This is a genomic window from Mycobacterium sp. (assembly GCF_046091765.1).
In the GTDB taxonomy this organism is placed as follows: Bacteria; Actinomycetota; Actinomycetes; order Mycobacteriales; family Mycobacteriaceae; genus Mycobacterium.
The window spans coordinates 1-55,486 of record NZ_JBJTCF010000016.1 but is presented as its reverse complement, the minus strand read 5'-3'; the positions used below and the strand labels follow the sequence as shown (position 1 = coordinate 55,486).

General features: G+C 69.2%; 56 protein-coding genes and 1 pseudogene (1 of these 57 cut by a window edge). 25 read left to right on the top strand and 32 right to left on the bottom strand.

From position 1 onward, the window contains the following. The 4 genes in view from ACKOB8_RS01960 to ACKOB8_RS01945 are tightly spaced (at most 11 nt apart) and all read right to left on the bottom strand, a layout consistent with a single transcriptional unit that may run on beyond the window. On the bottom strand, window positions 1-655 hold the 5' portion of the coding sequence (locus ACKOB8_RS01960; protein ID WP_526375095.1) for an HD domain-containing protein. The gene continues 53 nt to the left of window position 1, outside the view; 655 of the gene's 708 nt are visible here — the first part of the coding sequence; its start codon is at window positions 653-655; the stop codon falls past the left edge of the window. After that, window positions 648-1,016, bottom strand: a complete 369-nt coding sequence (locus tag ACKOB8_RS01955; protein WP_526375093.1) for a DUF4345 family protein — start codon at window positions 1,014-1,016, stop codon at window positions 648-650. Before ACKOB8_RS01955 ends, ACKOB8_RS01960 begins: the two co-directional genes overlap by 8 nt. Beyond that, window positions 1,013-2,344, bottom strand: a complete 1,332-nt coding sequence (locus ACKOB8_RS01950; protein WP_526375090.1) for a cytochrome P450 — start codon at window positions 2,342-2,344, stop codon at window positions 1,013-1,015. The genes ACKOB8_RS01955 and ACKOB8_RS01950 overlap by 4 nt, the downstream gene beginning before the upstream one ends. An 11-nt stretch (window positions 2,345-2,355) precedes the next feature. Beyond that, the gene (locus ACKOB8_RS01945) at window positions 2,356-2,784 is read right to left on the bottom strand and encodes a hypothetical protein (protein ID WP_526375080.1); all 429 of its coding nucleotides are present in this window, start codon (window positions 2,782-2,784) and stop codon (window positions 2,356-2,358) included. Between the two features lie 75 nt (window positions 2,785-2,859). On the opposite strand from ACKOB8_RS01945, the gene ACKOB8_RS01940 reads away from it, so the two are divergent. Both ACKOB8_RS01940 and ACKOB8_RS01935 read left to right on the top strand, forming a co-directional pair. Further along, window positions 2,860-3,510: a TetR/AcrR family transcriptional regulator gene (locus ACKOB8_RS01940; RefSeq protein WP_526375076.1), complete on the top strand. Its 651-nt coding sequence runs from the start codon at window positions 2,860-2,862 to the stop codon at window positions 3,508-3,510. Between the two features lie 9 nt (window positions 3,511-3,519). Then, the gene (locus tag ACKOB8_RS01935) at window positions 3,520-3,975 is read left to right on the top strand and encodes a nitroreductase family deazaflavin-dependent oxidoreductase (RefSeq protein ID WP_526375074.1); all 456 of its coding nucleotides are present in this window, start codon (window positions 3,520-3,522) and stop codon (window positions 3,973-3,975) included. Between the two features lie 19 nt (window positions 3,976-3,994). Here the strand turns inward: ACKOB8_RS01935 and ACKOB8_RS01930 are convergent, their stop codons facing one another. Continuing rightward, the gene (locus tag ACKOB8_RS01930; RefSeq protein WP_526375072.1) at window positions 3,995-4,900 is read right to left on the bottom strand and encodes an SDR family oxidoreductase; all 906 of its coding nucleotides are present in this window, start codon (window positions 4,898-4,900) and stop codon (window positions 3,995-3,997) included. A gap of 18 nt (window positions 4,901-4,918) precedes the next feature. Further along, the gene (locus ACKOB8_RS01925) at window positions 4,919-5,674 is read right to left on the bottom strand and encodes an SDR family oxidoreductase (protein ID WP_526375070.1); all 756 of its coding nucleotides are present in this window, start codon (window positions 5,672-5,674) and stop codon (window positions 4,919-4,921) included. 67 nt (window positions 5,675-5,741) lie between these two features. Between ACKOB8_RS01925 and echA20 the strand changes: the two genes are divergently transcribed. The 5 genes from echA20 (at window position 5,742) to ACKOB8_RS01900 (ending at window position 9,628) form a co-directional block, all read left to right on the top strand. After that, a complete protein-coding gene (gene echA20 / locus ACKOB8_RS01920; protein WP_526375068.1) occupies window positions 5,742-6,503 on the top strand; it encodes a (7aS)-7a-methyl-1,5-dioxo-2,3,5,6,7,7a-hexahydro-1H-indene-carboxyl-CoA hydrolase in 762 nt (253 codons plus the stop codon). Then, entirely contained in the window at window positions 6,500-7,381 is an 882-nt protein-coding gene (gene ipdA / locus ACKOB8_RS01915) for a cholesterol ring-cleaving hydrolase subunit IpdA (RefSeq protein ID WP_526375066.1), read from the top strand. The genes echA20 and ipdA overlap by 4 nt, the downstream gene beginning before the upstream one ends. Then, on the top strand, window positions 7,381-8,127 hold the full coding sequence (ipdB, locus tag ACKOB8_RS01910) for a cholesterol ring-cleaving hydrolase subunit IpdB (protein WP_526375123.1): 747 nt from the start codon (window positions 7,381-7,383) through the stop codon (window positions 8,125-8,127). Before ipdA ends, ipdB begins: the two co-directional genes overlap by 1 nt. Next, entirely contained in the window at window positions 8,124-9,191 is a 1,068-nt protein-coding gene (ipdC, locus tag ACKOB8_RS01905; protein WP_526375064.1) for a (3aS,4S,5R,7aS)-5-hydroxy-7a-methyl-1-oxo-octahydro-1H-indene-4-carboxyl-CoA dehydrogenase, read from the top strand. The genes ipdB and ipdC overlap by 4 nt, the downstream gene beginning before the upstream one ends. A gap of 107 nt (window positions 9,192-9,298) precedes the next feature. Beyond that, window positions 9,299-9,628, top strand: a complete 330-nt coding sequence (locus tag ACKOB8_RS01900) for a PNPOx family protein (RefSeq protein WP_526375121.1) — start codon at window positions 9,299-9,301, stop codon at window positions 9,626-9,628. On the opposite strand, the gene ACKOB8_RS01895 is transcribed toward ACKOB8_RS01900, so the two are convergent. Genes ACKOB8_RS01895 through ipdE1 form a run of 5 tightly spaced genes read right to left on the bottom strand, consistent with a single transcriptional unit; the run spans window position 9,528 to window position 14,539 of the window. Then, the gene (locus tag ACKOB8_RS01895; RefSeq protein ID WP_526375062.1) at window positions 9,528-10,820 is read right to left on the bottom strand and encodes a PE-PPE domain-containing protein; all 1,293 of its coding nucleotides are present in this window, start codon (window positions 10,818-10,820) and stop codon (window positions 9,528-9,530) included. The genes ACKOB8_RS01900 and ACKOB8_RS01895 overlap by 101 nt on opposite strands. Window positions 10,821-10,843: 23 nt before the next feature. Then, window positions 10,844-11,992 (bottom strand): steroid 3-ketoacyl-CoA thiolase FadA6, encoded by a 1,149-nt coding sequence (fadA6, locus tag ACKOB8_RS01890; RefSeq protein WP_526375060.1) that lies wholly within the window; start codon window positions 11,990-11,992, stop codon window positions 10,844-10,846. Beyond that, complete coding sequence (gene kstR2 / locus ACKOB8_RS01885; RefSeq protein ID WP_526375058.1) at window positions 11,989-12,603, bottom strand: TetR family transcriptional regulator KstR2; 615 nt, start codon at window positions 12,601-12,603, stop codon at window positions 11,989-11,991. Before kstR2 ends, fadA6 begins: the two co-directional genes overlap by 4 nt. Continuing rightward, the gene (ipdF, locus tag ACKOB8_RS01880) at window positions 12,600-13,388 is read right to left on the bottom strand and encodes a (5R,7aS)-5-hydroxy-7a-methyl-1-oxo-2,3,5,6,7,7a-hexahydro-1H-indene-carboxyl-CoA reductase (RefSeq protein ID WP_526375056.1); all 789 of its coding nucleotides are present in this window, start codon (window positions 13,386-13,388) and stop codon (window positions 12,600-12,602) included. Before ipdF ends, kstR2 begins: the two co-directional genes overlap by 4 nt. A gap of 2 nt (window positions 13,389-13,390) precedes the next feature. Beyond that, complete coding sequence (gene ipdE1, locus ACKOB8_RS01875) at window positions 13,391-14,539, bottom strand: acyl-CoA dehydrogenase IpdE1 (RefSeq protein WP_526375054.1); 1,149 nt, start codon at window positions 14,537-14,539, stop codon at window positions 13,391-13,393. 64 nt (window positions 14,540-14,603) lie between these two features. On the opposite strand from ipdE1, the gene fadD3 reads away from it, so the two are divergent. Genes fadD3 through ACKOB8_RS01850 form a run of 5 tightly spaced genes read left to right on the top strand, consistent with a single transcriptional unit; the run spans window position 14,604 to window position 20,337 of the window. Next, a complete protein-coding gene (gene fadD3, locus ACKOB8_RS01870; protein ID WP_526375052.1) occupies window positions 14,604-16,145 on the top strand; it encodes a 3-((3aS,4S,7aS)-7a-methyl-1,5-dioxo-octahydro-1H-inden-4-yl)propanoate--CoA ligase FadD3 in 1,542 nt (513 codons plus the stop codon). A 4-nt stretch (window positions 16,146-16,149) separates the two neighbouring features. Then, window positions 16,150-17,283 carry an acyl-CoA dehydrogenase family protein gene (locus ACKOB8_RS01865; protein WP_526375050.1) on the top strand — a complete coding sequence of 378 codons (1,134 nt, stop codon included), beginning with the start codon at window positions 16,150-16,152 and terminating at the stop codon, window positions 17,281-17,283. Continuing rightward, window positions 17,280-18,233, top strand: a complete 954-nt coding sequence (locus ACKOB8_RS01860) for an acyl-CoA dehydrogenase family protein (RefSeq protein ID WP_526375048.1) — start codon at window positions 17,280-17,282, stop codon at window positions 18,231-18,233. The genes ACKOB8_RS01865 and ACKOB8_RS01860 overlap by 4 nt, the downstream gene beginning before the upstream one ends. Further along, complete coding sequence (gene ipdE2 / locus ACKOB8_RS01855) at window positions 18,230-19,168, top strand: acyl-CoA dehydrogenase IpdE2 (protein ID WP_526375046.1); 939 nt, start codon at window positions 18,230-18,232, stop codon at window positions 19,166-19,168. The genes ACKOB8_RS01860 and ipdE2 overlap by 4 nt, the downstream gene beginning before the upstream one ends. Before the next feature lie 53 nt (window positions 19,169-19,221). Continuing rightward, window positions 19,222-20,337 (top strand): pyridoxal phosphate-dependent aminotransferase, encoded by a 1,116-nt coding sequence (locus ACKOB8_RS01850; protein ID WP_526375119.1) that lies wholly within the window; start codon window positions 19,222-19,224, stop codon window positions 20,335-20,337. 2 nt (window positions 20,338-20,339) lie between these two features. On the opposite strand, the gene hsaB is transcribed toward ACKOB8_RS01850, so the two are convergent. Genes hsaB through hsaA form a run of 4 tightly spaced genes read right to left on the bottom strand, consistent with a single transcriptional unit; the run spans window position 20,340 to window position 23,919 of the window. After that, window positions 20,340-20,906 carry a 3-hydroxy-9,10-secoandrosta-1,3,5(10)-triene-9,17-dione monooxygenase reductase subunit gene (hsaB, locus tag ACKOB8_RS01845; protein WP_526375044.1) on the bottom strand — a complete coding sequence of 189 codons (567 nt, stop codon included), beginning with the start codon at window positions 20,904-20,906 and terminating at the stop codon, window positions 20,340-20,342. An 8-nt stretch (window positions 20,907-20,914) separates the two neighbouring features. Continuing rightward, window positions 20,915-21,829, bottom strand: coding sequence for an iron-dependent extradiol dioxygenase HsaC (gene hsaC / locus ACKOB8_RS01840; RefSeq protein ID WP_526375042.1), 915 nt, complete (start codon window positions 21,827-21,829; stop codon window positions 20,915-20,917). Then, window positions 21,826-22,719, bottom strand: coding sequence for a 4,5:9,10-diseco-3-hydroxy-5,9,17-trioxoandrosta-1(10),2-diene-4-oate hydrolase (hsaD, locus tag ACKOB8_RS01835; protein WP_526375040.1), 894 nt, complete (start codon window positions 22,717-22,719; stop codon window positions 21,826-21,828). The genes hsaC and hsaD overlap by 4 nt, the downstream gene beginning before the upstream one ends. A 15-nt stretch (window positions 22,720-22,734) precedes the next feature. After that, window positions 22,735-23,919 (bottom strand): 3-hydroxy-9,10-secoandrosta-1,3,5(10)-triene-9,17-dione monooxygenase oxygenase subunit, encoded by a 1,185-nt coding sequence (gene hsaA / locus ACKOB8_RS01830; protein WP_526375038.1) that lies wholly within the window; start codon window positions 23,917-23,919, stop codon window positions 22,735-22,737. 163 nt (window positions 23,920-24,082) lie between these two features. On the opposite strand from hsaA, the pseudogene ACKOB8_RS01825 reads away from it, so the two are divergent. Then, window positions 24,083-24,355 (top strand): annotated as a pseudogene (locus ACKOB8_RS01825) (2Fe-2S iron-sulfur cluster-binding protein); the annotation flags it as partial. 5 nt (window positions 24,356-24,360) lie between these two features. On the opposite strand, the gene ACKOB8_RS01820 reads toward ACKOB8_RS01825, so the two are convergent. After that, the gene (locus ACKOB8_RS01820) at window positions 24,361-25,245 is read right to left on the bottom strand and encodes a cyclopropane mycolic acid synthase family methyltransferase (RefSeq protein WP_526375036.1); all 885 of its coding nucleotides are present in this window, start codon (window positions 25,243-25,245) and stop codon (window positions 24,361-24,363) included. 117 nt (window positions 25,246-25,362) lie between these two features. Continuing rightward, on the bottom strand, window positions 25,363-27,498 hold the full coding sequence (locus tag ACKOB8_RS01815; RefSeq protein WP_526375034.1) for an acyl-CoA dehydrogenase family protein: 2,136 nt from the start codon (window positions 27,496-27,498) through the stop codon (window positions 25,363-25,365). Window positions 27,499-27,709: 211 nt separating this feature from the next. On the opposite strand from ACKOB8_RS01815, the gene kstR reads away from it, so the two are divergent. The 5 genes from kstR to ACKOB8_RS01790 are packed head-to-tail and all read left to right on the top strand — an operon-like array spanning window position 27,710 to window position 31,918. Then, on the top strand, window positions 27,710-28,333 hold the full coding sequence (gene kstR / locus ACKOB8_RS01810; protein WP_526375117.1) for a cholesterol catabolism transcriptional regulator KstR: 624 nt from the start codon (window positions 27,710-27,712) through the stop codon (window positions 28,331-28,333). A 17-nt stretch (window positions 28,334-28,350) separates the two neighbouring features. Then, a complete protein-coding gene (locus ACKOB8_RS01805) occupies window positions 28,351-29,109 on the top strand; it encodes a LamB/YcsF family protein (RefSeq protein ID WP_526375032.1) in 759 nt (252 codons plus the stop codon). Further along, window positions 29,109-30,050, top strand: coding sequence for an MBL fold metallo-hydrolase (locus tag ACKOB8_RS01800; protein ID WP_526375030.1), 942 nt, complete (start codon window positions 29,109-29,111; stop codon window positions 30,048-30,050). The genes ACKOB8_RS01805 and ACKOB8_RS01800 overlap by 1 nt, the downstream gene beginning before the upstream one ends. Then, window positions 30,047-31,078, top strand: coding sequence for an MDR/zinc-dependent alcohol dehydrogenase-like family protein (locus ACKOB8_RS01795; protein ID WP_526375028.1), 1,032 nt, complete (start codon window positions 30,047-30,049; stop codon window positions 31,076-31,078). The genes ACKOB8_RS01800 and ACKOB8_RS01795 overlap by 4 nt, the downstream gene beginning before the upstream one ends. A gap of 9 nt (window positions 31,079-31,087) precedes the next feature. Then, window positions 31,088-31,918: a beta-keto acid cleavage family enzyme gene (locus ACKOB8_RS01790; RefSeq protein WP_526375026.1), complete on the top strand. Its 831-nt coding sequence runs from the start codon at window positions 31,088-31,090 to the stop codon at window positions 31,916-31,918. Here ACKOB8_RS01790 and ACKOB8_RS01785 read toward each other — a convergent pair. After that, window positions 31,901-32,989, bottom strand: coding sequence for a histone deacetylase family protein (locus tag ACKOB8_RS01785; protein ID WP_526375024.1), 1,089 nt, complete (start codon window positions 32,987-32,989; stop codon window positions 31,901-31,903). The two genes, ACKOB8_RS01790 and ACKOB8_RS01785, sit on opposite strands and share 18 nt — an antisense overlap. A 25-nt stretch (window positions 32,990-33,014) precedes the next feature. Between ACKOB8_RS01785 and ACKOB8_RS01780 the strand changes: the two genes are divergently transcribed. Together ACKOB8_RS01780 and ACKOB8_RS01775 are read left to right on the top strand one after the other, a co-directional pair. Continuing rightward, window positions 33,015-34,094, top strand: a complete 1,080-nt coding sequence (locus ACKOB8_RS01780; protein ID WP_526375022.1) for a P1 family peptidase — start codon at window positions 33,015-33,017, stop codon at window positions 34,092-34,094. A gap of 29 nt (window positions 34,095-34,123) precedes the next feature. Next, window positions 34,124-36,040, top strand: coding sequence for a CocE/NonD family hydrolase (locus tag ACKOB8_RS01775; RefSeq protein WP_526375020.1), 1,917 nt, complete (start codon window positions 34,124-34,126; stop codon window positions 36,038-36,040). 5 nt (window positions 36,041-36,045) lie between these two features. On the opposite strand, the gene solA is transcribed toward ACKOB8_RS01775, so the two are convergent. The 7 genes from solA to ACKOB8_RS01740 are packed head-to-tail and all read right to left on the bottom strand — an operon-like array spanning window position 36,046 to window position 44,089. Further along, window positions 36,046-37,212: an N-methyl-L-tryptophan oxidase gene (gene solA / locus ACKOB8_RS01770; RefSeq protein ID WP_526375018.1), complete on the bottom strand. Its 1,167-nt coding sequence runs from the start codon at window positions 37,210-37,212 to the stop codon at window positions 36,046-36,048. After that, entirely contained in the window at window positions 37,205-38,335 is a 1,131-nt protein-coding gene (locus tag ACKOB8_RS01765) for an aromatic ring-hydroxylating oxygenase subunit alpha (RefSeq protein ID WP_526375016.1), read from the bottom strand. The genes solA and ACKOB8_RS01765 overlap by 8 nt, the downstream gene beginning before the upstream one ends. Next, the gene (locus ACKOB8_RS01760) at window positions 38,332-39,357 is read right to left on the bottom strand and encodes an ABC transporter ATP-binding protein (protein ID WP_526375014.1); all 1,026 of its coding nucleotides are present in this window, start codon (window positions 39,355-39,357) and stop codon (window positions 38,332-38,334) included. Before ACKOB8_RS01760 ends, ACKOB8_RS01765 begins: the two co-directional genes overlap by 4 nt. Further along, window positions 39,354-40,319 carry an ABC transporter ATP-binding protein gene (locus ACKOB8_RS01755; protein WP_526375012.1) on the bottom strand — a complete coding sequence of 322 codons (966 nt, stop codon included), beginning with the start codon at window positions 40,317-40,319 and terminating at the stop codon, window positions 39,354-39,356. The genes ACKOB8_RS01760 and ACKOB8_RS01755 overlap by 4 nt, the downstream gene beginning before the upstream one ends. Then, window positions 40,319-41,239, bottom strand: a complete 921-nt coding sequence (locus ACKOB8_RS01750; protein ID WP_526375010.1) for an ABC transporter permease — start codon at window positions 41,237-41,239, stop codon at window positions 40,319-40,321. The genes ACKOB8_RS01755 and ACKOB8_RS01750 overlap by 1 nt, the downstream gene beginning before the upstream one ends. Next, entirely contained in the window at window positions 41,236-42,261 is a 1,026-nt protein-coding gene (locus tag ACKOB8_RS01745; protein ID WP_526375008.1) for an ABC transporter permease, read from the bottom strand. Before ACKOB8_RS01745 ends, ACKOB8_RS01750 begins: the two co-directional genes overlap by 4 nt. A 7-nt stretch (window positions 42,262-42,268) precedes the next feature. Continuing rightward, window positions 42,269-44,089 (bottom strand): ABC transporter substrate-binding protein, encoded by a 1,821-nt coding sequence (locus ACKOB8_RS01740; RefSeq protein WP_526375006.1) that lies wholly within the window; start codon window positions 44,087-44,089, stop codon window positions 42,269-42,271. Window positions 44,090-44,186: 97 nt separating this feature from the next. On the opposite strand from ACKOB8_RS01740, the gene ACKOB8_RS01735 reads away from it, so the two are divergent. Continuing rightward, window positions 44,187-46,277, top strand: a complete 2,091-nt coding sequence (locus ACKOB8_RS01735; protein WP_526375004.1) for a prolyl oligopeptidase family serine peptidase — start codon at window positions 44,187-44,189, stop codon at window positions 46,275-46,277. Here ACKOB8_RS01735 and rlmB read toward each other — a convergent pair. The 5 genes from rlmB to carD are packed head-to-tail and all read right to left on the bottom strand — an operon-like array spanning window position 46,255 to window position 50,278. Further along, window positions 46,255-47,187 carry a 23S rRNA (guanosine(2251)-2'-O)-methyltransferase RlmB gene (gene rlmB / locus ACKOB8_RS01730; protein ID WP_526375002.1) on the bottom strand — a complete coding sequence of 311 codons (933 nt, stop codon included), beginning with the start codon at window positions 47,185-47,187 and terminating at the stop codon, window positions 46,255-46,257. The genes ACKOB8_RS01735 and rlmB overlap by 23 nt on opposite strands. Continuing rightward, window positions 47,187-48,611: a cysteine--tRNA ligase gene (gene cysS, locus ACKOB8_RS01725; protein ID WP_526375000.1), complete on the bottom strand. Its 1,425-nt coding sequence runs from the start codon at window positions 48,609-48,611 to the stop codon at window positions 47,187-47,189. Before cysS ends, rlmB begins: the two co-directional genes overlap by 1 nt. An 11-nt stretch (window positions 48,612-48,622) precedes the next feature. Then, window positions 48,623-49,108 carry a 2-C-methyl-D-erythritol 2,4-cyclodiphosphate synthase gene (gene ispF, locus ACKOB8_RS01720; RefSeq protein ID WP_526374998.1) on the bottom strand — a complete coding sequence of 162 codons (486 nt, stop codon included), beginning with the start codon at window positions 49,106-49,108 and terminating at the stop codon, window positions 48,623-48,625. Next, window positions 49,105-49,761 carry a 2-C-methyl-D-erythritol 4-phosphate cytidylyltransferase gene (ispD, locus tag ACKOB8_RS01715; protein ID WP_526374996.1) on the bottom strand — a complete coding sequence of 219 codons (657 nt, stop codon included), beginning with the start codon at window positions 49,759-49,761 and terminating at the stop codon, window positions 49,105-49,107. Before ispD ends, ispF begins: the two co-directional genes overlap by 4 nt. A gap of 28 nt (window positions 49,762-49,789) precedes the next feature. Next, window positions 49,790-50,278: an RNA polymerase-binding transcription factor CarD gene (gene carD, locus ACKOB8_RS01710; RefSeq protein ID WP_526374994.1), complete on the bottom strand. Its 489-nt coding sequence runs from the start codon at window positions 50,276-50,278 to the stop codon at window positions 49,790-49,792. Window positions 50,279-50,562: 284 nt separating this feature from the next. Here carD and ACKOB8_RS01705 point away from each other — a divergent pair, with 284 nt between their 5' ends. Together ACKOB8_RS01705 and radA are read left to right on the top strand one after the other, a co-directional pair. Beyond that, complete coding sequence (locus ACKOB8_RS01705; RefSeq protein WP_526375115.1) at window positions 50,563-51,081, top strand: copper chaperone PCu(A)C domain-containing protein; 519 nt, start codon at window positions 50,563-50,565, stop codon at window positions 51,079-51,081. Window positions 51,082-51,153: 72 nt separating this feature from the next. Beyond that, a complete protein-coding gene (radA, locus tag ACKOB8_RS01700) occupies window positions 51,154-52,557 on the top strand; it encodes a DNA repair protein RadA (protein WP_526374992.1) in 1,404 nt (467 codons plus the stop codon). Here the strand turns inward: radA and ACKOB8_RS01695 are convergent. Then, a complete protein-coding gene (locus tag ACKOB8_RS01695; protein ID WP_526374990.1) occupies window positions 52,554-53,315 on the bottom strand; it encodes a hypothetical protein in 762 nt (253 codons plus the stop codon). The two genes, radA and ACKOB8_RS01695, sit on opposite strands and share 4 nt — an antisense overlap. An 86-nt stretch (window positions 53,316-53,401) precedes the next feature. Continuing rightward, window positions 53,402-54,025: a carbonic anhydrase gene (locus tag ACKOB8_RS01690; protein ID WP_526374988.1), complete on the bottom strand. Its 624-nt coding sequence runs from the start codon at window positions 54,023-54,025 to the stop codon at window positions 53,402-53,404. A 37-nt stretch (window positions 54,026-54,062) separates the two neighbouring features. Here ACKOB8_RS01690 and ACKOB8_RS01685 point away from each other — a divergent pair, with 37 nt between their 5' ends. Both ACKOB8_RS01685 and ACKOB8_RS01680 read left to right on the top strand, forming a co-directional pair. Then, a complete protein-coding gene (locus ACKOB8_RS01685; RefSeq protein ID WP_526374986.1) occupies window positions 54,063-54,944 on the top strand; it encodes an iron-sulfur binding domain-containing protein in 882 nt (293 codons plus the stop codon). A 51-nt stretch (window positions 54,945-54,995) separates the two neighbouring features. Then, the coding region (locus tag ACKOB8_RS01680; protein WP_526374984.1) for a DUF222 domain-containing protein at window positions 54,996-55,486 on the top strand (491 nt) is incomplete at its 3' end.

Sequence of the window (55,486 nt, the reverse complement as noted above, 5' to 3'; positions counted from 1 at the left end):
ACATCGCCGCGGTGGCCGAACGGGGCTGGGCTCGCGCCTCGGCGCGCATCTTGTCGGCGAAGTAACGCCTGAATCCCTCTCTGGGATAGGCCTCGACGACCTCGGCGACCGTCTGCGGGGCGATGTCTTCCAGGCGCATTCCGATCGCGTCGGCCGCCGCCCCGAAATGCAGCAGAGCCACCTCCGGGCGCTCGCGCGCCGCACGGCCGACGTCGAGGTGCATCCCGATGGCCTTCGCCGCCGCCGCGGCCCGCTGCTCGGGCCAGCCCTGTTGGTGCAACCAGGACTGCGCGGCCGCCGCGCCGCGCTGCTCGAACGGTCCCTCGCCGCCCGCGAGGCCGGTCAAGCCGAGATCGTGCAATATCGCCGCGACGAACAGCAGCTCAGCATCCCAGTGCAGTCCGTCCCGGGTTCCCAGCAGTGAACCGAACAGGTAGGTGCGATAGCAGTGGGCCAGCAGCACCGTCGGTCCCGCGCCGCGCAGCAGATCGACCGCGGCGAGTGCCACGGCGGTGTCGGGGACGGCGATGTCGTCGAGGGGCGTCGGTAGCGGACGATCGATACCCACCCGGCGGGCGATGCGCCGCAGTGTCTGGTCGAGCTGGGCCCGGCTCAGCCGGCCGATCAGCGCGACCGTCGACTCCCGCTCAGCCATAGACGGCCCACACCAGAGCGCCCGCCAGGACCAACTCGACGAGCAGGTAGAACCAATTGGGGTAGAACGCCTTCGGCGTGTCCACGACACCGGACACCAGCCGGCCGAGAGCCATCCCCACCAACGCGGTCGCCACGGTGATGAGAATCCCGTCGCTCATGGCGTGGCCGGTCGCCGCGACCGCCAGGATCGCCGCGATCGCCACGCCGAAGCCGCCGTAGACGGCGCGGACCTCGGCACGCGCTTCAGTGCTGGGCAGACTGATACCGAAGGGCCGGATGAGCGCGGCGGGCCGGGCCAGTCCGTACAGGCCCATGCCGAGGAAGAACACGGCGACGAAGCCGATCACGGTGAGCTTCACGCGGGCTCTCCGCGACGGTGGACGGTGACGCGGCCACCCCGCTTGGGCGTGAAGGCGACGCCGCGGTTGTGGGGCTTCTCATCAGGTTCGTCGGAGACCCGAATCGTCATCGTGCGCAGCACGGAGCGCAACACGACATCCATCTCCAGGTTGGCGAAGGCCGCTCCGATGCAGCGGCGGGTACCGCCTCCGAAGGGGACCCACGCGAAGGTGTTGGGTTTGGCGTCGATGAACCGCTGGGGGTCAAACCTCTCCGGATCGGGGAACTCGACGGGGTTTCGATGCAGTTGCTGCAGGTTCACCATGATCGTGTAGCCCCGGGGGATCCGCCACGGGCCCAATTCGTACACCGGTACGGCCACGTGGCGGCTGGCGAAGTCGATCACCGTGCGAACCCGTTGGGTTTCCAGGATGGTCGCCTGCCGGTAGGAGCTCTGCGCGCCCCCGGCTTCGGCGCTGAGTCGGTGCAAGACCTCGGGGTGTCGGGAGATGCGCTCGAACACCCATGCCAGGGTCGAGGCGGTGGTTTCGTGACCGGCCGCCAACAGTGTGAGGAGCTCATCACCGATCTCTCCGCGGGTCATCACCGTGCCGTCGTCGTAATTGCTGCGCAGGAACAACGCGAGGATGTCCGTGCGTTCGTCGAGGCGGGGGTCTCGACGGGCCCGTTCGATGAGGGCGTCGATCACCGACTCGTATTCGCGCCGGTAGACCTCGAGTCGTCCCCACGGGTCGAAACGGAAAAACGGGCGGTCCGGGCCGGGCAGCACCGCCAGCCGCGAGGCAAGCGTCACCCATTTCGGCACGACATCGCGCAGCCGCTCCAGCTCCACGCCGTCGGCGCCGAACACCGCGCGCAGGATGACGTTCAGGGTGATCCGCATCATGGGTGCGAGGGTGGCGAACTCGGTGCCCTCGGGCCAGGTCGCCATCTCGCGGAACGTCTCCTCCTCGACGATGTTCTCGTAGGCGGCGATGCTCTTGCCGTGGAATGGCGGGGTGAGCAGTTTGCGGCGGCGGCGGTGTTCAGGCCCGTCGAGGGCGAAGACCGAACCGGGGCCAAAGAGCCGGGAGAGATTGGGTTTGACGTTGTGCAGCACTTCGGGACTCGTGGTGAAGACCTGTTTGGCCAGCACGGGATCGGTGACGATCGCGGTGTCCCCGAACAGCGGCAGCCGTGCGCTCACGCACGGCCCCTTGCTCGCGACCAGCCGACCGATGAAACGGCGGCGATCGGCCACGAAAGCCAGGCCTACCAGTAGCCGGGGGAGCTCTGGTGCGGGCGGCAGGTTGCGCGGGCCGACGGGCGCGGTATGGATGTCGGTCATTGATCCTCCGTTCAGAGCCAGCCGCGCAGGAATCCGGCGAACAGGACCGCGAAGCCGCCCACTTCGCCGACGATCAATGCCGCCATCGCCACGTGCAGGCTTGGACCCGAGTCGTGGAACTGGTTGGTGGTGTCGCGTCTGGCACCGTGCGCGATGTAGCTGAGGATGGCGCCGACGAAGAAGACGACCAGCGTCATCGAGGCCGCCAGGTTGACCCAGGCCGGCCACGCGCTGAGTTCGACGAACACGGCCACGAGCAGTGTGGCGAAGGAGTACAGCAGTGCCGACCGGTGGGCGATGTCGACGTAGGGATGGGCGCGGTGGTCCGGGTTGGTGGCCATCTGCCGGTACTTCCAGATCCCCAGCACCAGAGCCAGCAGGAAGATCAGCCCGGCCGCGCACAGGGTGACCGAGGTCGGACCGGCGAGGGAGAAGGCCACCGGGCCGATGCTAAAGCCTCCGCCCATCTATTGCAATGATTTCAAGAATGGCCCTGAGCTTGTACGATTCGTCCCGTGGCTGCTGTGGTGCACCGGCGCGTCGACCCGCGCAAACAACGCACCGTCGACGCGCTGCTGGCCGCCGCGCAACCGATGTTCGCCGAACGGCCGGTCGACGAGGTGACCGTCGAAGAGATCGGCCGGCGCGCCGGCGTCGCCGTCGGCTCGATCTACAACAACTTCGGCAGCAAGGAAGGCCTCTACGCCGCGGTGGTCGCCTGCGCGCTCGACGTCGACCGTGACTACATGGACCGCGCCTACACCCCGGACCGCTCCCCGGTCGAGCAGCTGCTGGCCGCCTCCGAGCAGTACCTGCGCTTCGCGTTGGATCATCCGAACTTCTTCCGCATGCTGGCCTTCCCGGCCAAACCCGGTCCCTACCCCGGCGCGGAGGAGACCGCGACCCTGCTCAGCCGGCGAGTCGATGAACAGAACGCCCGTATGGTCGACGCCATCGAGCGCGGCATCGCCGAGGGCAGCATCCGCGACCTCGACCCGGTCACGACCGCCACCATCCTGTGGGCCAGCTGGAACGGCATCATCAGCCTGGCCTGGCGCCACGACGACCTCAGGCAGGATCCCGCGGGATTGCGCGAGCTGCTCGACCGGGCGACCGACCTGGTCAGCTACGGCCTGCGCACAGGCCGCACAGGCCGCACAGGCTAGGTTGGGGATGTGCCGAAACCACCACCGCGTGGCCTGAATTCGCCGCGTGCGGAAACCATCATCAAGTGGATGTCGCGGGTCCAGACCTGGCTGTACACCAAGACCGACGGCAGGCTCGGCGGCACATTCCTCCAGGGGGCGCCGGTGGCGCTGCTGACCACCATCGGACGTAAGACCGGCCAGCCCAGGGTGAGTCCGCTGCTCTATCTGCGGGAAGGCGACCGTGTCGTGTTCATCGCCTCCAAGGGCGGAGCGACCGACAACCCGATGTGGTATCTCAACCTCAAGGCCAATCCGGCAGTCTCGGTGCAGATCAAAGACGAGCTGCTGCACCTGACCGCTCGCGACGCGACCGAAGAGGAACGGGCGCGTTACTGGCCGAAGATGGCGACGATGTACACCAGCTTCGATGACTACCAGTCCTGGACCGACCGGGTGATCCCGGTGGTCGTCTGCGACCCGTGATCACACCGCGCGGCGGCGCTCACGCCCCGTAGACGGGCACCGCGGGCTGTGATCGGCCCATGAGTTCGCGCACCACGGGCCCGAGTTCACCGGGCTCCCAGCGGGCACCCCTGTCGACCTCGGGCCCGTGCCGCCAGCCCTCGGCCACCCGCACGATGCCGCCCTCGACCTCGAACACCCGCCCGGTGACGTCGCGCGACTCGGCGCTGGCCAGCCAGACGACCAGTGGGGAGATGTTCTCCGGCGCCATGGCGTCGAAACCCGACTCGGGCTTGGCCATCATCTCGGCGAACACCGTCTCGGTCATCCGGGTGCGCGCCGACGGGGCGATCGCGTTGACCGTCACCCCGTAGCGGCCCATCTCCGCGGCGGCCACCAGGGTCAGCGCCGCGATCCCGGCCTTGGCGGCGCTGTAGTTGCCCTGCCCCACACTGCCCTGCAGGCCCGCCCCGGAACTGGTGTTGATCACCCGCGCGTCGACCGCCTCGCCGGACTTCGCCCGGCCGCGCCAGTAGGCCCCGGCGTGCCGGAGGGTGGCGAAGTGGCCCTTGAGGTGCACCGCGATGACCGCATCGAACTCTGCTTCGCTGGTGTTGGCGATCATCCGGTCCCGCACGATGCCGGCGTTGTTCACCACCACGTCGAGGCGGCCGAAGGAATCCACCGCGGTCTCGATGAGTCCGGCGGCCTGCTCCCAGTCGGAGACGTCGGCTCCGCTGGTGACGGCCCGGCCGCCGGCGGCCACGATCTCGTCGACGACCGCCTGGGCGGCGCTGCCGCCGCCGGCGGGGGACCCGTCCAGCCCGACGCCGATGTCGTTGACCACCACCTGCGCCCCCTCGGCGGCGAAGGCCAGCGCGTGCGCGCGACCGATACCGCCCCCGGCGCCGGTGATGACGGCCACCCTGCCCGCCAGCAGTCCCATACGGTCTCCTCCTCGCTTCTACTTCTTGTTCGCGGTCGACGCAGACAGAAACGGTGGCGGCTCGCCGCCGCCGTGCACCACCAGCGTCGCACCACTGATGTAGGACGCCGCCTCAGAGGCCAGAAATGCTGCCGCCCAGCCGATCTCGGCGGGTTGAGCCAGACGGCCCAGCGGCACGGTCGCCGCCACCGCGGCCTGCGAGTCAGCATCGCCGTAGAACAGCTCGACCTGTTCGGTGGCGACCATGCCGGCCACCACCGCGTTGACCCGAACCTTGGGTGCCCACTCCACCGCCAGCGATGCGGTCAGGCTGTCCACCCCGGCCTTGGCCGCGCCGTAGGCGGCCGTTCCCGGCGACGGCCGCCGACCGCTGATGCTGGAGATCGACACGATCGAACCGCCGCCCGGCTGGCGCTGCATGACCGCGTTGGCGGCCTGCGACACGTGCAGCATGGCGAGCAGATTGAGCTCGATCACCTTCTGATGGAAGCGCGGGGAGGCTTCCGCGGCGAGGGCGAACGGTGCGCCGCCGGCATTGTTGACCACGACGTCCAGACGTCCGTGGCTCTCGACGACCCGATCGACCAGGCCGGCGACCGCCTCGGCGTCGCGTACGTCGCAGGCGTGGAATTCGTGGGGAGAACCCTCGACCGGCCGCCGGGCGCAGGTGACGACGACCGCGCCCTGGCCGGCGAAGACCTCGCTGATCCCGGCGCCGACCCCGCGGACACCGCCGGTGACCAGAACGACGCGCCCTGCCAGCTCGAGGTCCACTGTGCTAGCGTACCAAGCAAGTGCTTGCTTAGGTCTCCGGTTCGGTCCACAGCGTCAGGAAGTGCCCATGACGATCACCTCTTCGGCCGTCGAGCCCGGCATCGTCGCGGTCACGGTCGACTACCCGCCGGTCAACGCGATCCCCTCGCGCGGCTGGTTCGAACTGGCCGACACCGTCACCGCCGCAGGCCGCGACATGGCCACCCGCGTGGTGATCCTGCGGGCGGAGGGCCGCGGCTTCAACGCCGGCGTGGACATCAAGGAGATGCAGAACACGCCGGGCTTCGCCGCCCTGATCGACGCCAACCGGGGCTGTTTCGCGGCGTTCAAAGCGGTCTACGAGTGCGCGGTGCCGGTCGTCGCGGCGGTCAACGGGTTCTGCGTGGGAGGCGGCATCGGCCTGGTCGGCAACGCCGACGTCATCGTGGCGTCGAAGGACGCGACGTTCGGGCTGCCCGAAGTCGAGCGCGGCGCCCTCGGCGCGGCCACCCACCTGTCCCGGCTGGTACCCCAACACCTGATGCGCCGACTGTTCTTCACCGCTGCCACCGTCGATGCGGCCACCCTGCATCACTTCGGCTCGGTGCACGAGGTGGTGCCGCGCGACGAGCTCGATGCCGCCGCCCTGCGGGTGGCCCGTGACATCGCCGCCAAAGACACCCGGGTGATCAGGGCCGCCAAGGAGGCTCTGAACCTGATCGATGTGCAGCGGGTCAACGCCAGCTATCGGATGGAGCAGGGCTTCACCTTCGAGCTGAACCTGTCCGGCGTCTCCGACGAACTGCGTGACGACTTCGCCGGGACCAAGAAGGCCGCCGAAAAGCGATGAGGGACAAGCGGACCACACTCGATGCTGCAGTCGCCGGCGTCGAGAGCGGGATGACGATCGGCATCGGCGGGTGGGGGTCCCGGCGCAAGCCGATGGCCTTCGTGCGTGCCCTGCTCCGAAGCGGTGTCACCGATCTGACCGTGGTCACCTACGGCGGACCGGACATCGGACTGCTCTGCTCGGCGGGGCGGGTCGCCACGGTGTACTACGGCTTCGTGTCACTGGACTCCGCACCCTTCTACGACCCGTGGTTCGCCCGAGCCCGCACCACCGGATCGATCATCGCGCGGGAGATGGACGAGGGAATGCTGCGCTGCGGCCTGCAGGCGGCCGCGCAGCGGTTGCCGTTCCTGCCGACCCGCGCCGGACTCGGCAGTTCGGTGCCGGACTTCTTCGACGGCGAGCTCAAGACGGTCCGCTCCCCCTACCCGACCGGTACCGCCGGCCACGAGGAGCTCATCGCCATGCCGGCACTGCGCCTGGACGCCGCCTTCGTCCATCTCAACATCGGCGACCGGTACGGCAATGCCGCCTACACCGGCATCGATCCGTACTTCGATGACCTGTTCCTGATGGCCGCCGACCGGCGCTTCCTGTCCGTCGAGCGGGTGGTCAGCACCGAGGAACTCGTCGACGCCGTCGTGCCGCAGGCATTGCTGGTGAATCGGATGATGGTCGACCACGTCGTTGAGGCACCCGGCGGGGCGCATTTCACCACCGCTGCCCCGGACTACGACCGTGACGAGGCCTTCCAGCGCCACTACGCGCAGGCGGCCGCCGACGAGGCCTCCTGGGCGCAGTTCGTCGCCACCTACCTGTCCGGCAGCGAAGCCGACTACCAGGCGGCGGTGCGGCAATTCGCCGGAGGTGCGTCGTGATCAGCTTCAGCCGGGCCGAGGTCTGCGCGATCGCCTGCGCGGAGCTGTTCCGCGACGCCGGGGAGATCATGGTCAGCCCGATGACGACCATGGTGTCGATCGGGGCGCGGCTGGCGCGGCTCACCTTTGCACCGGAGATCCTGCTGACCGACGGCGAGGCCCGGCTGCTGGCCGACACCCCGGCGCTGGGAGCGCCGGGCCCCGTCGAGGGCTGGATGCCCTTCGGCCGGGTCTTCGAGACCCTGGCCTGGGGGCGGCGGCACGTCGTGATGGGCGCCAATCAGATCGACCGGTTCGGCAACCAGAATCTGTCCGCGTTCGGACCGCTGCAGCGTCCCACCCGCCAGATGTTCGGAGTTCGGGGTGCACCCGGGAACACGATCAACCACACCACCAGCTATTGGGTCGGCAACCATTCGCCGCGGGTGTTCTGTGACACCGTGGACGTGGTCTGTGGAATCGGTTGGGACAAGGTCGATTCGGCCAATCCGGCCTACCGCTTCGTCGATGTTCACCGAGTGGTGACCAACCTGGGGGTCTTCAACTTCGGCGGACCCGGCCGCACCATGCGAGCATTGTCATTGCATCCGGGGATCACCCCGCAGCAGGTTCGCGACAACACGTCCTTCGAGGTGCACGGACTCGACGATGCCGGGCGTTCCCGGGCACCCACCGGCGAGGAACTGGAACTCATCCGGGTTCACATCGATCCGAAGAGTCTGCGAGACAGGGAGGTCACGCTATGAGGATCACGACCGCACTGACCCGGTTGGTCGGCGTCGAGCATCCGGTGGTGCAGACCGGTATGGGCTGGGTTGCCGGGGCGCGGCTGGTGTCGGCAACCGCCAACGCCGGCGGTCTGGGCATCCTGGCCTCCGCCACGATGACGGTCGACGAACTGGCGACCGCGATCTCCAAGGTCAAGGCGGCCACCGACCGGCCCTTCGGGGTCAACATGCGAGCCGACGCCGCCGACGCCGGCGATCGTGTCGAACTGATGATCCGGGAAGGCGTGAAGGTGGCCTCCTTCGCACTGGCGCCCAAGCCTGAACTGATCACCCGGCTCAAGGAGGCCGGCGTGGTGGTGATCCCCTCGGTCGGTGCCGCCAAGCACGCCCGCAAGGTGGCCGGATGGGGTGCCGACGCGGTGATCGTCCAGGGCGGGGAAGGCGGTGGGCACACCGGCGCGGTGCCCACCACGCTGCTGCTGCCCTCGGTCCTGGATGCCGTCGCCGGGGCCGGTATCCCGGTGGTCGCGGCCGGCGGGTTCTTCGACGGCCGCGGTCTGGCTGCCGCGCTCGCCTACGGCGCGGCCGGTGTTGCGATGGGCACCCGATTCCTGCTCACGACGGACTCCACCGTTCCCGACGCGGTAAAACAGCGCTACCTGCAGGCCGGCCTGGACGGCACCGTGGTGTCCACCCGCGTTGACGGTATCCCGCACCGCGTGCTGCGCACCGGGCTGGTGGACAAGCTGGAAAGCGGTTCGCGGATGAGAGGTTTCACTGCCGCGGTGATCAACGCGGCACGCTTCAAGAAAATGTCGGGAATGACCTGGACGGCAATGGTCCGAGACGGCTTGGCGATGCGGCACGGCAAGGACCTCACCTGGTCGCAGGTGCTCATGGCCGCCAACACCCCGATGCTTCTCAAGGCCGGACTGGTCGACGGCAGCACCAACGCGGGCGTGCTGGCCTCGGGTCAGGTCACCGGGATCATCGACGACCTGCCGTCGTGCGCGCAACTGATCGAGGGCATCGTGAGCGAGGCCGTCAAGCATCTGCAGGCGGCCTCAGCGCTGATCGAGTGAGGGCCCGACAGGAGTACCGTCGAGACGTGACGTCCGCGCTGGAGAAGTGGTCACGACCGGTCCTCAATCTGATCCGGACCTCCAACAAGTACCTGCTCAACCCGGTCATGCTGCGGCTTGCCGGCCGCCGGTACTGGTACGCATCAGTGATCACACACACCGGCCGTCGCTCGGGCAGGCGGTATTCGACGCCGATCGTCGCCGACCGGTTCGGTGACTACTTCATCGCCCCGCTGCCCTACGGAACCCAGGCCGACTGGGTGCGCAACGTGATCACGGCCGGGCGGGCCACCCTGGTCAGTAAGGGACACACCTATCAGGTGGGGTCCCCGGAGATCATCGACGCGACGCAGGCGCTGCCGCTGCTGCCCGGCGATCGCCGCCGGACATTTGAGCGGATTGGCGTCGAGCACTTCCTTCGGATGCGGGTCGGGTAGCGCGAGGCCGGGTGTTTGCCGTCGCCGAGCGTTCGGGGCGGGCGCGTTGCGACCCGGCGAGGGCGGTCCGGGGCGGCGGCGCCGGAGCGCTCAGATCCCCGACGGCATCGCGGATGCCCTCGCCGATCGCCGCCACCAGGTCCGCGGCCACGGTGATCGGGTTGTCCAGCGAGAGGAGCCGCAGCGGCGCGGGCTGGCCGTAGGGAAGGGAGCGGTCGTATCCGGTCTCGACGAGTACCCGCAGCGCGGGCTGGACCAGGTCGATCAGAGGCGTGGTGAGAAATTCCAGATCGGTGGCGGCACCGAAATCCCGAAGCGGCTGCAGCAGCGGCAGATTCGGGGTCGGAACCATCACGTAGGTGGTGTCACCGTAGCTCTGCTGATTGGCGGGATCGGAAATCGCGGCGATCAACTGATCACGGGTCAATCCGTTGGGTAATTCGTCGGGATGCCGGCCGTCGGGAGCCAGGTAGCCGCCATGGTTGTACCAGAAACCGGCGACGGCGTTCAGGGTGGCCACCAGGTTGAGCGGATAGAGCGGGAAGTCAGCCACACCGTCGTATTGGAAGGCGATGTCGACGGTCCGCATCGAGGTGTCCGTCGGCGTGGGCAACCCGAACGTGGCGTCCAGTATCGGGACGGTGCCGAACATCGCCAGGCGCTCGAACAGTCCGCCGTTGGGCCGATTGGGATTTCCGATCAGGACGAAGTCGATCGCGGACTGATCTTCGGCTGACAGACGGCTCAGCAGGTTCTTCTGCCGACTGGCCACCGTGGCGCCCTGCGAGTAGCCGAAGATGACCAGCGGGTCCTCCAGGCCGGGACGGTAGTCACCCACGAGGTCGCTGGTGAGCTGCGACAGTCCGCTCGCCACCGACACGTCCAGCTTGGCACCGGTCAGCCCGCCCCAGCCCTCCCACGGGAACGGCCAGAACTGCGCGATGTAGGGCACCGGCACCGGCGAGCACTCGATCGCACAGGACGGCGTGGTCGGGGCGATGTAGTAGTCGACGGCGTTCTCCATGTAGCCCGACACCGCCGCCGGGTTCGGCACCGCGGTTCCCGGCACGATCAACGCGGCGGTCGTCAGCGCGACCGCGGCGGTCACCGTGCCGGTCGCGGCGGCCACGGCAGCACCGACTGCGGGCGGTACCGCCAGGGCCACCGCGAGGGCGGACCGCAGCAGTCTCATCCGCCGATCCTGGCATGCCGGCATCAGAGCCGCTCGATGATCGTGACGTTGGCGGTGCCACCGCCCTCGCACATGGTCTGCAGGCCGTAGCGGCCGCCGGTGCGCTCGAGCTCGTTGAGCATGGTGGCGAACAGTTTCGCGCCCGTGGCACCGAGGGGGTGGCCCAGTGCGATGGCGCCGCCGTTAGGGTTGACCTTCGCCGGATCAGCGCCGGTCTCCTTGATCCAGGCCTGCACCACGGGGGCGAACGCCTCGTTGATCTCCACGACGTCGATGTCGTCGATGGACAAGCCGGTCTTGTCCAAGGCGTAGCGGGTGGCCGGGATCGGTCCGGTCAGCATCAACACCGGATCGGCGCCACGGCAGCTGATGTGGTGGATGCGAGCCCGCGGGGTCAGGTTGTGGTCGGCGACCGCCTGCGCGGAGGCCAGCAGCACCGCGCTGGCCCCATCGGAGATCTGGCTGGCGACCGCGGCGGTCATCCGGCCACCCTCGGTCAGCGGCTGCAGGGCAGCCATCTTCTCCAGCGTTGTCTGCCTTGGTGTTTCGTCGACGGCGAATTCTTCCACCGGAATAATCTCGTTGTGGAAGTGCCCGCCCTCGATCGCCGCGAAAGCGCGCTGATGGCTCGACAGCGCCCAGTTCTCCATGTCCTCGCGGGAGATGTCCCACTTTTCGGCGATCATCTCCGCTCCACGGAACTGGGAGATCTCCTGGTCGCCGTAGCGAGCCAGCCACCCTTTGGACTCCGCTGTCGGCGTGCTGAAGCCGAATTCCTTACCGACGATCATCGCCGAGGAGATCGGGATCTGGCTCATGTTCTGCATGCCGCCGGCCAGCATCAGGTCGGCGGTGCCGGACATGATGGCCTGCGCAGCGAAGGACACGGCCTGCTGACTCGAGCCGCACTGCCGATCGACGGTGACCCCCGGGACCTCTTCGGGATACCCGGCCGCCAGCCAGGTCAACCGGCCGATATTGCCGGCCTGACCGCCGATGGCATCGACGCAGCCGACGATCGCGTCATCGATCGCCGCCGGGTCGACGTCGTTGCGATCGATGATTCCCCGGAATGCGTACACCCCCAGGTCGATCGGATGGATGCCCGCCAGCGATCCGCCCCGTTTGCCGACCGGGGTCCGGACGGCGTCGATGACATACGCTTCCGTCATAGAGTCTCCTGTGATCCCGTCACGGCGATGCCGCCGAGAACAATCGAAAGGTACTGTCGGCCAACCTGTTCGGCGGTCAGCGGCCCACCCGGCTGATACCAGCGCACCGAAACCCAGGTGGTGTCACGGATGAATCGGTAGACCAGGTCGACGTCGATATCCGGGTGGAAGTAGCCCTGCTCGATACCCTCGGTGAGGACATCGACCCACATCTTGCGCTGTCGCCGGTTGAGTTCGTCGACATAGCCGAATCGCGACTGGCCGGAGAGACGCTTGGCCTCATCCTGATAGATCACCACCTCAGCGTGGTGGTGTTCGATGGCATCGAAGGACGCCATGAACAACCCCTTCAGGCGCGCGAGCGGATTGGGTTGGGTGTCGATGATCTGCTGGTAGCGGTCGAACAGCCAGTCCAGGAATCCGCGCAGAACCTCGTCGACCATCTCCTCTTTCGAGGAGAAGTGATGGTAGAGGCTGCCGGAGAGGATGCCGGCGGCGTCGGCGATATCGCGCACCGTGGTGGCCCGCAGGCCGCGCTCGGCGAACATCGCCGCGGCGAGCTCGAGCAGCTCATCGCGGCGGGTCGCGGGCTGGGAATCGGAGGCGGTCATGGGTGCTGGCTCGACACCGAGATCACCTCGCCGGTCAGGTAACTGGCGTAGTCGCTGGCAAGGAAGGCGATGGTGGCGGCCACCTCCCACGGTTCGGCGGCGCGGCCGAACGCCTCCCGCTCGGAGAGCCGATCGAGCAGTTCGGTGGAGCTCGTCTTCTCCAGGAACCGATGCCGGGCGATGCTGGGCGACACCGCGTTGATCCGGACCCCGTACTCGACGGCTTCGATCGCGCTGCAGCGGGTCAGCGCCATGACTCCGGCCTTGGCCGCCGCGTAGTGAGACTGTGAATGCTGGGCGCGCCAACCGAGAACACTCGCGTTGTTGACGATCGCGCCACCGTGGCCGGCGTCCCGGAAGTACCGCAGGGCCGCCCGGGTGGCTCGCATCACCGAGGTCAGCGTGACGTCGAGAACCCGGTCCCAGTCCTCGTCGGTCATGTCGATCACCGGGGTCTGGCCGCCCAGACCGGCGTTGTTGACCAGTACGTCGATGCGGCCCAGCCGGGCGGTGGTCGAGGAGATCAGCGCGTCCACCTGCGCGGTGGAGGTGACGTCGCACACCATGGCCTCGACCCGCCCCAGGCCCAGCGCCGCCAGCTCGTCCCGCGTTTCGCCGAGCCGGCGTTCGTGGTGGTCGGAGATCATCACGTCAGCGCCCTCGGCCAGCGCGCGCCGCGCGGTGGCCGACCCGATACCGGTTCCGGCGGCCGCGGTCACCACCACGACCTTGCCCTCGAGCAGACCGTGACCCCGGATCTCCTCGGGAACGCGGGCCAGCGACACCGCTAACCCCTGGCCTCGCGCGGCAGGCCGAGCACCCGCTCGGCGATGATGTTGCGCTGGATCTCGTTGGAGCCGCCGTAGATGGTGTCGGCGCGGGAGAACAGGAACAGTCGCTGCCACTCGTCGTACTCGCCGCCGTCGAGGACGAGACCGCTTTTGCCCTTGATGTCCATCGCCAGCTCGCCGAGGTCGCGATGCCAGGTGGCCCACAGCAGCTTGGCGACGTTGTCCTGGCCGGGCAGCTCGTCGTCCATCGTCGCCAACGCGAAGGAGCGCATGGTCTGCAGTCCGGCCCACGCCCGGGTCAGCCGTTCGCGGATCGACGGATCGTCGATGGCACCGGTGTTCTTGGCCAGTTCGACCAGCCCGGAAAGCTCACGGGCATAACGGATCTGCTGACCCAGTGTGGAGACTCCCCGTTCGAACATCAGCGTCGCCATCGCCACCCGCCAGCCGTCCCCCGGCTCGCCGACCACCAGATCGGCATCGGTGCGGGCATCGGTGAAGAACACCTCGTTGAACTCCGAGTCGCCGGTCAACTGGACGATCGGGCGGATCTCGATGCCGGGTTGATCCAGCGGCACGAGCAGATAGGACAAGCCCGCGTGGCGCTGGGAACCCCGCTCGGAGCGGGCCAGCACGAAACACCACTTTGCCCAGTGCGCCAGCGACGTCCACACCTTCTGGCCGTTGATCACCCAGTGCCCGTCCTGCAGCACCGCCGTCGTCGAGACGCCGGCCAGGTCGCTGCCCGCACCCGGTTCGGAGTAGCCCTGACACCACAGTTCGGCGACGTCGCGGATGGCCGGTAGGAACCGCTGCTGCTGCGCCGGGGTGCCGTAGCTGATCAGAGTCGGGCCGACCAGTTCCTCGCCCAGGTGGTTGACCTTGTCGGGCGCGTCGGCGTGGGCGTACTCCTCGTAGAAGGCCACCCGGTGGGCCACCGAGAGGCCGCGCCCGCCGTGCTCGACCGGCCAGCCCAGGCAGGTCAGACCGGCTGCGGCCAGATGCCGGTTCCAGGCCAGCCGTTCCTCGAAGGCCTGATACTCGCGGCCCGGTCCGCCGAGGCCCTTGAGCGCGGCGAAGTCACCGACGAGGTTGTCGGCCAGCCAGTCGCGGACCTCAGCCCGGAACTCCTCGACCGTGATCACCCCTGTAGGCTAACCTACCAAGCACTTGCTTTGTCGCCGGGATAGAACCTGGAGGGGCGTCGCGATGACGGGCCAGCTCACAACGCCGGCGATGCTGGACCGGATGGCGTGCGACCTCGCCGACCACCCGGCACTGGTCACTCCGGAGCGCAGCTTCACCTTCGCCGAGTTGCGCGACGAGGTCCGGCGGACCGCGGCGGCCATCGCGGGGCTGGGGGTGCACCCCGGCGACCGGGTCGCGATCTGGTCGCCCAACACCTGGCACTGGGTCGTGGGGTGCCTGGCGACGCACTACGCGGGCGCGGCGGTGGTGCCGGTGAACACCCGCTACACCGCCGAGGAGGCCGCTGACATCCTGGCCCGAACCCGCACCCCGCTGCTGATCGCGATGGGCAGGTTTCTCGGCGCGGACCCGGTGGCCGACCTCGACCGACGGTCGCTGCCCGCGCTGCGCCACATCGTGCGGGTGCCGGTCGACGAACCCGACGGCAGCTGGGATGACTTCCTATCCGGACCGCAGGTGCCGCTCTCGGAGGTCGACGGACGCGCCGCGGCGGTCCGGCCCGAGGATGTCTCCGACATCCTGTTCACCTCCGGCACGACCGGCCGCAGCAAGGGCGTGCTCTGCGCGCACCGGCAGTCGCTGTCGGCCTCGGCGGCCTGGGCCGAGTGCGGACGGATCACCAGCACCGACCGCTATCTGTGCATCAACCCGTTCTTCCACAACTTCGGCTACAAGGCAGGCATCCTGGCCTGCCTGCAGACCGGTGCGACCCTGATCCCGCAGTTGACCTTCGACCCGCAGGCCGCTCTGCGTGCGGTGCAGGAGCACCGGGTCACCGTCCTGCCGGGACCGCCGACGATCTACCAGACCCTGCTGGATCATCCGGCTCGCGGGGACTATGACCTGACGTCGCTGCGGTTCGCCGTCACCGGAGCGACGATCGTCCCGGTCGTGCTGGTCGAGCGGATGCAGAGCGAGCTGGACTTCGACATCGTCCTGACCGGATACGGCCTGACCGAGGCGGCCGGATTCGGCACCATGTGCCGACCCGAGGACGACCCGGTCACCGTTGCCACCACCTGCGGGCGCCCGATCGCCGACTTCGAACTGCGCATCGACTCCCCCGACGAGGCCGGCGCCGGCGAGGTGCTGCTGCGCGGACCGAACGTCATGCTCGGCTACCTCGACGACCCCGATGCCACCGCGGCGGCGATCGACGCCGACGGCTGGCTGCACACCGGCGACATCGGAACCCTCGACACCGCGGGCAATCTCCGGATCACCGACCGGCTCAAGGACATGTACATCTGCGGCGGGTTCAACGTCTATCCGGCCGAGGTCGAGCAGGTGCTGGCCCGGCTGGACGGGGTCGCCGACGCGGCGGTGATCGGCGTACCCGAACCCCGGCTCGGTGAGGTGGGCCGCGCTTTCGTGGTGCGCCGAGCCGGCAGCGACCTCGACGAGCAGGCCGTCATCGCCTACACCCGCAAACATCTGGCGAACTTCAAGACACCGCGGTCGGTCGTGTTCCTCGACGAACTGCCGCGAAACGCCGGCGGCAAAGTGGTCAAGCCCACGTTGCGCCAGATGTTGGGGGGATGACGTGATGGATCTGGACTACGGCGAGGACGCCAAGGATTTCCGCGACGAGGTCCGCCACTTCCTGGCCGAGAACAGGGCGTCATTCCCGACTCAGTCCTACGACACCGCCGAAGGCTTCGCCCAGCACCGAGATTGGGACCGAGTGCTGTACGACGCCGGTCTGTCGGTGATCACCTGGCCGCAACGGTACGGCGGCCGCGACGCCTCCCTGCTGCACTGGCTGGTCTTCGAGGAGGAGTACTTCCACGCCGGCGCACCCGGCCGGGCCAGCGCCAACGGCACGTCGATGCTCGCGCCGACCTTGTTCGCACACGGCAGCGAGGAGCAGCGGGAGCGGATCCTGCCGAAGATGGCCAGCGGTGCGGAGATCTGGGCGCAGGCGTGGTCGGAGCCGGAGTCCGGCAGCGATCTGGCGTCGCTGCGCTCCACGGCGACGCGGACCGACGGTGGCTGGCTGCTCAACGGACAGAAGATCTGGAGCAGCCGCGCTCCCTTCGGTGACCGCGCCTTCGGTCTGTTTCGCTCCGATCCGGCCGCGCAACGCCACCGCGGCCTGACCTATCTGATGTTCGACCTGCGAGCGGAGGGAGTCACGATCCGGCCGATCGAACAACTCGGCGGGGCGACCGGCTTCGGGGAGATCTTCTGCGACAACGTGTTCGTACCCGACGCCGACGTCGTCGGAGAGGTGCACGACGGCTGGCGGGTGGCGATGAACACCACCAGTAACGAGCGCGGCATGTCGCTGCGCAGTCCGGCCCGCTTCCTGGCCCCGGCGCGGCGACTGGTGGCGGCGTGGCGCGACGGCGGCGAAGACCCCGACTTCGCGCCGCGAGTCGCCGATGCCTGGATCAAGGCGCAGGCCTACCGGCTGCACACGTTCGGGACGGCGACGCGGCTGGCCCGGGGCGGCGAGCTGGGAGCCGAGTCCTCGGTCACCAAGGTGTTCTGGTCCGAACTCGACGTCGCGATCCACCAGACCGCGCTGGAACTACGCGGTTGCGACGCCGAGGTGGCGGACTCCTGGACCGAGGGCCTGCTGTTCGCCCTCGGCGGGCCGATCTATGCGGGCACCAACGAGATTCAGCGCAACATCGTCGCCGAACGCCTGCTGGGTCTGCCTCGGGAGCCCCGGTGAACTTCACCCTCGACGAGCAGCAGCTCGACTTCGCCGCCAGTATCGACGCGGCGATGGCCACCGCGGATGTCCCCGGGGCGGTGCGGGCGTGGGCCGACGGAGACACCGCGCCGGGCCGCAAGGTGTGGACGCGGCTGAGCGAACTGGGCGTCACCGCGCTCGCCGTCGAGGAGTGCTTCGACGGGCTGGGCGCACATCCCGTCGATCTGGTGGTGGCGTGCGAGCGGATGGGACGCTGGTGTGTTCCCGGGCCGGTGATCGAGTCCGTCGCGGTGGCGCCGATTCTGCTCGCGCAGGACAGCCGGTCCTCGGCGCTGGCGGGTGGCGAACTGATCGCCACGGTCGCGATCCCCCCGGCGGTTCCGCGTGCCGCGGACGCCGACTTCGCCGGCCTGACGCTACTCGCCCGGCACGCAACGGTCAGCGACGCCGCGACAGGAGATCAGCACCGATCCGTGGACCCGAGCCGTCGGTTGTTCGACGTCACCGCGACCGGGGCGGATCGCCCGGCGGATGTGGAGCGGGCCTTCCGGTTCGGCGTCCTGGGCACCGCCGCCCAGTTGACCGGCGCCGGGCAGGCGATGCTCGACGCCTCGGTGGAATACGCCACGCAGCGCAGCCAGTTCGGCCGGGTCATCGGCAGCTACCAAGCGGTGAAGCACATGCTCGCCGACACGCACATCGCGCTGGAGTTGGCGCGGCCGCTGCTGTACGCCGCGGCGCTGTCGCTGGCCGACGGATCCCCGGACGCCGACCGCGACGTCAGTGCGGCCAAGGTGGCCGCCTCGGATGCCGCACTTCGGTCCGCGCGCGCATCCCTGCAGACGCACGGGGCGATCGGCTACACCGCCGAGCACGACCTCTCGCAGTGGCTGCTGAAGGTCCAGGCGCTGCATTCGGCGTGGGGCGGCCCCGCCTTTCACCGTCGCCGGGTGCTGGAGGCGCTGTGAGCGAGGAACGCGATCTGCTCCGGCGAAGCGTCGCCGCCCTGCTGGACAAACACGCCCAGCCCGCCGCGGTGCGCCGCGCGATGGATTCAGCGCGCGGCTACGACGAGTCCCTCTGGCGGATGCTCTGCGATGTCGGCGCGGCCGCGCTGGTCGTTCCCGAAGAGTTCGGCGGGGCCGGTGGCGAACTGGCCGACGCGGCGGCAGTCATGGAGGAACTCGGCCGCACACTGGCCCCCACCCCGCTGCTGGGCACGACTCTGGCGGAGTTGGCGCTGCTGGCCGCCGAATCCCCCGACGCCGAGACTCTGGCGTTGCTCGCGGCAGGAGAGTCGATCGGCGCGGTCGCCCTCGACCGCGACTACGTGGTCAACGGCGACATCGCCGATGTGGTTCTGGCCGTGGACGACGGGCGGATCCAGCGCTGGACGGACCCGACCAGGGACGCGGTGCAGACCCTCGACCCGACCCGCCGGCTGGCCCGGGTCACCCCGGGTGCGACGACCGTGCTCGGGCGCGATCCCGGTCTCGCCGACACCGCCGCGATTCTGCTGGCCGCCGAGCAGATCGGCGGCGCGGCGCGCTGCCTGGACCTGACTGTCGACTACACCAAGCAGCGAGAGCAGTTCGGCCGGCCGATCGGCAGCTTCCAGGCGCTCAAACACCGGATGGCCGATCTCTATGTCGCGGTGCAGTCGGCGAGGGCCGTCGTGGGCGACGCCGTCGCCAACCCGACACCGGTCACCGCGGCCCTGGCCCGGCTGGCCGCCAGCGAGGCGTTCTGCACCGTCGCCGGCGAGGCGATCCAGTTGCACGGCGGCATCGCGATCACCTGGGAACACGACATCCAGCTCTACTTCAAGCGCGCCCACGGCAGCGCGGCACTGTTGGACCCGCCACGCGACCAGCTGCGTCGCCTGGAATCCGAGGTGTTCTAGCCGAAGTGAGCGGTCACATCTCGCACCGATCCGGCATCCCGCCGTTCTACGTGATGGACGTCTGGCTGGCCGCGGCGAAGCGTCAGCGCACGCACGGGGATCTGGTGAACGTGTCGGCGGGACAGCCCAGCGCCGGCGCGCCCGCCCCGGTGCTCGCCGCCGCCGCCCGGGCACTGCAGACCGACCGGCTCGGCTACAGCGTTGCGCTGGGCATCCCCGAACTGCGGGCGGCGATCGCCGGGTCCTACGCCCAGGGCCACGGGCTGGCAGTCAGCACCGACGACGTCGTGATCACCACCGGGTCATCAGGCGGTTTCCTGCTGGCGTTCCTGGCGTGTTTCGACGCCGGGGACCGGGTCGCGATCGCCAGCCCCGGGTACCCCTGCTACCGCAACATCCTCGCCGCGCTCGGCTGTGAGGTCGTGGAGGTCGAGTGCGGCGAGCGCACCCGCTTTCAGCCCACCGCCGCGATGCTGGCTGAACTCGACCCGCCGGTGAAGGGGGTCGTCGTCGCCAGTCCGGCCAATCCGACCGGCACCGTGATCCCGCCGGACGAGCTGGCCGCGATCGCCCGCTGGTGCGACGCGCAGGGGGTGCGGCTGATCAGCGACGAGGTGTACCACGGTCTGGTCTACCCGGGCGCGCCGGAGACCTCGTGCGCGTGGCAGACCTCGCGCAACGCCGTTGTCGTCAACAGCTTTTCGAAGTACTTCGCGATGACGGGCTGGCGGTTGGGCTGGCTGCTGGTTCCCGAGGAACTGCGCCGGGCGGTGGACCGCCTGACCGGCAACTTCACCATCTGCCCACCGGTGCTGGCGCAGTACGCGGCGGTCGCGGCGTTCACCCCCGAAGCCAGGGCCGAGGCCCAGGGCCACCTCGAGCACTATGCCCGCAACCGGGAGACCCTGATCGCCGGTCTGCACCGGATCGGCCTGAGGCGGCTGGCTCCCGCCGACGGCGCGTTCTACATCTACGCCGACGTCTCCGACTTCACCGCGGACTCACTGGCGTTCTGCGAGCAGTTGCTGGCCGACACCGGCGTCGCGATCGCCCCCGGGATTGACTTCGACACCGTCCGGGGCCGCGGTTTCGTGCGGGTGTCCTTCGCCGGGCCCTCACACGACATCGACGAGGCGCTGCGCCGGCTCGGGCACTGGCTGAGTCGCTAGCCTCAGAGCCAGGTGTCCGGGCTGGTCGCGGTGAGAAAGGCCTCCAGGTCGTCGCGCCAGCGCGCCGGGGTGTTCTTGTCCGGTTCGATCCCGGTGTACTCGCCGCGATAGAACAGCAGGGGCCGCGGCTTGACCGCCGGCGGTTCGGAAAGCGACTGCACGGCACCGAACACGACGAAGTGGTCGCCGCCGTCGTGCACGGAGGCGACCCTGCAGTCGATGTGGGCCAGCGAGCCGTCCAGCACCGGACTGCCCAGCGCGGACGGGTGCCATTCCACTCCGGCGAACTTGTCGGGCTCACGGGATCCGAAACGCTCGCAGACCTCGCGCTGTCTCTCGGTCAGCACGTTGACACAGAACGTGCCACTGGCCTCGATCGCCTGCCAGGACCGCGAGACCTTGGTCGGGCAGAACAGCACCAGCGGCGGATCCAGGGAGAGTGCTGCGAAGGACTGGCAGGCAAATCCGGTGGGCACGCCGTCGTGCGTCGTGGTGATGATCGTGATGCCGGTGGCGAACTGTCCCAAAACCTGTCTGAAGGTCCGGGCATCCACCGCATCAGCCGACATCGCGGCCGCTAATGGTCGCGGGATCCGATGGAGAAGTCATGTCCCCACAGACTCACGGCGGTGCTCTCCCGGGCGATCCAGTCGTGATCGTCGACATTGAGGCCCTCGCAGCCGAATTCGACGTCGAAGCCGCCTGGAGTCTTCATGTAGAAGGACAGCATCTTGTCGTTGACGTGCCGGCCCAGCGTCGCCGACATCGGGACTTTCCTGCGCAACGCCCGGTCCAGACACAGACCGACGTCATCGCTGTTACCCACCTCGACCATCAGGTGCACGATGCCACTGGGAGTGGGCATCGGGAGGAAGGCGAGGCTGTGATGGCGCGGGTTGCATCCGAAGAATCTCAGCCAGGCGGGCGGTCCGTCCGCGGGCCGACCCACCAGCTGCGGTGGCATCCGCATCGAGTCGCGCAGCCGGAAACCGAGCACATCGCGGTAGAAGTGCAGCGCCTCGGCGTCGTCGCGGGTGGACAACACGACGTGACCCAGTCCCTGCTCGGCGGTGACGAACGTGTGCCCGTAGGGGCTGACCACCCGCCGATGCTCGAGAGCCGCACCGTGGAAGACCTCCAGGCCGTTTCCGGAGGGGTCGGTGAAGCGGATCATCTCATCGACGCGGCGGTCCTTGAGTTCGGCTGCCGTCGCCTCCTTGTAGGGAACGCCTTCAACGTCCAAGGCGTTCCGAACCTGTTGCAGCCCCTCGGCGTTCGCGCATTCCCAGCCGGCATCCAGAAGCCGATCATGCTCTCCGGGAACGATCACCAGCCTGGCCGGGAAGTCGTCCATCCGTAGATACAGGGCCCCGTCGATCGACCCGCGGCCCTCGACCATGCCGAGGACCTTCAACCCGTAGTCGCGCCAGGCCGCGATGTCGGTGGCCTCGATGCGCAGATAACCCAGGGTGCGGATAGCTCCTTCGGTCACACGCCACCTCCGAGGAAATCGATCGCCAGCCTGTTGAACTCGTCGAACTTCTCCAGCTGTACCCAGTGACCGCACTGCCCGAACACGTGCAGCTCGACACGCGGGATCATTTTGAGCGCCACCAGCGCGCCGTCGAGCGGATTGACCCGGTCCTCGCGGCCCCAGATCAGCAGGACCCGCTGGCGCAGCTTGTAGACCTCGCGCCACATCATGCCCAGCTCGAAATCCGGTCCCGCGAAGGACTTGCCCATCGCCTTGGCGGCCGCCAGCGAGTCCGGCTGGCTGGCGATCGCGAACCGCTCGTCGACCAGTTCCGGGGTGACCAGCTTCTGGTCGTAGACCATGATGCGCAGGAAGCGCTCCATGTTCTCCCGGGTCGGTTCCACGGTGAAGCGGCCGAGAAGTTTGACTCCCTCGGTGGGGTCGGGCGAGAACAGGTTGACCGACAGGCCTCCGGGACCCATCAGGACCAGCCGTCCAGCCCGGTCGGGGTTGTCCAGGGCGAAACGGACGGCCGTGCCGCCGCCGAGCGAGTTGCCCACCAGCGCCGCGCGTTCGAGCCCGAGATGATCGAACAGCCCCAGCAGCGCGGCGGCGCTGTAGCGGTTGTACTGCTCGTGCTCGGCGAGCTTGTCGGAGTGCCCGTAGCCGGGTTGATCGACGGCAAGGACGTGGAAGTGCTGCGCGAGCACACCGATGTTGCGACCGAAATTCGACCAGCTGGATGCGCCCGGACCGCCGCCGTGCAGCAGCACGACCGTCGGGCCGGCGCCGGCTTCGTGGTAGTGCAGGGTGATCTCGCGCTCACCGGCGCGAACCTGGGCGTAGCGCGAGGTCGATTCGAACGTCGCGTCCTGGTGGGAATCCGCCTGCCGCGTGGACGACGTCATCAGGCCGGTCGCCCGCTAGACCATCGTGTCGCCGACGGGCAGGCCGAACTCGTGGTTGCCGTAGAGCACGTAGGCCCGCTCGGCGTCGTTGGCGGCATGAACCCGGCCGGCGTGGGCGTCGCGCCAGTAGCGCTGCAGCAGCTGGTCGCTGTTGAGCGCGGTGGCGCCGGCGGCCTCGAAGAGCCGGTCGATGGAGGCGATCGCCCGACCGGTGGCGCGCACCTGGTCGCGGCGGGCCCGGGCGCGCAGTTCCATCGGCACCTCTTTGCCGGCGCAGAGCAACTCGTACTCCTCGGCCAGGTTGCCCTTCAGCTGGCGCCACGCGGCGTCGATGTCGCTGGCCGCCTCGGCGATGCGAATCTTGGCGAACGGGTCGTCCTTGGCCTTCTCCCCGGCGAAGGCCGCCCGTACCCGCCTGCCCTGGTGCTCGACGTGCGCCTCGTAGGCGCCGTAGGCCATGCCGACGATCGGGGTGGAGATCGTCGTCGGGTGCATGGTGCCCCAGGGCATCTTGTAGACCGGCGCGGTGTTGGTCTGCAGCCCCCCGGCGGTGTGGTTGTTCATCGCGCCGTAGGACAGGAAGCGGTGGCGCGGGACGAAGACGTCCTTGACCATCAGGGTGTTGCTGCCGGTGCCCTTCAGGCCGACGACGTGCCAGTCGTCGCGGATCTGGTAGTCGCCGCGCGGCATCAGGAAGCTGCCGAAGTCGACCGGCCGGCCGTCCTTGATGACGGGGCCGCCGACGAAGGTCCAGTTGGCGTGATCGCAGCCCGACGACCACAACCACGTGCCGTTGACCAGATATCCCCCGTCGACCACCACTCCGGCGCCCATGGGCGCATAGGACGACGATGTGCGCACGGTCGGGTCGTCACCCCAGACGTCTTCTTGCGCCTGCTGGTCGAACTGCGCCAGATGCCAGTTGTGCACGCCGAGGATGCCGCACGCCCACCCGGTCGAGCCGCAGGCGCTAGCCAGCCGGCGCACCGCCTCGAAGAAGAGTGTGGGGTCGCACTGCAGGCCGCCCCACTGCTCGGGCTGGAGCAATTTGAAGAAGCCGGCTTCGTCGAGGTCGGCGATGGTCTCCTCGGGCAGCCGCCGAAGTTCCTCGGCGCGCGGCGCGCGCTCGCGCACCCGCGGCAGCAGGTCGTCGATCGCGGCCAGGACCTTCTGGGCGTCGCGCTGTTCAACAGAGGTCACCACAAGCCTCCCGGAGTGCGTTCCTTGGTCCCAGACTAGAACACGTTACGATTCGTGTCGAGCAGCGCAGACGCTTCCCGGCTTGGTCGCAGGTACGTCACTGTACTGTCATTTCTGTAACCTGTTCTAGAAAGGACGGCTTCCCGTGTCCGATGCCGCCCACCCGGCCACCGCAATCGTGCACCTCGACGGACAGACCCACACCGTGTCCTGGCCGCGCGACCAGAAACTCCTCGACGTCCTGCTCGATGAGGGGATCGACGCGCCGCACTCCTGCCGGGAGGGCCACTGCGGCGCCTGCGCCGTCACCAAGCTGCGCGGCGAGGTGGAGATGGAGACCAACGACGTACTGGAACCCGACGACCTGGCCGAGGGCCTGATCCTGGCCTGCCAGTCCCGACCGAGGTCGGATTCGGTCGAGGTGACCTACGACTGAAAGAGTTACTTCTGCAGGGTGAACTGGCCGAGGTTGGTGTACCCCTCCCGGAACAGCTGCACGCAGCCGTTGAGGTACTTGTCGTAACGGTCGTAGACCTCCTGGGACTGCACGGCGATGGCCCTCTCGCGGTTGGCCTCCAGCGCCGCCGCCCACCCCTGCAGCGTCTTGACGTAGTGCGGTCCGATCAGGTGCACCCGTTGCACGGTGAACCCGGCCTTGGTGGCCTTCTCCTCCACCATCGACACCGACGGCAGACGACCGCCCGGGAAGATCTCGGTCATGATGAACTTCGCGAAGCGGGCCAGTTCGAACGTCATCTTTAGACCGAGTTTCTCACCGTCGGCGAGGTTCACGCCGGTGATGGTGTGCAGCAGCATGGTCCCGTCCGAGGGCAGCGCGGCGTAGGACTTCTCGAAGAAGGCGTCGTAGCGGTCGTGGCCGAAGTGCTCGAACGCACCGATACTGACGATCCGGTCGACCTTCTCGTCGAACTCCTCCCACCCCTGCAGCCGGACCTCGACGGTGCGGCTGGTGGGAACCTTGGCCAGCTTGGCGATGGCGTATTCCTGCTGGCTCTTGCTGAGGGTGAGTCCGATGACGTTGACGTCGAATTTCTCCAGTGCGCGCTGCATGCCGCCGCCCCAGCCGCACCCGACGTCGAGAAGCGTCATCCCCGGTTCGAGGTTGAGCTTGCCCAGCGCGAGGTCGAACTTCGCGTTCTGGGCCTCGTCGGTGGTCATGTCGTCGCGCTCGTAGTATCCGCAGGTGTAGCCCATCGTCGGGCCCAGGAACAGCTCGAAGAACTCGTTGGAGATGTCGTAGATCGACTGCAGTTCCTCGTACTTGGGTGCCAGCGGGGCTTTCACCGGGGGCTTCGAAGTCGCCATTGAGTCCTCACGATCTTTGCGTCCTTGTTTTCAGGCGGTTCCCTGCCGCCCCTTCCGCTGGGAACAGTTAATGGCACGCGCCCCGAGATAGCAAACCGCGCCGCGCGGGCCCGACCGCTAGCGCGGTAGGCCGAGCAGCCGTTCACCGGCCATGCTCAGCAGGATCTGTTCGGTGCCGCCGGCGATCGACAGGCACCGGGTGTTCAGGAAGCTCTGCACGGCCTCGTTGGCCTCCGCGCCGCCGCCGGGTGAGTGCTCCATGCGGAACTCCTCGAGCACCTGGCGGTAGCGCACCCCGATCAGCTTGCGGGCGCTGGCCTCCGCGCTGGTGTCCCGCCCCCCCACCGCAAGGCGGGCGATGCGCTGATCGAGCAACGACCCAATCTGCGCCGCGAGCAGCAGTTCGCCGAGCCGGTCGCTGGTGGCGGGGTCGAGTTCGGAACCGGCGAGTCCGCGCAGCATCTCCTCCATGGGGTTGCCCAGCGCCGTGCCGTGCGCCATCGCCACCCGCTCGTTGGCCAGCGTGGTGCGGGCCAGTCGCCAGCCGTCGTCGACGCCGCCCACCACCATCTCATCGGGGATGAAGACGTCATCGAGGAAGACCTCGTTGAAGTTCTGCGCACCGGTGATCTCCCGCAGCGGCCGGATGGTGATCCCCGCCGCACGCATGTCGAGCAGAAAATAGGTGATGCCCCGGTGCTTGGGGGCTTCGCTGTTGGTGCGGGCCAGACACACGCCCCACTGCGCCCGGTGCGCGGCCGAGGTCCACACCTTCTGCCCGGTGAGCTTCCAGCCGCCCTCGGTGCGAACGGCCTTGGTCCGCAGCGAGGCCAGATCCGAGCCGGCACCCGGCTCGCTGAACAACTGGCACCAGATGATCGCCCCTCGCAGGGTCGGCGCGACGAACCGGTCGATCTGTTCGGGAGTGCCGTACTCGAGGATCGTCGGGATCGCCCACCAGCCCACAACGAGGTCGGGGCGCTGGACTGCGGCGGCGGCGAGTTCGGAGTCGATGAGCAGTTGCTCGGCCGGGCCGGCATCGCGTCCGTAGGGGCTCGGCCAGTGTGGCGCCAGCAGCCCCGAATCGGCCATCGCGACCTGGCGCTGCTCGGCCGGCAGCGCCGCAACCTCGGCGACGGCGGCGGCGATCTCGGGTCGCAGATGCGCCACCGAGTCCAGGTCGACGTGCAGTTCGCGGCGGATCCCCGCGAGGGTCAACTCGGTCACCCGGCGCAGCCAGTGCGACCGGCCACCGAGGAAGCGCGCGATGCCGTAGGCCCGGCGCAAATAGAGGTGCGCATCGTGCTCCCAGGTGATCCCGATGCCGCCGAGCACCTGAATGCAGTCCTTGGTGTTGGCGGTGGCGGCGTCGATCCCCGCCGCCGCGGCGACCGCGGCCGCGATCGACGCCTGGTCCTCGTCGCCGGCCTCGAGGGCCGCGGCGGCATCCGCGGCCGCGACCGCGCTCTGCTGGCAGCGCAGCAGCATCTCCGCGCACAGGTGCTTGACCGCCTGGAAACTGCCGATCGGCCGGCCGAACTGCTCACGCACCTTCGCGTAACCCGCCGCGGTGTCCAGTGCCCACCGGGCCACCCCCGCTGCTTCGGCGGCCAGCATGGCCGCGGCCAGGTCGGTGAATCGCCGCCGGGTGACCGCCAGCCGGGTTGCCGGGGCGCGGTGCAGTCGCACCCGGGCCAGCGTGCGGGAGAAGTCGGTGGCCGCCAGCGGTTCGACCGTCACCCGCTCGCCGGCCTCCGCCCCCGCGTCCACCACGAACACGTGATCCCCGATCGGCAGCAGCAGCAGGCCCGGGACGCCGGCGCCCAGCACGTCGGCCGTGCCGCTGATTCCGTCGGCGTCGTGGTGGAGATCTCCGGTCAGTGCCGCACCGGCGGTCAGCCGGCCCGAGGCGAGGGCTGCCAGCTCCGCCGGTGCCTCGACGACCAGGGTCGCCAGAGCTGTCGTGGCCACCGGACCCGGGACCAACTCCCGCGCCGCCTCCTCCACCATCGCGCACAGGTCGGCTATCGATCCGCCGGCGCCGCCGCACTCCTCGGCGACGGCGACCCCGAACAACCCCAGATCGGCCGCCCCGTCGAAGACCTCGCGCCAGGCATCGGGCCGGCCGTCCTCGACGCCGCGAACGCCCTCTCGGGTCCCCGCACCGGAGGCCCAGCTGCGAACCAGTTCGCGGGCGGCGCCCTGTTCGTCGGTGACGGCGACACCGCCCCTGTCGAGGCCTCTGTCGAGCACATTCACTCCTCGGCTCAGCCCGGGCGGCGGGAAATCGCCGCGACCGGGCTCTCTAGAACGTGTTCTAATAGTGCCAGCAGGTGGTCGGTAAGTCGACCGGGCCGGGTCGGCAGCGGGCAGTCGCGAAGGGAAGCAGCAGGTGTCCTCTCCAGCGTCGTCTTCCTCGCCCAAGTCTTCCGCGCCGGCGAGCGCGTCCCAGCCGCGGGAGGTGATGCCGGTCGCGGTGCTCACCGAGTCCGAACTGGGCTCGGAGGCCCAGCGCGAACGGCGCAAGCGCATCCTCGACGCCACGCTGGCGATCGCCTCCAAGGGTGGATACGAAGCCGTGCAGATGCGGGCGGTCGCCGACCGCGCCGATGTCGCCGTCGGGACGCTCTACCGGTACTTCCCCTCCAAGGTCCACCTTCTGGTGTCGGCTCTGGGGCGGGAGTTCGAGCGCATCGACGCCAAGACCGACCGCTCGTCGCTGGCGGGCGAGACGCCCTACCAGCGGCTGAGCTTCATGGTCGCGAAGCTCAACCGCGCGATGCAGCGCAACCCGCTGCTGACCGAGGCGATGACCCGCGCCTACGTCTTCGCCGATGCCTCAGCGGCCGGGGAGGTCGATCACGTCGAGCAGATCATCGACAGCATGTTCGCCCGGGCCATGAGTGAGGGCGAGGCGACTGACGACCAGCACCGCATCGCCCGGGTGATCTCCGACGTGTGGCTGTCCAACCTGCTGGCCTGGCTGACCCGGCGAGCGTCGGCCAATGACGTCAGCAAGCGGCTGGATCTCGCCGTGCGCCTGCTCATCGGCGACGACAAGACCCCCGCCGGCCCGCGCAATCCCTGACCCGACTCCTCAAGACCGTGTCAGTCGTGGACCTCAACGCCGATCTGGGCGAGGGCTTCGGGGTATGGCGACTGGGCGACGACGAGGCCATGCTCGACCTGGTCACCAGCGCCAACCTCGCCTGCGGTTTCCACGCCGGCAATCCGGTCGGGCTGGCGCGCACCTGCCGCGCCGCGGCCGAGCGTGGGGTGCGGATCGGCGCCCAGGTCGGTTACTTCGACCTCGCCGGGTTCGGACGCCGGCGCATCGAGGTGGAACCCGAGGAGTTGCGTGCCGACGTCGTCTACCAGATCGGCGCCCTGCAGGCGATGGCGCGCGCGGCCGGGACGACACTGGGCTACGTGAAGCCCCACGGTGCGCTGTACAACACGATCGCCGTCGACCCCGAGCAGGCGAAGGCCGTGGCCGCCGCCGTGTACGCCACCGACCCCGCGCTGCCGGTGCTCGGCCCGGCGGGTTCGGCCTTCTTCGCCGAGGCTGAGCGGGTGGGCCTGCGCACCGTGGCCGAGGTATTCGCCGATCGGGCCTACCTGCCGGACGGAAACCTCGTGCCGCGGCACTGCGAGGGTGCGGTGCTGCACGATGCGGAGGAGATCGCCGACCGGGTGGCGGCGATGGTGACCACCGGATCGGTGACCGCGGTGGATGGATCGGTGATCGCGCTCACTGCGGAATCGGTTTGCGTACACGGTGATTCACCAGGTGCCGTTCGGATCGCCGCAGTCGTGCGGCGGCGACTGGAAGCCGAGGGTGTCGATCTGAAGGCCTTCGCCTGATGCGGCTGAAGCCGGGCCGTCCCGACATCAGTGCCTACTCCGCCCGCTTCGACGCACCGGCGGCCGCCGGCGACTCGGCACTGACGGTGACCTGGCTGGGGGTGTCCACGCTGCTGGTCGAGGACGGCACGGCGGCGCTGATGACCGACGGCTTCTTCTCCCGGCCGTCGTTGCTCGACGTCGGCCTGCGCAAACTGGCTCCGTCCGCGCCGCGGATCCGCGACTGCCTTGCGCGAGCCGGGGTCAGCCGGCTGATCGCGGTGCTGCCGGTGCACACGCACTTCGACCACGCCCTGGACTCCGCGGCGGTCGCCGAGCGGACCGGAGCGTTGATCGTCGGCGGCGAGTCGGCCGCGAACGTGGCCCGCGGTCACGGCTTGGCCGAGGACCGCATCGTGGTGGCCGCGCCCGGCGAGGAGATGTCCCTCGGTCCGTTCGCGGTGACCCTCATCGAGTCCCACCACTGTCCTCCCGACCGGTTCCCGGGAGCCATCGGCGCACCTGTCGTCCCGCCGGCGCGTGCCTCGGCATTCCGCTGCGGCGAGGCCTGGTCGACGCTGATCCATCACCGCCCGACCGACCGGCGGCTGCTGGTGCAGGGCAGCGCCGGATTCGTCGCGGGCGCACTCGACGGCCGGCGCGCGGAGGTGGTCTATCTCGGGGTGGGCCAGCTGGGTCTGCAGTCGCCGGACTACATCACGCGGTACTGGGAGCACACGGTTCGGGCGGTCGGTGCGCGACGGGTGCTGCTGATCCACTGGGACGACTTCTTCCGCCCGCTGGATCAGCCGCTGCGCGCGCTGCCCTACGCCGGTGACGATCTCGACGCGACCATGCGGGTGTTGACGCGCCTGGCCGAGCGCGACGGAGTGGTCCTGCATCTGCCGACGGTGTGGCAGCGCACCGACCCGTGGGCGCCGACCGGAGACGATGAGCGGTGAACACCCCTATGGTCGAGGACCTCGGGGCGGACCGAGTCTCCGAACCCGCCGGATCGCTGCCCCAGCCCGCCGAGCGACTCGATCCGTCCGCGCCGGTGCGGCCGCATGAGTTTGAGATCGCCGTCGAGCGGCTGTGCCTGGACGCCACGTCCTTTCGGGAAATCCGCACCGCGGCCGGTGCCGACCCGGACCGGATGGCCGGGCGGATTCGCGAGATCGTCGCGGCCCGCGGCAAGATGCACAACCCGGTCACCGATTCCGGTGGCGTCGCGCTCGGAACCGTGCGCGCCGTCGGCGCGCGGTTTCCCGGCCCGCCCCGGATCGGTGACCGCGTCGTCCCGCTGGCATCGCTGACCCTGATCCCGTTGCGGCTCGATGCGATCGTTCGCGTCAGACCCGAGTCCGCCCAGGTCGACGTTGCCGGGACCGCGTACGTGTGCCCGAGCGTGCCCTGGGGGCCGGTGCCCGCCGACGTGGACGTCGCCACCGCGATCGAGATCTATGACGTGTACGCGGCCGCGTCCCACACCGCGCGATTGGCCCCGAGATCGGGCGTGGTGTGTGTGCTGGGCTGCGGCCACGCCGGCACCCTGGCCATGGCGGCCGCCCGAGACCGGATGGATGGCGATTCAGTCGTGATCGCGGTGGATGTCGACGACCAAGCGGTGCGCCGGGTCCGGGAAGCCGGACTGTGCGACGTCGGGGTGGTCACCGACGCCCGGCAGCCGCTGGCGGCGCTGGCGGCGCTGCGTGATGCCGGTGCGCCGCCGGCCGACCTGACCGTCGTGGTGGTCAACGCAACCCGGTGTGAGCCGTTCTCCATCCTGGCCACCAAGCAGAACGGCACGGTCCTGTTCTTCTCGATGGCGACGAACTTCAGCACTGCGGCACTCACGGCGGACGGAATGGGGCACGATGTGACAATGCTGATCGGCAGCGGATACGCCCCCGACACCGGGTCGTACGCATTCGACCTGCTGCGCGGCACCCCCGCGCTGCGGGCGGCACTCGCCGCCGGCCGAGAGTAGGGGAACACCGTGGGCTGGAACACCAATCCGGTCGTTGTGACCGCGGCGATCACCGGGGCAGACGTGACCCGGGACAACAATCCGAACGTGCCCTACACGCCGGCCGAGATCGCCGATTCGAGCCTGCGATCGGTGGAAGCCGGTGCGGCAATCGCCGCCCTGCACGTCCGCGAGGACGACGGCACACCCAGCGGGCGGCCTGAGCTCTTCCAGCAGGTGATCGAACGGATCCGCGCCGAAGAACCGCGGGCGGTGACCAACGTCTCCACCGGCGGCTCCAACACCATGAGCATCGAAGACCGCATGGGCGGGCTGCAGGCGATGCCCGACATGTGCGGGGTGGAGACCGGCTCGATGAACTTCGGCGACGAAACCTTCATCACCCCGCCCCCGGCCGCGCGCGAGATCATCGCCCGCGCCGGTGGGCAAGGCACGGCGCTGGAGGTCGAGGCGTTCGACGTGGGGCACGTGGTCAGTGCCGTCAGCCTGTTCAACGAGGGCATTCTGCCCGCACCGCTGCGGGTGAATCTGGTCTTCGGAGTGCCCGGCGGCATCGACGCCTCGCCGGAGGCCCTGGAGGCCATGATCCGACCGCTGCCGCCCGGGACGTTCTGGACCGTGACGTGCGTGGGCCGCTGGCATGAACGGATTCTGGCGCTGGGCCTGCTGAGGGGCGCCGACGGGGTGCGCACCGGACTCGAGGACGTCGCCTACATCTCCAAGGGCGTACTCGCCCCGTCCAACGAGGCCCTGGTCGCCAAGCTCGTCGGTCTGACGACAACACTCGGCCGGGAGGTCGCCACTCTCGAGCAGGCCAGAGAACTACTCGGGCTGCACTGACGTCGTCGACCCGCCCAGACCGTCGAGGGTCGCGGCCACCAGCGCACCCAGGGTCGGCAGGTGATAGCCGCCCTCCTGCACGATGACCGTCGGCAGTTCCAGTGCCCCCAGGGCGGCCCCGGCCCGGTGGTAGCCCTGCGGGGTGACCTGTAACGGACTCTCCGGGTCGTCGATGGCGGCGTCCACGCCGAGTGCGACCACGAGGGCCTCGGCGCCGAAGGCGGCGGCAGCCTCGGTCATGCGCGCCACCCCCTCCAGCCACTCCGCGTCGCCCGAACCGGGCGCGAGCGGCAGATTGATGTTGGCACCCAGTCCGGCGGCGCGCCCGGTTTCCTCGGCGAAGCCGACGTGGTGGGGAAACCAGCCCGCGCCCGGGTCGACGTGCACCGAGGCGGTGAGAACGTCGGCGCGCTCATAGAAGATCGCCTGGGTGCCATTGCCGTGGTGGGCGTCGATGTCGAGTACGGCGACCCGGGCGAAGTCGGCCTCACGCAGGGCCTGTGCGGCGATGGCCGCATTGTTGAGGTAGCACGATCCGCCGTAGGCCGTCGCGGTGGCGTGATGTCCCGGCGGCCGGGTCAGCGCGTACACCTGCGGCGTGTCTCCGCCGACGACCGACTCCACCGCGGAACGGGTGACGTAGGTGGCGGCCAGGATCGCCTGCCAGCTCCCGGGGCCGACGAGGGTCATGGTGTCGTAGCAGAAGACACCGATCTGAGCGTGCAACGCCGTCGGTGTCCGGGCCGGCAGGCCGTGCAGCAGTGCGGGGCTGCCGAACAGATACGGAACGACCCGCCAGGCACCCTGATCGGGGTAGCCGCCGGCGACCCAGCGGTCCCAGACCGTGGCGAGGTACTCGAGCAGACCCGCCGAGTGCACCGATTCCAGCCAGGCGGTGTCGAACTCGCGCGCCGGCACCATCGGGTGGCCGCGTTCGCGCAGCGCCGCCTCGATCACCTCGGCCCGTTCGGCAGTCTCGGCGGCGGCGGTGGCCACGCCGAGCCAGATCTCCGCGTCGGGATCGTGGTCTCGGCAGCGCGGGTCGATGACCACCGGTATCCGCCCCGCCACCGGGGCAGCATGGCACGATGCGCCCATGAGCGGAAGGGTCCGGTTAGCGGACTGGTCGGTCGCGATCGGCGCCCTCCCCCGGGGACCCACCAATTCCGTTCTCGACGTGCCGGGGGTCGGACTCGGACACGCGACGGTGATCGCCGACGACGCCGAACCCCCCGCCGGCGAGGGCATCGCCCGCACCGGGGTGACGGTGCTCGATCCCGGCGGTGATGCCTGGGTGGCCCCGGTGCCCGCCGGGGTGTCGGTGCTCAACGGGGCGGGTGAGCTGACCGGTCGATCGCAGGTGCAGGAGTGGGGCCTGGCCGAAACCCCGGTGTTCCTGACCTCCACGATGCAGGTCGGCAGGGTCTACGACGCGGCATGCCGGTTGCTCATCGCCGAGCAGCCCGACATCGGTGTGGACGACTGGGTGATCCCGATCGTGGGCGAGTGCGACGACTCCTGGCTCAACGACGCACGCCGCATGCACGTGCGTGACGAGCACGTCGCCGCGGCGCTGGCCGCCGCCCGCGCGTCTTCGGGTGGCACGCGTGTAGAACTCGGTGCGGTCGGCGCCGGAACCGGGATGTGCTGCTACGGGTGGAAGGGCGGAGTGGGTTCGGCATCGCGCAAGCTTCCCGACGGTCATGTGGTGGCGGTGCTGGTGCTGGCGAACTTCGGGACCTGGGAGCGACTGACCATCGCCGGGGTGCCGGTCGGTCGCGCCCTGGGTCCGCCTGCCCATCAGGCGCCACGGCCCGCCGGATCGTGTATCGGCGTGGTCATCACCGACGCACCGGTCGACGCCGCCGGCTGCGCCCGGCTGGCGACCCGTATCGGACTGGGGCTGGCCCGCACCGGAAGCACCGCCCACCACGGCTCGGGAGAGATCTTCCTCGGCCTGGCGAACGGTCTGCGCACCGCGCGGACGGAATCCGCCGCGCCCCGCGCGGTGTTGTCCGGGTCGGCGCTGGACACCTACTTCGAAGCCACCGTCGATGCCGCTGAGGAGGCCGTGATCGACGCGCTGCTTTCGGCGACGACGATCACAGGAGTCGGCGGCCGGACCATCGACGCGCTGCCACTGGAGCGCGTCCGCGCGATGCTGGTGCCCGCGTGACCGGCAGGCGTCGCAACGCGTGGATACCGATGAGCGATGGTGTCCGGCTGGCGGTGACCCTCTACCTGCCCGAGGGGGGCGCCCAGCCGTGCATCCTAGAGGCGCTGCCGTACCGCAAGGACGACCTCACGGCCTCCTACCGACCGGAGTACGTCCGACTCCGCGACGAGCACGGCTATGCCGTAGCCCGGCTGGACCTGCGCGGAACCGGCAGCAGCGGCGGGCGGGCCACCGATGAGTACCCGGCCTCCGAGCCGCGCGATCTGACCGAGGTGATTACCTGGCTGGCGGCACAGCCGTGGTGTGACGGCAACGTCGGCATGTACGGGACGTCCTACAGCGGATTCAATTCGCTGCACCTGGCCGCCGTGTGCCCGCCCGCGTTGAAGGCCGTCATCGCGATCTTCGCGACCGATGACCGGTACACCGACGACGTCCATCTCTGCGGCGGCTCGCGACGCTGGCTGGATCTCGTCGACTACTGCCACTACATGAATCCGATGAACGCCCTGCCGCCGGTCCCGGCGATCTGGGGCTCCGAGTGGCGCGCGGAGTGGGCGGCAAGGATCGCCGAGCACGAGCCGTGGCTGCTGGCCTGGCTCGCCCACACCCGCCGGGACGCCTACTGGCAACACGGGTCGATCCGCCCGGACTACCACGACATCACCTGCCCGGTGCTGCTGGTCGCGGGCTGGGCGGACGGCTACCGCAACAACTCCTTCCGCACCGTGGCGGCGCTGCGCGCGGCGGGGCGGCACGCCGAACTGCTGGCCGGGCCGTGGTCGCACGCGGCGACGTCGTCGTGTCTGCCCGGTCCGCGCATCGACCTGGTGCCGGAGATGGTCGCATGGTGGGACCGCTGGCTGCGCGGTGTCCTTCCCGGTACCGCACCGCCGACCGCGCGCTGGTATGCGCGAGCCTCGCATCGCCCCGCCGTCGACCTCGACCACGTCCCCGGCGGGTGGCGAGCCGACGACTGGCCGACACCACGGTCCGCCGAGGACATCCGGACCCTGGAGGCGCGCCCGCCCTACCCGGTCGTCGCCGACGTCGGGCTCACCGCGTGGCTCTCCTGCAGCGGGCATCTGCCGTGGGGGCAGCCCGACGACCAGCGCACCGACGACGTCCGGTCACTGACCTGGGACTGGCCGGTGGATGAGGCGCTGGAGATCGCCGGGTATCCGATTGCGCGACTGCGGGTTTCGGCGTCCGGGCCGATCGCCGGAGTCGCGCTGCGACTCTGTGACGTCGCTCCGGACGGCACATCCACCCTGGTGTGCCGCGGGTTTTTGAATCTGACCCGCCGCGCGGGCATGGACACCGCGACACCGCTGGCCACCGGGGAGGTCTACGACATCACCGTCGACCTCGACGCGGCAGCCTGGCGATGGGACGGCGGCCACGTCCTGCGACTGGCTTTCGCCGGCGCCGACTGGCCGAACGTCCTCGCGCCGCCCGCACCGGTGACCCTGACCGTTCTCGGCGGTGAGCTGGTCCTGCCCACCTACGATCCCGCGACGAGCCCCTTCCCCACTCCGGAATTCGCCCCCGGAGACGAGACCGCCGGCGAAGACCCCGCGGCAGTGACCTGGCGAATATGGCGAGACCCGCTGACCCGGGCTGTCGGCGCCGCCATCGACCACGGCGGCGCGCCCTATGACACGCCGTACGGATGGGCCGGCGAACATTACGCCGGAGAGGTGAGCGTCAACACCGCCTCGTTCGAACAGACCCTGCGATCCGACGTCACCTTCACCGTGCACTACGACGACGACGGTGCCGGCGAGCCGGTGGATTGCGTGGTCACGTCGCGGTTGACGGTCACCGCCGACGAGGAGCACCTCGATGTGAGTGTCGAATTGGACTGCTCGGAAGGCGAACCCGGCAGCGAGCGCGTCGTCGGGCAGCGGTCGTGGAGTCGCCGTTTCGACCGGGATCTGGCCTGAGCCGCTCACACCAGCCAGTTGGCGAGATAACCCGGACTGGTCAGGGCGTCGCGCTCCAGCCGGAAACCCGAAAGGTCGTAATCACTCGCCCCGTGCAGCGCCATGTCGGTGAGCAGGCGGCCGAACAGCGGCGCGAACTTGAATCCATGCGCCGAACCCAGGCCCACCGTGACCGCCGGGTTACCGGGTAGGCGGTCGACGACGAAGTCGCGATCAGGAGTCAACGTGTACAGGCACCGCTTGGACCGCACCGGAGGGCCGGAGCCGGGCAGCACCGCGGCCATGAAGGCCGCCAACCGGTCGAGCATCGCCGCGTCAGTGCCGCCGTGCCGGTCCTCGGCGCTCACTTCGGGTCCGCCGCAGTCCTGTGCGGCCTTGACCGTCGTCTCGCCCGCGCCGTACGTCGGGAACCCGTAGTAGGAAGGGTCGTCCATCCAGATCCAGACCGGGAAGACCTCGGGAGCGAACCGTTCGGGCCGCGGCGGGGCGAAGTAGGTCAGCTGCTCCTCCGTCACGGTCAGCGGCAGGTTCACACCGAGAGGGGCGAGCAAGCCCGCGGTCCACGCGTCCGCGGTCACGACCACGCGCCCGGCGCTGACCACACCTGCAGTGGTCACCACCTCAACGCTGTCCGAGCCGGCGACGATCGCCTCCACGCGGGTGTTCTCCTGCACCACCGCGCCGAGTTCGCGGGCTCGGCGGACCATCGCGGCGGTGCCGGCCGCGGCCGGCACGATCCCGGTGCGGGACTGATACAGCGCGACCGTGCCATCGGGCAGCGCGAACGCCGGCCAGCGCTCGGCGACCGTCACGGCGTCGAGGACCTCGAAACCGACACCGAGTGCCGCCATCGACGAGGCGTAGTCGTCGATCGCGATCGCGGCGTCGGGCGGGAAGAGGTCCAGTCCCCCGGTTTGCGTCACGAACCGCTGCCCGGTGTCGTGCTCCAGACGGTTCCACTCGTCGTAGGCGCCGAAGGTCAGTGCGACGTAGTCCGGGCTGTGATAGCTGTGCCGGATGATCCGCGAGGTGTCGTGCGAGGCTCCGCGGTCGTGACCGAGCCGGTATGCCTCGATGCCGACCACCCGCAGGCCGCGACCCGCGGCGTGCCAGGCGGTCGCGCTACCGAGCGCGCCCAGGCCCACCACCGCCAGATCGCAGGTCTCAGCCATCGGCGCCTTCATGGCGGCGCAGTCGCGGCAGCAGCCAGCGCCGGATGTCCAGTGCGGCGTCCTCCATCGGTGCGAACCAGCCCTGCGAGTAGTACCGCGACGCCATCCCGCGCTGCACCGACTCGCAGATCGCCCAGTCCTGCCGATTCACCAGATCCCACAGCTGCGCGGCGTCGGAGGGGTCGAAGCCCGGTTTCGCCACCTCGCGCGGGTCGAAAAGCAGATCGCAGGTGACCATCGTGCGATCGACCGAGACGGGTCGGAGCACGAACGCGGCGACGTGATCGGCGGACAGCGAAAGAAACAGGTTCGGGTACACCAATTCGCCCTTGTGGCGAACCTTTTCCGCCGCGTCGAGATTGGGGAACGGCGCGCGGTCGCTGGTGCCGGTCAGCGTGAAGGTCCAGGCGCCCTCGCGGTGCGGGATGCCGTCCTCCCAGTCCAGGTCGGCACCGCCGCCGCCGAATGCCGGGACCAGCCGGCATAGCTCCGGATGGACCGGCCCGCAGTGGTAGCACTCGTTGTAGTTCTCCGCGAGGATCTTCCAGTTCGCGGCGACGGAGTATTCCAGACGGGCACCGACGACCAGGGACTCCAGCGGGTAACGACGGACCCGATCGGGTACCGGGCCCAGCGTCTCGGCGACCGGAGGGGCCGCCGGGTCCTCGGTGATCCACAGGAAACCCGCCCACGAATCCGCACCCAGGCGAACCAAGCCGAAGGCGGAGAAGTCGATCTCGACATCCTCGGTGTGCGGTGCGTGCAGCAGCTGACCGTCGAGCCCGTAGGTCCAGGAATGGTACGGGCAGCGCAGCGATTTCGCGTCGCAGGGCTCGGCCCGGCCGACTGCGTCGACAGCCACCAGTTGAGCCCCGCGGTGTCGACACACGTTGGCCAACGCGCGCACCGCTCCGCCATCGTCGGCGGTCACAATGACCGATTCGCCGCCGAATTCGATGACCGCGCGGCGGTTCCGCAAAATCCGGCCACCGCTGGCCAGACCCAGATCGTCGAGTCGTCCGACACAGGTCCACTCGCCGCGCAGCATCGTCGCCTCGCGCAGGTGGAAATCCACGTCGAGGTAGTGATGCCGGTCCAGGGCCGGCTGCAGCGCCCGGGTCATCCCTCTCCAGTATCACCCATCCGGGCTGGCACCAGATGGCAGGCGGCGGCGTGATCGCCTCCATGTGCCGCGGTCGGCAGCACGGGCGGGGCGACCGTTCGGCACAGCTTCTCGATCCCGGCCGCAGCGGCCTCCCCGTCCGCTAACGCCGGGCAGCGAGTATGAAAACGGCAGCCGGGAGGAATGGCGGTCGGGTCGGGCGTCTCTCCGGTCAGCACGATCGGCTCCAGCCCGCTGATCTCAGGCACCACCGACAGCAGCGCTTTGGTGTAGGGGTGTCGCGGCGCGGAGAGAATCTCCTCGGTGGGACCGACCTCGACGATCCGGCCCAGATACATGACCGCCACCCGGTCGGCGATGTTCCAGGCCAGCCCGAGGTCGTGGGTCACGACGAGCAGGCTCAGACCCAGCTCGTCGCGCAGGCCCAGCAGCAGGGCGAGGATCTCGCCACGGACGGACGCGTCCAGGCTGGAGACCGGTTCGTCGGCGACGATAACCTCCGGACCGAGCACCAGCGCACCGGCGATCACCACCCGCTGGCGCTGCCCGCCGGAGAGTTCGTGCGGGTATCGGAGGAAGAAGCGTTCCGGCGGCCGCAACCCGGCACGAGCCAGGGCATCGGCGACCCTGCTCTGCTCGTCTTCGTGCATACCGTGCACCCGCAGACCCTCGGCGACGGCCTCGTACACGGTGTGCCGGGGATTGAGCGCCCCGGTGGTGTCCTGCAGGATCAGCTGCACACGGCGGCGGTAGGACTTGAGGTCACGTTTGCGGTACGAGAGCGCCTCACCGTCGGCACGCACCTGGCCGGCGAAAGGCCTCAGTAGACCCATGACCGCCCGGGTCAATGTCGTCTTGCCGCAGCCACTTTCACCGACCAGGGCGACGATCTCACCCCGGCCCACTGCGAGGCTGACACCGTCGACCGACCGGGCGACGGTACCCGCACTGACCGGAAATCTCACCTCGAGGTCTATCACCTCCAACGCAGGCGAATTCGCCCCGGTCCGTTCGGCGCTCACCGGTCAGCCCTTCCGGCACGATGGCATGCCACCGCGCGGTCAGCGTCCCGGGTCAAAACCGGGTCGTGTACCGAGCACTGCTCTATTGCTATCGGACAGCGCGGATGCAGCGCACACCCCGGCGGGAGATCCCCCGGGAACGGGGGGTCGCCCCGCAATCCGGCGGGCGCGTAGCGGAACGCTTGGTCACCGATGCGGGGAAAGGCTCCCGCCAATCCCCGGGTGTAGGGATGGAGGGGATGGTCGAAGACGTCCGCAGCCGGACCCTCCTCCACGACACGGCCCGCGTACATGACGGCCACCCGGTCACAGACATGCGCCAGCAGCGCCAGGTCGTGACTGATCAGCACAACCGACAAGCCGAATTGCTCGACGAGCGAGGTCAGCAATTCGAGAACCTGCGCCTGAACCATCACGTCCAGTGCGGTGGTGGGTTCGTCGGCGATCAGGAGACTGGGTCGACAGGCCAGCGCCATCGCGATCATGACCCGCTGTTTCTGCCCGCCGGAGAGCTGGTGCGGGTAGGCGCGGGCCCGGCCGGTGGGCAGACCCACCCGCTCGAGCAACTCGCCCACCCGCACCCGTGCCGCTTGCCGGCTGACACTCTCGTGAACCAGGATCGGTTCGGCAAGCTGGGTTTCGACCCGCTGCACCGGGTTGAGTGCGTGCATGGCCCCTTGGAAGACCACCGCGGCCTCCGCCCAGCGCACCGCGCGCAGCCGCCCGAAGGACATCGCCATCACGTCTTCGCCGCCGAGCCGAACCTGACCGGACAGCTCAGCGGACTTGGGCAGCAGGCGTAGCACCGAACTGGTCAACGTCGTCTTACCGCAACCCGACTCCCCCGCCAGACCGAGTTTCTGACCGGGTTCCACCCGCAGCGTGACTCCGCGTACCGCGGGGATGAGGCCCTGCCGGGCTCGGTAGGTGATGCTGACGTCGTCGAATTCCAGAAGTGCCATCAGATGGCTCCGTGCGGGTCGAGGATGTCCTCCAGTGCCCGCCCGATGAGGTTGAAGGCGAGCACGACGAGCACGACACACACACCCGGCGCCGCCAGGTACCACCAGGCACCCGCTGAGATCGCCCCTCCGGCGAACGCGTCGTCGAGGATGGTGCCCCAGGATATCGCGGTCGGATCACCCAGACCCAGGAACGACAGCGTCGTCTCGGACAGTATCGAGATCGACACCGCGAGGGTGGTGTTGGCCAGAACGAGTGGCATCACGTTGGGCAGCACGTGGTGGGTCATCTGATGCACGTCACCCGAGCCCAGCGCCTTCGCCCGCTCGAGGTGCGGGCGTCCTTCTACTGACAGCGTCTGGGCCCGGACCAGCCGCGCGGTCGCCGGCCAGGACGTCACCCCGATCACGATGATGATGTTGAGCAGGCTCTTGCCCAGAACGGTGGCCAGCACGATCGCCAGCGGCAGGAACGGGATGACGAGGAACCAGTCAGTCAGGCGATCCAGAGCCGAGCCGATCAGCCCGCGGTAATGCCCGGAGGCGATTCCGATCGCGGTGCCGATGACCATTGACAGCACGGTGGCGCACAAACCGACCAGCAGCGAGATCCGGGCACCCCAGACGACGAGGGCGAGGACATTGCGTCCCGCCTCGTCGGTACCCAGCCAGAACTCTGGCGTCGGGGCGGAGTAGATGGCACCGCCGGCCTTGGTGACATCGAGCTGGGACTCGGCGAAGAGCAACGGCGCGCACAGCGCGAGAACAGCGAAGGCCGCAAAGATCGCCAGCCCGAGCATTCCCGATCGCGACCGCCGAAACTGCGCCAGGATCCGGCCCGCGGAGCGGCGGCGCCGCGACCACACCACCGATCGGGCGGAGACCGGCATGCGCTCGGCGCCGGCGTCGCTGCCGGTCATTGCCGCACTCGAGGGTCGAGACGGGCGTAGAGCAGATCAGCGAGCAGGTTGGCCACGATGACCGCGGCCGAGAACAGCAGAAAGAGGGTCTGCAGCAGCGGGATGTCCGGGCCGCGCAGGGCCAGCACGGTCAGCGAGCCGAGCCCGGCGATCGAGAACACATACTCGATGGTGATTGCTCCGCCGACGACGAAGCCCAGGTTGAGAAAGATCAGCGTGGTGGTCGGCAGTAGAGCGTTGGGCACCGCGTGCCGTCGCCGGACATCAGCGTCACGAAGTCCCTTGGCGCGGGCGGTGAGCAGGTAGTCCTCGTCGAGCTCGTTGATCAGGGAGGCGCGCATCACGAGGGCGTACTCGGCCAGGTAGATCACCGTCAGGGTGATCACCGGAAGCGTCAGATGCCAGGCGACGTCGGCGATCCCCGCAAGACTGCTGATGTCGGTGCCCGGTGTGGACAACCCCCCGACGGGGAAGATCCCCGGAATGCCGAAGACTCCCACCGAGAAGATGATGAGCAGGATCATTCCGAACCAGAATTCGGGCATCGAGTACAGGACGAGGGTGATGGTGGTCGCGATCTTGTCGAAGCGGCCGCCCCGCTTCCAGGCGCACCGAACACCGAGCCAGACACCGAAGATCGTCGCCAGCAGGGTCGCGGTACCCACCAGCACCAGCGTCGGCCAGATCCGCGGGAGGATCACGTCCCAGACCGGTGCGCTGAACCGCTGCGAGGGCAGATCGGGAACGAATGGATTTCGCAGATAGGTGATGAACTGTTCGCCGATCGGGGCGTTGAACCTGGCCTGAAGCTGTCGTTTGATCTCCGGATCGACATCGCGGCCCCGGGTGTAGAGCGAGATGGGGTCACCCGGCAGCAGCCGGAACAGGAAGAAGTTGAACACGATGACGAAGACGAAAGTTCCGCCCGCTGACGCCACCCTGGACAGCGCGTAGCGCGCGCCCGCCCCCGGGATCCGTCGGCGCCCGCTCTCCTGCCGGCCAGGCGCGCCGATCAGCGCCATACTCGCGTCACTCCCGGTCGTCGGCTCCAGCGGTGCGACGGCGTCTGAGCAACAGCAGCGCGACGCCGCCCACAGCTGCGGCAGCCGCCACAGCGATGCCGATCACCGCAGGCGACGGGCCGGACCGCCGCGCACCGGAGTCCGCGGCGACGGGGCGCAGATTCTCATACGTCCACGTTCCGTATTGGAAGAGGTAGGAACCGTCCGGGGCGGGTTGCGGGACGAAGCCTTCGAATCGATCGGCGCGGTAACCGATCAGGTTGTTGTAGTAGTAGGTCTGCGCATACGGCCAGTCGTCATAGAGGATCTGCTGCATCTGTTTGACAAGTCCGATCCGCTTGGCGGGGTCCGTCTCGACACTTTGGGCCGCGAAGAGCTCGTCATAGGCCGGATTGCAGTAGAAGGAGTCTGACAGGTTGGTCACCACGCTGCCGTCCTCCTCATAAGACCTCTTGCCGCAGGTGAACGTCGAGAGTTGGTAGTCGGGGTCCGGCTCGACCACCCAGCCCCACTCGAACATGTCGTATTCACCCTGCCCGACCTTCTCGGTGAGCGCGTCTTCGGCAATAAGCGTCACGTTCGCTTCGATACCGACATCCGCCAGATAACGCTTGATGAATTCGACGGCTTTCTTCGACGTGGCCGAATCCGATCTGCCGTACAGCCGGAACGAGAGCGGGGCACCGTCGCCCGCTCGGCGGATACCGTCGGGACCCTGTCGGTAACCCGCGGCGTCCAGCAGGGATCGGGCCTTGTCGGGGTCGTAGCTGACTTCGTTGGGCGGGCTGAGGTGCCAGGTCGCAAACATCGGCGGGATGAGCGTCGATCCCACGCTTCCGTTCCCGCCGAGCACCTTCTCGACCATGGTCTTGCGATCCAGCGACCAGCCGACGGCCTCGCGCAGTCGCTTGTCCTTCAGCAGCGGATTTCCGTCGCCGATTGGTTTTCCGCTCGTCGTTTGGGCCCCGGTATTGAAGGCCAATTCATTGAAGCCCGGATAGAGCGCCGACCGGCGTTGGACGTTCGGTGCATCGGCCAGCGAGTCGAAGACGTTGGCTTCCAGTCCGTCGGCGTAGTCGATCTCGCCTTTGCGAAGGGCCTGGCCAAGAGCGTCGGGATTGGCGTAGAACTTAAAAACGACTTCGTCGACAAGGGGCTTGCCCCGATAGAAGTTCGGATTGGCCACCATCCTGGTGAACTGACCGACCTGGCGCTCGGCGACCAGAAAGGGCCCCGACCCGACGATGGGTTTGCCGTCGGTCGGTTCGTTCTTGAAACTTTGCAGGGCGGTCTCGTCGATCTTGGAGTAGACGTGCTCCGGCAGGATGTAGACCGCGAGCTTCTCCATCAGCGGTGAGGGCTTGGCGACCCGCAGGATCAGGGTCGTGTCGTCCGGTGCCTCGGCCCCGGTGATGTTGGCGACGTAGTTGCCGTAATTGACCTTCTCGAAGGTGCCGTTGATGATGCGGTTGAAGGTGTAGGCCGCGTCCCTTGCGGTGAGCGGCACGTCATCGCTCCATTTCAGGCCGGGCCTGATCTTGTAGGTCCAGAACGTCTTGTCTGGCGACTCGGTCCACGACTCGGCAAGTCCCGGCTTGATGCTGAAGTCTTCGGCCCCGTACTGGGTCAGCGTGGGATAGACCAGTTGCCAGATCTCATAGGCGGCCACGGTGACCCCGACGAAGGGGTTCAGCGAGTCGACGTCCTGGTCGACCCCCACGGTGAACACCGATTTATCCGTGTCCGCGCCGACCCGCGCGGCGGAGGGAAGCAGAAGTCCCATCACCACGGCGATGACCGCGGCGACGCGTGCGATTCGACGTTCCATGAGAATTCCTTCCGTCTGCACCGGCCAGACCAGATCACGATGGCAGCATTTGAGGACACAGTCTTGCGTTCGCCGCTATTTCCTCGCCGGAGGTTCGATGTCGCTCGGAGCTGGGCCAGGCACCGATCCGCCGACGGCGCGTAGCGGGGATCCGGCCGACCCGTTCTGCTGGATCGCCGCGCCGACCGCGGACCTCGTCGCTCTGCTCGACGCCGAACGCCGGTACTACGAGTCCCGGGTCGCGACGCTGGCCGCGCTGCGCGCGTCACTGGCTGCCGAAATGAGAGCGCGGGTGCCGACCGAGTCGGAGTCCGCGCCGTGGACATCGGGCGGATTCACCTACCGTCTGCTGCATCCGGCCGGTGCGGAGTTCCCCACCCTGGTCCGGCGCGCCGCCGGCGGCGATACCCGCCCGGTGATCGACCTGCAGGAGGTTGCCGAAGCCCACCCCGGGACCGAGTTTCACCCCGGCGAGCTCCGGGTGAGCCCCGACGGAAACACCCTGGCCTGGTCCTGCGACGTGGTCGGAGACGAGCGCTATCGGCTGCGGTTCCGCGATCTGCGGACCGGAACCGACCTGCCCGAGGTGATCGAGGCGACGTTCCCCGACGGCGCCTGGAGCGCGGACGCGTCGAGCTACCTGTATCTGCGTACCGATCGCGTCAACCGGCCATTTCAGGTGTGGGCGCACCGGTTGGGTACCGATCCTTCGGCGGACGTCCTGGTGCTCGAAGAGCCGGATCCGCGATTCGAGATCACCGTCGAGGCGTCGCGCTCGGGTGCCTGGCTGGTGATCACGGCAGCCTCCCGCAACACCTCCGAGGTCCACCTGCTGCCGGCCGCCGACCCCACGTCCGAACCGGCTCTCGTGCGAGCACGCCAACCCGGGGTCGAGTACCGCGTCGAGCATGCCCCCGGTCCGCAGGGGGACCGATTCCTGATCGTCACCAATCTTCACGCCGTCGAGTTCCGCGTCGTCGTCGCTCCAGCCGACTCCCCCGGGCACTGGAGCGACTACATCGCCGAGGATCCGACGACGCGTATCCACCGGGTGGATGCCTTCAGTACGGCGATCGTCGTCTCAGCCCGGCGCGGCGGTGTCGGCATGGTGACGATCCGGCCCTACGCCGGTGAGCGGCTGGAGGTCCTGCCGAACCTTCCGGGTGGTCTGGTACGACTCGGTCGTAACGAGACCTTCGACACCGACTTCATCACCGTCGTCGAGCAGTCGTTCATCACCCCGACCCGACACGAGGACATCGACCTTGCGACCGGATCCCGGGTGCTGCGCCACATCGAGCAGGTGATCGGTGTCGATGCGGATTGCTACCTCCAGGAGCGTCATCTGGCCGGGTCACCCGACGGCACGAGGGTGCCCGTGATCGTCGTGCGACACCGGGAGATCGCACTGGACGGCACCGCCCCGCTCTTCCTCTACGGCTACGGGTCGTATGAGGCATGCACCGACCCCGATTTCGGTTACGACTGGTGGCGATCACTGCCGTCTCTGCTCGACCGCGGTGTCGTGTGCGCTTTCGGTCAGCCTCGTGGCGGCGGCGAACTGGGCCGGCGCTGGTGGCTCGACGGGCACCTGCGATCCAAGCCCAACACCTTCGACGACCAGGCCGCGGTCGCGGACTTCCTCGCCGACGGACTCGTCGACGGCACCCGGATCGTGGCCCGCGGTCTTTCCGCGGGTGGGCTGCTGGCCGGCGTGCTGTATTCGCGGCGTCCCGACCGCTTTGCCGGAGTGGTGGCCGAAGTGCCCTTCGTCGACGTGCTGACAACGATGTCCGATCCATCCCTTCCGCTGACGATCTCGGAATGGGACGAGTGGGGAAACCCGGCCGATCCGGATGATCGCGCCGTGCTGCGGTCCTATTCCCCCGTCGACAACGCGCCCCCGGTTGCTGCTCGCCCCGCACTCCTGGTCACCGGAGCGCTGCACGACACCCGCGTCCTGATCCGCGAACCCGCGAAGTGGGTGGCCACGTTACGCGCCGCAGACCCCGCACACGGCGCGGGAGTCGACCCCGCTTCGCCGGTATCCCGGCGCACGATTTTGTTCCGCGCGGAGACTGGATCGGGTGCGCACGCCGGGCCGGTCGGACGCTTCTCCCAACTCGACTACGAGGCCGAGATCTACGCCTGGGTACTCCGCTGTGTCAGCGCCGACGCTGACGGCTGATTTCGGCCAGGACGACGCCGGCGGCGACGGCGGCGTTGAGCGACTCGGCCGGACCGGCCATCGGGATCGACACCACCGCATCGCAGTTCTGCCGGACCAGCCGCGACAGGCCTTTGCCTTCCGAGCCGACGACCACCACCAGAGGCTCGGTGGCGTCGAAGTCGTCGAGGGCGGTGTCGCCGTCGGCGTCGAGTCCCACCACCCGCAGTCCGGCCGCGGCCCACTGCACCAGGGTGCGGTTGAGGTTGGTGGCCCGTGCGATCGGCACCCGCGCCGCCGCTCCGGCACTGGCCCGCCACGCCACCGCGGTCACCGCCGCGGAGCGCCGCTGCGGGATGAGCACCCCGTGGCCGGCGAAGGCGGCGACTGACCGCACGATCGCACCGAGGTTGCGCGGGTCGGAGATGTTGTCCAGCGCCACCAGCAGGGCCGGGCGCACATCGTTGGTGGCGGTGGCCAGCAGGTCATCGGGGTGCGCGTAGGCGAACGGGGGAACCTGCAGCGCGATGCCCTGGTGCAGGGTGTTCGCGCTCATCCGGTCGAGGTCGCCGCGGGGCACCTCCAGGATCGGAATACCGCGATCGGCGCTGAGGGTCACCGACTCGGTCAGCCGCTCATCGGCCTCGGCGCCGAGGGCGACGTAGAGCGCGGAGGCCGGCGCGTTGGCCCGCAGGCACTCCAGCACCGGGTTGCGACCGAGGACGAGTTCGTTCTCGTCGGTGGGCCTGGCCGGACGGCGGGCCTGCTTGCCGGCGCGCTTGGCGGCCGGATGGCCGGGCCTCAGATGCGCGGGCGGGGTCGCGCCGCGCCCCTCCAGTCCGCGCCGGCGCACACCACCGGAACCCACGGTCGGGCCCTTCTTGGTGCCGGCCTTGCGCACCGCGCCGCGGCGGCGTGAGTTGCCGGGCACTAGACCGCGTCCGGCGGAGCGTCCTGGCCGAGCAGGGTCCACTGGGGCCCGTCGGCGGTGTCGGTGACCTCGACGCCGGCCAGCTTGAGCCGGTCGCGGATCTCGTCGGCCTGAGCCCAGTCGCGGTCGCGCCGGGCGTCGGCGCGCCGCTGCAGTTCAGCACCCACCAGCACGTCGAGGGCGGCCAGCGCGGCGGCGGTCTCGTCGCGGGTCTCCCAGCGCTCGTCGAGCGGGTCGCAGCCGAGGATCGCCGTCATCGCCCGGATCCCGCCTGCCATCGCCAGGGCCGTCTCGTGGTCACCGGAGTCCAGCGCCCGGTTGCCGATGGCGCGCGCGGCGTGCACCTCGGCGAGCGCGGCGGGCACCGCCAGGTCGTCGTCGAGCGCGGCGGCGAAACTGTCCGGAACCGTGGCGGGCAGCACCGCGCCGACCCGGATCCGGACCCGGTGCAGGAACTCCTCGATGCCCGCGTAGGCCCGCACCGCGTCCTGTAGCGCGGCCTCGGAGAACTCCAGCATCGATCGGTAGTGCGCACTGCCCAGGTAGTAGCGCAGCTCGGCGGGCCGAACCCGTTGCAGCACAGCGGGAATCGCAAGGACGTTACCCAGCGATTTACTCATCTTCTCGCCACCCATGGTGACCCAGCCGTTGTGCAGCCAGAAGCGGGCGAATCCGTCACCGGCCGCGCGCGCCTGAGCGATCTCGTTCTCGTGGTGGGGGAAAACCAGATCCATTCCGCCGCAGTGGATGTCGAAGTCGGCACCGAGGTACTCGTGCGCCATCGCCACGCACTCGGAGTGCCAGCCGGGGCGGCCGCGGCCCCAGGGCGTCGGCCACGACGGCTCGCCCGGCTTGGCCGCCTTCCACAGGGTGAAGTCGCGCTGATCGCGCTTACCGGTGCCCACACCCTCGCCCTGATGGACGTCGGCGATCCGGTGTCCGGAGAGTTTGCCGTAGTCGGGGAAGCTCAGGACGTCGAAATAGACGTCGCTGTCTCCCGCCACGACCGAGGGGTAGGCGTGCCCGCGGTCGATGAGGCGCTCGATGAGTTCGACGATCTGGGTGATGTGGCCGGTCGCCCGCGGTTCGCCGGACGGCGGCAGCACCCCGAGAGCCTCGTAGGCCGCGGAGAACGCGCGCTCATGGGTGGCCGCCCACTCCCACCACGGGCGGCCCGCCTCGGCGGCCTTGGACAGGATCTTGTCGTCGATGTCGGTCACGTTCCGGATGAACGCGACGTCCAGACCCTTGGCCATCAGCCAGCGGCGCAGCACATCGAAGGCCACCCCGCTGCGGACGTGTCCGATGTGCGGCAACCCCTGCACGGTGGCGCCGCAGAGGTAGATCGAGGCATGCCCCGGCCGCAGCGGCGTGAAGTCCCGCACGGCACCGGTGAAGGTGTCGTGCAAGCGCAGGCCGGTCACGACGTGGCAGCTTACCGGGAGGTCTCGATGACCAGGGCGGTGGCGAAAGCGGCCAGCCCCTCGCCGCGGCCGGTCAACCCGAGGCCGTCGGTGGTGGTCGCCAAGACCGACACCGGAGCACCCAGCAGCTCGGAGAGCACCCGCTGGGCCTCCTCCCGGCGGGGTCCGATCCGCGGGCGGTTGGCGATGACCTGGACAGCGGCATTGCCGACCCGAAACCCCGCCTCGGCGAGCATCTCCCGGACGTGGGTGAGCATCTGCGCCCCGGTCACGTCGCGCCACCGGGGTTGGTCGACTCCGAAAACCGCGCCCAGATCGCCCAGGCCCGCCGCCGAGAGCAGGGCGTCGCACAGCGCGTGCACGGCGACGTCACCGTCGGAATGCCCGGCGCAACCGTCGGCGTCGTCGAACACCAGGCCCAGCAGCCGGCAGGGCCGGCCCGGTTCGATCGGATGAACGTCTGTTCCCACCCCGACCCGGGGCAGCGGCACGGTCATGTCAGCACCGCCGCCGCCAGCTGCAGATCCAGCGGGGTGGTGATCTTGAACGCCAGCGCGTCGCCGGCGACGGTGTGCACGGGAACGCCGAGATGCTCCACCAGTGCGGCATCGTCAGTGGCGGCGCTTCCGGCGTGCCGGTAGGCCCGCAGCAGCAGTTCGGTGTCGAACCCCTGCGGGGTCTGCACCGCCCGCAGCCCGGCCCGGTCCGGCGTCCCCAGCACCACGCCGTTGGCGTCGACGGCCTTGATGGTGTCGGCCACCGGCATGACGGGCACGACCGCGCGCATCCCCGCGCGCAGCGCGGCGATCACCCGTTGAATCAGTGGGACCGGCGTCAGCGGACGCGCCGCATCGTGGACGAGGACGAATTCCGGCTCGCCCACGGCGGCCAGCGCCAACCGGACCGAATCCGAACGCTGCGGGCCGCCGGCGACGACGGTGGCCCGGCCTGCCAGCAGCATTGCGGCCTCATCGACCCGATCGGCCGGGATGGACACCACGACCCGCCCGACGTCCCCGGAGTCCAGCAACCCGTCAACGGCGCGCTCGAGCATGGACCGGCCGGCCAGGCTGACGAACGCCTTGGGAACACCCGCTCCGAGCCGCTCACCGCAGCCGGCCGCCGGGACGATCGCGACGGTGTCAGACACCGGGGCCGTCGGGGTCGTCAGGGGGCATTCAGGATGCCGCGGCCAGAACCTCGTCGAGAATGATCGCGGCCTTGGCGTCATCGGTGTTCTCGGCCAGGGCCAGCTCGCCGACGAGGATCTGGCGGGCCTTGGCCAGCATCCGCTTCTCACCCGCCGACAGTCCGCGCTCCTGGTCACGGCGCCACAGATCGCGGACGACCTCGGCGACCTTGTTGACGTCACCGGAGGCGAGCTTCTCGAGGTTCGCCTTGTAGCGGCGCGACCAGTTGGTGGGTTCCTCGGTGTGCGGGGCCCGCAGCACCTGAAAGACCTTGTCGAGGCCCTCCTGGCCGACCACGTCGCGAACCCCGACGTACTCGGCGTTCTCGGCGGGGACACGAACCGTCAGGTCACCCTGGGCGACCTTGAGGACCAGGTATTCCTTCTGTACTCCCTTGATGGTGCGGATCTCGATCGCTTCAATCAACGCGGCACCGTGATGCGGGTAAACAACGGTGTCTCCGACCTTGAAAATCATCAGTTTGGGGCCCCTTTCACTTCTCCATGTTAACACGGGGCCGACCGGCGCGTGGAACAACGGTGCAGGTCAGGGGCACCTCAGGTGAACAGGAGGTATTCGGCGGGTTGTCCAGCAGGGCATTAGGCCGGGGACCGGCCCCGTTGGGGTCCGGCCGGACGGGGCTGAAAGGGGCCGAACGCGGCCGAACGACTCTGCTACCGCCGCCGCAGGCACTAGTCTGCAGAGTCATGACGCGGCGGCACAGTGACCGCCGCACGGCCCCGCGGGAGACTGCTGTGAACATCCACCGCCTCTGCACCGCATCCGCAGCCCTCGCGGCGTGCGGTGTGCTCCTGACCGGCTGCGGAGCGGGCCAGATCTCGCAGAGCGCCGGCATGGAGGCCGCTGTGAACGGCGCGGTGGCCAGCGCCGGCGACATCGGAATCCGCAACATCCACCTGCAGGCCGTGCAGACCGAGGACTTCCTTCAGCCGGGCGCGACGGTGCCGCTGATGTTCGTCGCCGTCAACAACTCCCCCGACGAAAATCACCAACTGGTGCAGATCACCTCCGACGTCGGCGAGGTTTCGGTGACCGGCGACGGCGCGATCCCGGCCAGCGGGGCACTGGTGGTCGGGTTGGCCGACGGCCAGCCGCAGGCACTGCCCGACGGCGAGGGCAAGCCGGCGATCGCGGAGGTCAAGCTCACCAAGCCGATCACCAACGGTCTGTCCTACGGGTTCACCTTCGACTTCGGCAGGGCCGGGAAGACCACCGTCGCGGTCCCGATCTCGGCGGGCGACGCAGACCGGCGGGAGTAATCCCCCGTCCGCGGCCGACACCCGGCTTGCCGGTCCGCGAAACTGTCACACCGACCCGCTAACTTCAATCTCGTGGCCAGGGCACGTGCGCAGTACCGCTGTTCGGAATGCCGTCATGTCATCGGCAAGTGGGTCGGCCGGTGCCCGGAGTGCGGGACGTGGGGGACCGTCGACGAGGTGGCCGTCCTGGCTGCGGTCGGCGGGGCGCCGGCCTCCGCCCCGGCCACCCCGGCCGTCCCGATCAGTGCGGTGGACCCCGATCGCACCCGCCACTTGCCCACCGGCGTGGCAGAACTCGACCGGGTGCTCGGCGGCGGCGTCGTGCCGGGTTCGGTGAGCCTGCTCGCCGGTGATCCCGGGGTCGGCAAGTCGACGCTGCTGCTCGAGGTGGCCCACCGGTGGGCGACGTCGGGCCGGCGCGCGCTGTATGTCTCCGGCGAGGAATCCGCCGGCCAGATCCGGATGCGCGCCGACCGCACCGACTGCAGTCACGACGAAGTGTTCCTGGCCGCGGAGTCCGACGTGCACACCGTGCTCGGCCACCTCGATGCGGTACAGCCCAGTCTGGTGATCGTGGACTCGGTCCAGACCATGGCGGCGGCCGACGTCGACGGCGTGATCGGCGGCGTCACCCAGGTGCGCGCGGTGACCGCGGCGCTTACCGCCGCCGCGAAGTCCAGTGGGGTCGCGATGATCCTGGTGGGCCATGTCACCAAGGACGGCGCTATCGCCGGACCCCGGTCACTCGAGCATCTCGTCGATGTGGTGCTGCACTTCGAAGGTGATCGCAACACCACGCTCCGGATGGTCCGAGGCATCAAGAACCGCTTCGGAGCCGCGGACGAGGTCGGCTGCTTTCTGTTGCAGGAGAACGGCATTACCGGTGTCGCCGATCCGTCCGGACTGTTCCTCGATCAGCGTTCCGAACCGGTGGCGGGTACCGCGATCACCGTGACCCTGGACGGCAAGCGCCCGCTCATCGGCGAGATTCAGGCCCTGCTGACCGCGCCTCCCTACGATGGAGCACCGCGGCGCACCGTCGTCAGCGGGATGGACCAGTCGAGGGTCGCGATGATCACCGCCGTGCTGCACAAGAGGGCCGGGGTCGCGGTCGGTCTGCTCGACAGCTACCTGTCCACCGTCGGCGGCATGCGGCTGACCGATTCTTCCGCGGACCTCGCAATCGCCGCGGCGATGACCTCCGCGGTGACCGGCAGGCCGCTGCCGGCGACCGCGGTGGTGTTCGGCGAAGTGGGCCTTGCCGGTGACGTCCGGCGGGTCACGGGCATGCAGCGCCGGCTCACCGAGGCCGCCCGGCTGGGTTTCACCACTGCGGTCGTTCCAGTCGGTTGCGGCCCGGCGCCCGCGGGACTGCGCACGCTGGAGTCTGCGACAGTCAACGACGCGCTGCGGTCCGTGCTGGCGATCAGCGGGCCGACAGCCCAGTCAGCTGCCGCCAACCGGAGGTTGGGTTAGCCCACCGGGGCGGGGGCCGGCGCCTCGGCGGGCGGCTCACCCGCCGGCTCAGCCGGGGCGGCCGGTGGTTCGGCCGGTGGCGGTGCCGTCTCGGACAGGATGAACGGCACGGCCGCCGAGCGGAGGTTGCCGAGTTGGACGACCAGGTTGTAGGTGCCCGGGCCGATCGGCTCACGGGGCAGCGGGCACTGCGGAGCCGAGCCCATACCGGTCCAGGTGACTTCGGTCGTCACCTGTTCGCCGGGGTTGAAGGTCTTGACCAGAGTCTCGTTGGACGGCGCGCAGTCCAGGTTCGACCAGAGGCGATTGTTGTCCAGCGAGTAGACGTAGGCCGCGAGCACCGCGGCACCGACGTCGCGCTTGCAGCCGACCAGACCGATGTTGGTCACGACCATGGTGAACTTGGGCTGGTCACCGATCACGTACTGCGGCGCATTGGTGATGCCCTTCACCGCGAGGGTGGAATCGGGGCAATCGTCGCCGTCCTGAAGGATCGGCGGCGGTTCGACGGCGGCGGTCGGCGTCGGAGCCGCTTCCGGGCCGGACTGTGCCGGCGGCATCACCGGCGTCTTGTTCTCCGGCTGCGGTGTCTGGGCGGTCTCGGCCTTGGTGGACTGGGTCACCCCGGACTTGCCCAGCATGGCGACGGCGACGCCCACGACCAGGGCGATGAGCAGCAGCATGATTCCCAGGGCCAATCCCCTGCGCCGCCAGTAGATCTGCGACGGAAGCGGCCCGCGTGGTTCGATATCCAGCACGTTCTCACCGTAAGGCCAGGTCAACCCGACGCGTCCGACCCCGCACGGCGTGTCGCCTTGTTTGGTGAGACGCGCGTTGCTAACCGCTACGTGGCCTCGCCGACGTCTCCGAGGTGAGCGAGGGGCTTGACCCTGCCCTCGGCCAGCAGATAGCTGGCGCCGACGATGGCCAGTTCGCCTTTTTCGACGCGCTCGGAGATCGCGTTGGACAGCGACAGCAGCTGCGTGCCGGTCTCGATGACGTGGCGGGCTTCGAACTCGTCGACGCGGGTCAATCCGTCACGACGGCCCAGCATGATCGACGAGCTGACCCGCTCGACCAGGTCCCGGACGTACCCGCCGGGAACCTTGCCCTCGTCGAGCGCGGCCAGGGTGGCCTGCACCGCCCCGCAGCTGTCGTGGCCGAGAACCACGATCAGCGGGACGTCGAGGACGCCCACCGCGTATTCGATCGAGCCCAGCACCGCGGAGTCGATGACGTGACCGGCGGTGCGCACCACGAACATGTCACCCAGCCCCTGGTCGAAGATGATCTCGGCAGCCACCCTGCTGTCGGCGCAGCCGAACAGCACCGCGATCGGGCGCTGCGCGGCGGCGAGCATCCTCCGGTGCTCGATGCTCTGGCTGGGATGCTCGGGCCGACCGTCGACGAATCGCTCGTTACCCTCTTTCAGTGCCCGCCATGCTGCCGCCGGAGTCATCTTGGCCATGCGCTGTATTCTGCACGGCCGCGGCGGCGGCCCGCCAGTGAGCATCCCCGCCGGGGAAATCGTCGCGTGGTACGGCCGGGCTGCGCGGGATCTGCCGTGGCGAGATCCCGGGGTCACCGCCTGGCAGATCATGGTCAGCGAGTTCATGCTGCAGCAGACGCCGGTGGCCCGGGTGCTGCCGGTGTGGACCGAGTGGGTGGCGCGCTGGCCGACGGCCTCGGCCACGGCAGCCGCCGGGGCCGCCGACGTGTTGCGGGCCTGGGGCAAGCTGGGTTACCCGAGACGGGCCAAGAGGCTGCATGAGTGCGCGACGGTGATCGCCACCCGGTACGACGACGTGGTGCCCGCCGACGTGGAGACCCTGCTCGGCCTGCCGGGCGTCGGTGAATACACCGCGCGTGCGGTTGCCTGTTTCGCCTACGGCGCTTCGGTGCCTGTCGTGGACACCAATGTGCGGCGGGTGGTGGCGCGCGCCGTCGAGGGCCGCGCGGACGCCGGCACCCCATCGGCTTCGCGCGACCACGCCGAGGTCGGCGCTCTGCTGCCCGGAGACGAAACCGACCCGGTGTTCTCCGCGGCTCTGATGGAGCTGGGCGCCACCGTGTGCACGGCGCGCTCACCCCAGTGCGGCCGTTGCCCGCTGACGCGGTGCGCATGGCGCGACGCCGGCTGGCCGGCGGGCGGCGATCCGAAGCGACCGGTACAGCGCTATGCCGGCACTGACCGGCAGGTCCGCGGAAAGCTGCTCGACGTACTGCGGTCGACCAGCACGCCGGTCGACCGGTCCCGACTGGACGCCGCGTGGCTGACCGATACCGCGCAGCGGGACCGGGCACTGGGCTCGCTGCTGGCCGACGGTTTGGTGGAGCAGACCGCGGACGGCCGCTTCGCGCTGGCGGGCGAGGGCGGGTCGGACTGAGACCCCGTCTGGGGCCGGGAAGTTGTCGTACCCCGTTGCGAGACTGGGGTCATGTCTTCGGTGGTGTCGGTCGCCCGGCCTGATGAGCGCCTTGGGGTGCTCTTTGGTGAGCTGGCGGAGCTGGCGGGGCAGCGTAACGCGATTGATGGTCGCATTGTGGAGATCGTCGCCGAGATCGAGCGCGACGGGCTCTGGGGTGGCACGGGTGCGCGTTCGGTGCCGGCGCTGGTGGCCTGGAAGCTCGGCTCGTCATCGGCTAACGCGCACGCCATCTCCGCGGTCGCGCGCCGGCTCGAGCAGTTTCCGCGCTGTGCGCAGGGCATGCGGGAGGGCCGGCTCTCGCTGGATCAGGTCGGGGTGATCGCGGCGGGGGCCGGGCAGGGCTCCGATGAGCACTACGCCGCGCTGGCCGCGGTGGCCACGGTCAACCAGCTGCGCACCGCGGTGCGCCTGGAGCCGCGCCCGGAACCGGATACCCGGCCCGAGCCGCAGCGTTCGGTCACCAAAACCTCCGGCGAACAGTCGACCAGTTGGCGGATCAC

What these genes read in the sequence shown, in the direction of transcription:
- ACKOB8_RS01950 (WP_526375090.1), bottom strand. Translation starts at nt 2,344, where the DNA reads ATGACCGACATCCATACCGCGCCCGTCGGCCCGCGCAACCTGCCGCCC.
- ACKOB8_RS01930 (WP_526375072.1), bottom strand. Translation starts at nt 4,900, where the DNA reads ATGGGACTGCTGGCGGGCAGGGTGGCCGTCATCACCGGCGCCGGGGGC.
- echA20 (WP_526375068.1), top strand. Translation starts at nt 5,742, where the DNA reads ATGACGATCACCTCTTCGGCCGTCGAGCCCGGCATCGTCGCGGTCACG.
- ipdA (WP_526375066.1), top strand. Translation starts at nt 6,500, where the DNA reads ATGAGGGACAAGCGGACCACACTCGATGCTGCAGTCGCCGGCGTCGAG.
- ipdC (WP_526375064.1), top strand. Translation starts at nt 8,124, where the DNA reads ATGAGGATCACGACCGCACTGACCCGGTTGGTCGGCGTCGAGCATCCG.
- ACKOB8_RS01900 (WP_526375121.1), top strand. Translation starts at nt 9,299, where the DNA reads ATGCTGCGGCTTGCCGGCCGCCGGTACTGGTACGCATCAGTGATCACA.
- ACKOB8_RS01895 (WP_526375062.1), bottom strand. Translation starts at nt 10,820, where the DNA reads ATGAGACTGCTGCGGTCCGCCCTCGCGGTGGCCCTGGCGGTACCGCCC.
- fadA6 (WP_526375060.1), bottom strand. Translation starts at nt 11,992, where the DNA reads ATGACGGAAGCGTATGTCATCGACGCCGTCCGGACCCCGGTCGGCAAA.
- kstR2 (WP_526375058.1), bottom strand. Translation starts at nt 12,603, where the DNA reads ATGACCGCCTCCGATTCCCAGCCCGCGACCCGCCGCGATGAGCTGCTC.
- fadD3 (WP_526375052.1), top strand. Translation starts at nt 14,604, where the DNA reads ATGACGGGCCAGCTCACAACGCCGGCGATGCTGGACCGGATGGCGTGC.
- ACKOB8_RS01865 (WP_526375050.1), top strand. Translation starts at nt 16,150, where the DNA reads ATGGATCTGGACTACGGCGAGGACGCCAAGGATTTCCGCGACGAGGTC.
- ACKOB8_RS01850 (WP_526375119.1), top strand. Translation starts at nt 19,222, where the DNA reads ATGGACGTCTGGCTGGCCGCGGCGAAGCGTCAGCGCACGCACGGGGAT.
- hsaB (WP_526375044.1), bottom strand. Translation starts at nt 20,906, where the DNA reads ATGTCGGCTGATGCGGTGGATGCCCGGACCTTCAGACAGGTTTTGGGA.
- hsaD (WP_526375040.1), bottom strand. Translation starts at nt 22,719, where the DNA reads ATGACGTCGTCCACGCGGCAGGCGGATTCCCACCAGGACGCGACGTTC.
- ACKOB8_RS01820 (WP_526375036.1), bottom strand. Translation starts at nt 25,245, where the DNA reads ATGGCGACTTCGAAGCCCCCGGTGAAAGCCCCGCTGGCACCCAAGTAC.
- kstR (WP_526375117.1), top strand. Translation starts at nt 27,710, where the DNA reads ATGCCGGTCGCGGTGCTCACCGAGTCCGAACTGGGCTCGGAGGCCCAG.
- ACKOB8_RS01800 (WP_526375030.1), top strand. Translation starts at nt 29,109, where the DNA reads ATGCGGCTGAAGCCGGGCCGTCCCGACATCAGTGCCTACTCCGCCCGC.
- ACKOB8_RS01780 (WP_526375022.1), top strand. Translation starts at nt 33,015, where the DNA reads ATGAGCGGAAGGGTCCGGTTAGCGGACTGGTCGGTCGCGATCGGCGCC.
- ACKOB8_RS01775 (WP_526375020.1), top strand. Translation starts at nt 34,124, where the DNA reads ATGAGCGATGGTGTCCGGCTGGCGGTGACCCTCTACCTGCCCGAGGGG.
- solA (WP_526375018.1), bottom strand. Translation starts at nt 37,212, where the DNA reads ATGGCTGAGACCTGCGATCTGGCGGTGGTGGGCCTGGGCGCGCTCGGT.
- ACKOB8_RS01765 (WP_526375016.1), bottom strand. Translation starts at nt 38,335, where the DNA reads ATGACCCGGGCGCTGCAGCCGGCCCTGGACCGGCATCACTACCTCGAC.
- ACKOB8_RS01755 (WP_526375012.1), bottom strand. Translation starts at nt 40,319, where the DNA reads ATGGCACTTCTGGAATTCGACGACGTCAGCATCACCTACCGAGCCCGG.
- ACKOB8_RS01750 (WP_526375010.1), bottom strand. Translation starts at nt 41,239, where the DNA reads ATGACCGGCAGCGACGCCGGCGCCGAGCGCATGCCGGTCTCCGCCCGA.
- ACKOB8_RS01745 (WP_526375008.1), bottom strand. Translation starts at nt 42,261, where the DNA reads ATGGCGCTGATCGGCGCGCCTGGCCGGCAGGAGAGCGGGCGCCGACGG.
- ACKOB8_RS01740 (WP_526375006.1), bottom strand. Translation starts at nt 44,089, where the DNA reads ATGGAACGTCGAATCGCACGCGTCGCCGCGGTCATCGCCGTGGTGATG.
- ACKOB8_RS01735 (WP_526375004.1), top strand. Translation starts at nt 44,187, where the DNA reads ATGTCGCTCGGAGCTGGGCCAGGCACCGATCCGCCGACGGCGCGTAGC.
- ispF (WP_526374998.1), bottom strand. Translation starts at nt 49,108, where the DNA reads ATGACCGTGCCGCTGCCCCGGGTCGGGGTGGGAACAGACGTTCATCCG.
- carD (WP_526374994.1), bottom strand. Translation starts at nt 50,278, where the DNA reads ATGATTTTCAAGGTCGGAGACACCGTTGTTTACCCGCATCACGGTGCC.
- ACKOB8_RS01690 (WP_526374988.1), bottom strand. Translation starts at nt 54,025, where the DNA reads ATGGCCAAGATGACTCCGGCGGCAGCATGGCGGGCACTGAAAGAGGGT.